This is a genomic window from Pseudoroseomonas ludipueritiae (assembly GCF_014490445.1).
Taxonomy (GTDB): Bacteria; Pseudomonadota; Alphaproteobacteria; order Acetobacterales; family Acetobacteraceae; genus Pseudoroseomonas; species Pseudoroseomonas ludipueritiae.
The window spans coordinates 1-54,965 of sequence record NZ_JACTUZ010000012.1 but is presented as its reverse complement, the minus strand read 5'-3'; the positions used below and the strand labels follow the sequence as shown (position 1 = coordinate 54,965).

Sequence of the window (54,965 nt, the reverse complement as noted above, 5' to 3'; positions counted from 1 at the left end):
CCGGCTCGCCCACCGGCACATAGGTATTCGGCTCCTGCGCCATGATGTAGGGCAGCGTCTCGCCACCCTGCATGGCGGCATCGATACGGCCCTGGCGCAGCTGCGTGCGCGCATCGGCCGAGCCTTCCGTGCCAACGACGCGTATCTCCGGCCGGCCCTTGGCGACGCATTCGGTATCGCTGAAGACCTTGATATCGTTCACCAGCGCGGTGCGGCGGCTGGCGCCGACCGACTTCCCGCACAGCGCCTCGGGCGTCTTGAATTCATTGGCGCGGCTGGCCTGCGTGAAGAATTGCGAGCCGGAGCGCAGGTAATCGACGAAGGTGGCGGTATCCTGCCGCGTCTTCAGGTCGCTCATGCCGGAGAGGATGATGTCCACGCGGCCGGTGCGGACCGAGGCCAGCATCTGGTCGAAGCTTGTTTCCTGCCACTGCATCTTCACGCCCAGCTTGGCGGCCAGCGCATTGCCCAGTTCCACATCGAAGCCGGTCAGCTCATTGGTCTTGGGGTCACGCAGGTCGAGCGGCGGGTAGTTCGGCACAATGGCGGCGACGATGGTGCCGCGCGATTTGATGCGCGCAGGCAGTTCGGCGGCCTGTACCGCGACGGTGGTCGCGAGCAGCGCGGCCGAAAGCATCAGGGCCTTTTTCATGACGTTTCCTTCAGGAGATCACAGCGGAAAGGAAAGCCTGGGTGCGCGCCTCGCGCGGCTTGCCCAGGACCTCGGACGCGGGGCCGGATTCAACGATGCTGCCATGGTCCATGAAGACCACCCGGTCGGCGACTTCACGGGCGAAGCCCAGCTCATGCGTCACCACGATCATGGTCATGCCGGAGCGGGCGAGTTCCTTCATCACCGCCAGCACCTCGCCCACCAACTCGGGGTCGAGCGCGCTGGTCGGTTCATCGAAGAGCATCAGCTTCGGCTTCATGGCCAGGGCGCGGGCGATGGCCACCCGCTGCTGCTGCCCACCGGACAGGTTCGCCGGATAGGCATCGGCCTTGTGCGCCAGGCCGACACGCTCCAGCAGCGCGCGCGCCTCGGCCTCGCAGTCGCGGCGCGGGCGGTTCTGCACGCGCACTGGGCCTTCGATGATGTTTTCCAGCGCCGTCATGTGCGGGAAAAGGTTGAAGCGCTGGAAAACCATGCCGGTGGCTAGACGCTGCCGGGCGATTTCGCTCTCGCTCAAGGGGTGCAGGCTGTGCCCCCGGATACGGTGCCCGGTCAGTTCGCCGTCCACCCAGATGGCCCCGCTATCGGGCTGCACGAGCTGGTTGATGCAGCGCAGCAGCGTGGTCTTGCCGGAACCGGAGGCGCCGATGATGCAGAGCACCTCGCCCGCCGCGACATCCAGGGAGACACCCTTCAGCGCATGGAAGCTGCCGAAATGCTTCTGCACATCGACAATGGATACCAGCGGAATCCTGCTCATCGGGTGCTCCCCGCACCGCGGGAGAAGCGGCGTTCCAGCAGCATCTGCGCCGGAGTTAGCAGCGAGACCACGGCCAGGTACCAGATGGCGGCGACGATCAGCAGCTCGATGACACGCGAATTGGCGTAGTAGACGTTCTGCGCAGCGTGCAGGATCTCGGCGAACTGGATGACGCTGGCCAGCGAGGTCAGCTTCACCATGCCAATGAACTCATTGCCCAGGGGCGGGATGATCACCCGCATGGCCTGCGGGAAGACGATGCGGCGCAGCGCCATCAGCCGCGTCATGCCGATGGACTTGGCCGCCTCATACTGCCCGGCATCGACCGAGAGCATGCCAGCGCGCACCACCTCGGAGGTATAGGCGCCCTGGTTGATGCCGAGGCCGAGCAGCGCGGCCAGGGTCGGCGTCATGACATCCACCGTGCGCACCGACCAGTCGCCCCAGCCCAGCCGGGGGAAGACCAGCGCCAGATTGAACCAGAGCAGCAGTTGCAGGATGATCGGCGTGCCGCGGAACAACCAAGTGTAGCCCATGGCGACGCCGCAGAGCACCGGGTTGGGCGACATACGCATCACGGCCGTACCGATGCCGAGCGTGATGCCCAGCGCCATGGCGGCGATGGACATCCAAATAGTGTTGATAAGGCCTTGCATGATGGCCGGCGCAGTCAGGAACTGGCCGACATAGTCCCATTCGATCTGGCCGACCGCGAAGGCCCGGGCCAGCAGTGCCAGCAGAACGGCGATGACCGCAACCGCGAGCCACCGCCCCCAGTGGCGCGTTGGAATGATCCGGTAGCCGGAGATGTCCGGCAGGGCCGGTGCGGGGTTTGACATAGGCAGTGCTTCCCGGCGCTGCGCTGCCTTCACGCCGGCGCCTGGGCGCCGACCTGGTCCACGATGCGCCGGTAATGTTCCGGCCGGCGATGGCTGGCGAAGTGGAACATCTTCTCCTTGCCCTGGCGGCAAGCGTCGAGGTCGATCTCCGCCACCACCACTTCATCGGCCAGCGACTTGGCTTCCGCCACCACGACACCGTTCGGGTCCACGATGCAGGAGCCGCCGATCAGGCCGGACCCGTCCTCGTTGCCGGCCTTGGCCACGCTCACTGCCCAGGTGGCGTTCATATAGGCATTGGCCTGCGCCGCGAGGGTGGAGTGGAAGGTGCGGATAGACTCGTTCTCGGTGCTGCCACCGTTAGGATCATAGGCCGCGGAGTTGTAGCCCATGACCATCAGCTCGACATCCTGCAACCCATAGACGCGCCAGGCTTCCGGCCAGCGGCGGTCGTTGCAGACCAGCATGCCCATCACCGGGCGGTGCCAGGATTCCGCGCCACGGAAGGCGGGGAAGCCGAGGTCGCCATATTCGAAGTAGCGCTTCTCCAGCTGCTGGAAGCGGGCACCCTCGCGCGGCTCCACGCTGCCCGGCAGGTGCACCTTGCGGTACTTGCCCAGGATGGTGCCGTCCGGCCCGACCGTGATGGCGCTGTTGAAGTGCTGGCCTTCCGGCGTCAGCTCCGCATAGCCGACATAGAAGCCGACGCCCAGTTCCCTGGCGCGGTCGAACAGCGCCTGCACGCGCGGGTTCGGCATTGCGGGCTCGAAGTAGCTCTCCAGCTCCTCGCCGCTCAGCAGCCAACGCGGGAAGAAGGTGGTGAAAGCCAGTTCCGGGAAGACCACCAGTTGCGCGCCCTTGCCGGCGGCCTCTTCCAGCAGCGCGATCATGCGCGCCAAGGTTGTCTCGCGCGTCTCTGCACGCTGGGTGGGGCCCATCTGGGCGGCGGCAATACGGAGCATACGGGGCATGTGGCGCTCTTCCGTTCAATCTTGGCCCCGAACATCGCATAACGGCCTGGCAGATCAATTGGTTTCGGTATACGAAATCGCTGACTTCTAGTCGCCGAGGTTATAGGGTGCCCAAGGATTGACCTTACGCCAATTGGAGATCCTCCGCGCCACCATCCGCTGCCAGACCACCATGGCTGCGGCGCGCGAATTGGGGATGTCGCAGCCCGCCGTCAGCAGCGCCATCCGCCACATGGAGGGGCAGCTTGGCTTTCCGCTCTTCGAGCGGGTCAACAACCGCCTTTTTCCCACCGAGGCCGCCCGTGTGCTGCATGAGGATGCGGAGCCGCTCTTCGCCATCCACGCCGCGCTGGAACTGAAGCTGCAGGACCTGCGGGAAGACAAGATCAGCCGGCTGCGCATCCTCAGCACGCCGCCCCTGGGCCATTCCGCCATTCCCCGGGCGCTGGAGACCTTCCTGCGCCGCCACCCGCGCCTGCGGATCTTCTTCGATGTGCGCGATCTCTCCGAAGTGGTGCGCAGCGTCGAGGCCGGCACCACGGACCTCGGCTTCGGCCTCAGCCTCGGGCACCACCAATCCTTGCAGGTGCAGCCGCTCTTTACCGGCCGGATGGTCTGCGTCAGCCGCCGCGATCATCCATTGGCGCGCATGCCCAGCGTGACGCCGCGGGATCTGGTGGCGCATCCCTTCATCGCGCTGGAGGCCGGCACGCGCATGGGCATCGCGGTGCGCGACGCCTTCCTGGCCGAGCGCCAGCCCTTCGGCTTCCGCGCCGAAGTCCGTTACTGCGACACCGCCTGCGTCCTGGCCGCCGCCGGGCTGGGAGCGGCGGTGGTGGACCCCTTTTCCCCCACCCGGGACCATAGCCTGGCGGTGCGGCCCTTTGAGCCGGCGATCCCTTCGGTTGCCTATGCCTTCTGGTCCGCCCGCAAGCCGATCTCGCAGACCGCGCGGCGCTTCCTGGCGGAAGTCATGGAAGCGCTGGACGGCCTGGTAGGCGACCTGCCGGCCCAGGCGTCGCTGTAACCAATCGCGCCGGGTCGGGTTCTCCGCGGAAACCTCGCGGATTGGACCCGCCATGAATTACGGATTGGATAGCCGCACCGCACTGGTCACCGGCGGCGATTCCGGCATCGGCTTCCACACGGCGGCACTGCTGCTGCGGGAGGGCGCGCGTGTCCTGCTCAGCGACACGCGCCCCGATGCGCTGGAAGAGGCTGCCGCGCGGCTGGGCCAGCATGGCACCGTCCACTGCTTCGCGGCCGACCTGACCGACCCCGCCGCCGCGCGGGCGCTGCTGGCGGAGGCCGAGGCGAAGCTCGGCGGCGCCGATATCCTGGTGCATGCCACCGGCATCACCGGCAAGCAGGGCGACTTCCTGGAAGCCAGTGACGCGGATTGGCTGGAAGCCATCGACACCAACCTCTTCACGGCCGTGCGCATGGCACGCGGCGTCATTCCGGGCATGCGCCGCAAGGGCTGGGGCCGTATCGTGCTGATCGCCTCGGAAGACGCGGTGCAGCCTTATCCGGATGAACTGCCCTACTGCGCCAGCAAGGCCGGGCTGCTCAACCTGGGCAAGGGCCTCTCCAAGGCCTATGCGCGGCAGGGCGTGCTGACCAATGTCGTCAGCCCCGCCTTTATCGCCACGCCGATGACCGATGCGATGATGCACAAGCGCGCGAAGGAGATGGGCAGCAGCTTCGAGGAGGCCATTGAAAGCTTCCTGCGGGAGGAACGGCCGCACCTGGAACTGCAACGTCGGGGAGAGGCGGAGGAAGTCGCCGCCGCCATCCTGTTCCTGTGCTCCGCCCAGGCCAGCTTCATCAACGGTGCCAATCTGCGCGTCGATGGCGGCTCCGTCGCCACGATCTCAACATAAGCCTGGGATCTACCAGCCAGCACGCGCCGCGGGCTTGGTGGGAACCATCGCGGGCGCTAGAAGCGCGCCCCCTTCCCTCGCCAGCCAGTATCAACAGCGGAATGGCCATGGCTTCCAGACGCATCGACGCCACCCGCATTGGCCAGCGCCTGCGCGCCGGTACGCCCCGTAACCCGGGCGCCGACCTGTCCCGCCTGCCCTGGGGCCTGGACCTGGGCGCCGTGCGGATGGCCGAGGGCATCCGTGCCGCCCTGGCCTGCGGGCTGGTGCTGCTGGCCAATGAATGGCTGGGCTGGCCGCCGCTGGTCTATATGGCGATGGCGGCCTTCTTCACCTGCCTTTGCGACATCGGCGGCCCCATCCGCTTCCGCGTGCCGGCGCTGCTGGCCTTCACGGTGTTGGGCGCCGTGGTCTGGGTCTGCTTCGGGCTGCTGCGGGACCTCGGCTTGGCGGTGGTGCTGCCGCTGGCCTTTGCCGGGCTCTTCTGCCTGGGCATGGCGCGCGTCTGGGGCACCGGCGCGACGGCGGTGGGCAATATCCTGTCCATCGTGCTGGTGGTCTCGGTCGGCCAGCCCCTCACCTGGCACGAGGCCTGGCAGGTCGGCGCCATGTTCGTCTGCGGCGGGCTTTGGGCGACTCTGCTGACCATGGTGGTCTGGCGCCTGCATCCCTACCGCCCTGCCCGTACCGCCGTGGCCGATTGCTGGTGCCGGCTGGCGGAACTCGCCGCCGACCAGCGCCGGCTGCTGCTGGAGGGTGCCGGCACCGAAGCCTGGGACGCCCATGGCCGCGCCCATCGCCGCGCGGTGCGGGAGGAGCTGGAACATGCCCGCACCATCGTGCTGGACCTGGTCAGCATGCGCGGCCGCCTGTCGCTGCGCGGCGGGCAGGCGCTGCTGCGGCTGGAGGCCTGCGACCAGCTCTTCGGCTCGTTGATCGCGCTGTCGGACCTGCTGGAGGGCGAGAGCGACCCCGCCCGCCTCACCGCCGCCGAGACCTTGCTGCGCCTGCTGCGCCCGATGCTGGTGGTGCTGGCCGATGCCATCGCCGCCGATACCGATGTGCGTGCCGAGGTGCTGGAACGCGCCACCACCCGCGCCCTGGCAGCCACCGCCGCCGACCCGCTGCTGCGCCCGCTGGCGGAAGCCATGGCCGAGCGCCTGCGCATCGCCGCCCGGCTCAGCACCCCCGGCGGTTACCTGCCCGGCGGGCCGGTGGGTGCCGCCCAGGCGCAGCCCTGGCGCGACCGCGTGCTGGTCCCGCTGCGCGCCAACCTGAACTGGGAATCGGTGACGCTGCGGCACGCATTGCGCGTCGCCGTCATCGGCGCGCCGGCCATGGCGGTGACGCTGGATTATTACGGCCGGCAGTTCGCCCATTGGTTGCCCATCACCGCCATCGTGACGCTCCAGCCCTTCTTCGCCATCACCTGGCAGCGGGCGCTGGAGCGCATCGGCGGCACCGTGCTGGGCGGGCTGATCGGCGCCGTCATCGCCTATTTCATCCGCGCGCCCATGGACCTCGCGCTGGTGCTGTTTCCGCTCTGTACGGCGGCCTTCGCCGCGCGGCAGGTTTCCTTCACCGCCTGGATCACCGGCGTCACGCCCATCGTGGTGGTGCTGATGGAACTGATCCATCCCGGCCATAGCTCCTGGGCCATCGCCGGCCTGCGCGCGCTCTTCACCCTGGCAGGCGGCCTGCTGGCCATCTTCGGCTGCCTTTTCCTCTGGCCAAGCTGGGAGCCGGCGCGGCTGAGCCAGGAGCAGCGCAACGCCATCGCCGCCCATGCCGACTACGCACGGGCCGTGCTCTCCGAGGTCATCGGCGAGAGCCCGGCGGGCAGTGCCGAGGCAGCCCGCCGCGCCGCCGGCATGGCCACCAACAACCTGGAAGCCTGCATCTCCCGCGCCTTGCAGGAGCCGCGCGGCGGCAGGCGCCCGGCGGTCGGCACCGCCACGCTGGTGGATGCCACGCTGCGCCGCATCGCCGGCCGGCTTTCCGCCCTGCGCCACGACCCCACGGCCCGCGCCACCCTGACAGCGGCCGCGGGCGATGCCTGGCGGAGTTGGATCACCACCTCCCTCGGCAGCCTCACGGCCGGCGACGGCCCCTTGCCGCCCCGCCCGCCGCTGCCGCAGGGAGAAGCGCTGCTGGACCCGCTGGCGCGGATTGCCCGGCAGGTCGAGCTGCTGGAAGGCGCTCTGCGGCGGCCGGAGCCCGCGCGCGGCTGAGCCACGCGCATCCTTCTTCACCAATCCGCGCAGCACGGCGCGCAGGCGGCAAGAGGGCTTGCCCCGCGCCGCGAGGAAGCGCAGTTACAAAAGCATGGGTCCGCTGCATCGCTCCAAGATTCCCGCCCTGGCCCTGGCAGGGCTGGTGCTGTTGCCGCCCCTGGCGGCGCTGGCCGCTGGCAGCGAGGAGGCCCCGGCCCCGCCCGCCACGCCCCCCGCCTCCGAGGCGCCGCCCCAGCCACCCGCCGCCACCCGCAAGCTGGAGAAGGGCAGCTTCTTCCGCCTGCTCGGCCAGGACGTGAAGGGGCCCAGCGACATGGTCGTGGCGCAGCTGGTGAATGTGCTGGTGGATGCGGAGGCCCAGCCGGTGGGCGCGGTGCTGGACTACGGCGGCTTCCTCGGCGTGGGCAAGCGGCGGCTGGCCGTGGCCTGGGAGGTGCTGAGCATCGGTCCTTCCGGCATCAAACTGAACCTGAGCCGGGAGCAACTTCGCAGCGTCCCCGACTTTAAGGATGGCGAGGGTGCCGTCCTCGCCGTGCCTCCGGCGCCAGCGGAGGAACCGGCACCCGCGGGAGATCCACCCGCGGTCCAATAGAAGGCGGGTTCATGACAGGCGGACGGAGCGGGCGGGCGCTCGACTGGCTCAACTTCTTCACCGCGAATGTGCAGACCGGCTTCGGTCCCTTTGTTGTCGTCTACCTGACCACCCAATCCTGGACCGAGGTGCAGATCGGCGTGGTGCTGAGCATCGGCACCGCCACCATGATGCTGTGCCAGGTGCCCGCCGGGATGCTGGTGGATGCAACTCCGCGCAAGCGGCTGGCGGCACTGGTCGCCATCCTCTGCATCGCCTTCAGTGCCCTGCTGATGGTGATCTGGCCTTCCTACCTGCCGGTGCTCGGCTCCCAGGTACTGCACGGCGTCGCCTCCTGCGTGCTGACGCCCGCCATCGCCGCCATCAGCCTGGCACTGGTCGGCCGCGCCCATCTGGGGGAGCGGCTGGGGCGCAACGCACGCTTCGGCGCCCTTGGCAGCGGCATCGCAGCGGCGGTGATGGGCGCGGTGGGGGCCTGGTTCTCCGCCGGGTCGGTCTTCTGGCTGACGGCGGCGCTGACCATTCCCAGCCTCGTGGCGCTGGCGGCGATCCGGGGCCAGACGCTGCATCCGCCGCCGGTGCAGCCGGTGGCGGGCGTCACGGCGCATGAAGGCGGCCTGCGCACGCTGCTGCTGGACCGGGGGGTGCTGGTCTTCGCCGGCTGCGCCATGCTCTTCACCCTGTCCAATGCCGCGCTGCTGCCGCTGGCGGGCACCGAGATCACCCGCAATGCCGGGGACTACGCCAATCTCGTCATCGCCGCCTGCATCGTGGTGCCGCAGCTGGTGATGTGCGCCATCGCGCCCTGGGTGGGGCGGCTGACGGAAAGCCGCGGGCGCCGCCTGGTGCTGCTGGCGGGGCTGGGCGCCCTGCCCCTCCGCGCGCTGCTGATGGGCATCATTGAAAATCCCTTCGGCATCGCGGCGGTGCAGGCGCTGGATGGCATCAGCGCCGCCGCCCTCGGCGTGCTGGTGCCGCTGCTGGCCGCCGACCTGACCCGGGGCAGCAACCGCTTCAATCTCTGCATGGCGCTGTTCGGGCTGTCGATGGGCCTGGGCGGCACCATCAGCACCACCCTGGCCGGCGCGATCGCATCCTGGGTCGGGGTCGGCGCGGCCTTCGCCTTCCTCACCGCGGCCGGCTTCCTTGGCTTCCTGCTCGCCGCCCTGGCGATGCCGGAGACGCGGGAGGCAAGCACCCTGCCCGCCGCCCCTCAAGCAGCCACAGGGGCGCCGTAAGGGCGCCCCGGATTGCCTCAGCCGACCTCCCGCAGTCCGCACCAGTCGGCGATGAAGGCCGCCATGGACAGCGTTGTCCTGCGGATGCTGTCCAGGTTGGTCCGCTCGTCGAAGGCATGGGAGCCCTCGCCAGCCGGGCCGTAGCACAGCGCCGGCATGTCGTAATACAGGCCGTAGAAGCGCGTGTCGTTCACCCCGGTGGAGCGGCGCTCCTCCATCGGCTTGGCGAAGACCTGCCGATGCGCCTCCGCCAGCACCTTCTCCGCCTCGCTGCCCGGCTCCAGCACGAAGCCATCGGCCTGGAAGCCGTGCCAGATGATCTCGGGCGGGTTGTTGGAGAGGAAGTTGTCGCCGGACTGCGCGGAGCGGACGCAGGCCTCGACCGCCGCCATGGCGTCCTTGACCTCGGTGCCCGGCAGCACGCCGATGCGGCAGTCCACCTCGCACCAGGCCGGGGTGGAGCTGGCCCAGTCACCACCCCGAATGATGCCGGGGTTGAACTTGATGGGGTCCTGGACTTCGGAATACCAGGCGTGCGAGCGCGCCTCGACATTCAGCGCCTTGGTATGCTCCTGCAGCGCCTGGATCAGGTGCATGGCGGAGAGGATGGCGTTGGTGCCGGTCTGCGCATAAGCGACATGCACCGGCACGCCACGCACGCGGATGCGGAACCACAGCGTGCCGGTATGGGCACGTGTGATGGTGTGGTTGGTGGGTTCCGGGATGAGGCAGGCATCGGCCCGGTAGCCGCGCGCCAGCGTGGCGAGCGCGCCATTGCCGGTGCTTTCCTCCTCCGTCACCGTCTGCAGATGCACGTCGGCGGCGGGCTCGAAGCCGGCGGCGCGAATGGCATCCATGGCGTAGATCATGCAGGCCACGCCGGCCTTCATGTCATTGGCGCCACGGCCATACATCCAGCCGTCGCGGATCACGGCGGCATAGGGCGGATGGGTCCACATCTCGGCGGGACCTTCCGGCACCACGTCGATATGGCCTTGCATGATCAGGCTGCGGCCGGTCGGGTCCTTGGCGCGGTGGCTGGCCACCACCTGCACCGACTTGGCCGGGTCGGCATCCACCATCGGGCTGGCCTTGGGATGCGCGGCCAGAGGCGTGTCCGCGATGGTGAAGCGGTCCACGGCATAGCCGCGCGTGGCGAATTGCCGCGCGAGCCAGTCCTGGATGGGCGCCTCGTTGCCCCGCAGGCTGGGAAAGCGGACCATCTCCGCGAGGAAGCCGATTTCCCCGTCGAAATTGGCGTCTACCGCCTTGCGCAGGCGCTCGAGAACAGTGTTGTCAGGCATGGGCTTTCCTCTCCGTCTCAGCGCTGCGCCGGCGTGGCATAGAGCGCCGAGGTGTACCAGTTCGGGCTGGCGTCGTAATTGATGCGGTCCTTGCGGGCCGCCCAGTTCACACGCAGGTAGAAGACCGGGATCACGCCCTTGTCCTCCACCAGCGCCGTCATGGACTGGCCGGTCAGTTGCAGGCGGCGCGCCGGGTCCATGGTGCGCAGCGCTTCCTCCAGCGGCTTGTCCACCGCGGGGTTGGCGTAATGCTGCCGGTTGAAGGGGCCAGCGCCGGTCGCTGTGTCCCTGGTCATGGCCACCTGGCGCAGCGTATTGGCGGCCAGATTTGCTGTGTAGGTCGTCAGGAACATCGCGAAGTCGCGGTTGGTGGCGCGGGTGAAGAAATTCGCCGGCGGCAGTACCTCGACCTGGGTCTCCACCCCGATGCGGTTGAAGCCCTGGGCGATGGCCTGCAGCACATCCGAGTCACTGGCGAAGAAGCCGTTGGGGCCATGGATGGTCATACGGAAGCCATTGGCATAGCCGGCTTCCGCCAGCAGCTTCCGGGCGCGGTCCACATCGGTGGCCAGCGGCGGCAGGCCGCGCGCGCGGTCCTGCACCGGTGGCGGCGCGAATTGCTCGGCCGGCGTGCCCTGCCCGGCCAGCAGCCGGTCCACGATGCCCTGGCGGTTGATGGCCAGCGACAATGCCTCACGCACCCGCTGGTCCTGCAGCGGGTTGCGCGCCAGCGGCTTGCCTTGCTTGTCCGTGATGAAGGGCACCTGATCCCGGTTGGAGTCCGGGAAGAGATAGGCAGTGCCGTAGCTGTCGGTGCCGCTGATGGTGATGCGTGAATCCGCCTCAAGCCGCTTCACGTCCTGCACCGGCACCGTGTCGATCAGGTCGACCTCGCCCGCCAGGATGGCCGCGACGCGGGAGCCCGGGCTGGACACGTAGCGCGTCTCGACCCGGTCCCAGGCCGGCTTCTTGCCGTGAAAACTGGGGTTGGCTTCCAGCGACAGCCGCTCGTTCAGCACAAAGGAACGGTAGCGATAGGGACCGGTGCCGATCGCCAGCTTGCCGGAGGTGAAGCCGGATGTCGTTGCGTCCTTGTGGATCTTGCGCGACAGGATGAACACGCGCGTCAGGTCATAGTCGAGGAAGGGGTTCGGCTGATGCGTGTGGATGCGCACCGTCAGCGGATCGACAATCTCGACGGACTTGATCGAGCGTGCATAAGGCGTGAAAGGCCCCGGGCTGTTCGGGACATTCGGGATACGCTCCAGCGTGAAGGCGATATCCTCGGCCTCGAAGGGCGTGCCGTCATGGAAGCGCACGCCGGGGCGCAGCTTGAACTCCCAGGTCAGGTCATCCACCACCCGCCAGGATTCCGCGAGGCTCGGCTCCAGCGCGCCGGAATTCGCTTCCTCGACCAGCGAGTCGAAGATCTGCTTCAGCGCCATGTTGTTGTTATTGGTGGAATGATAATGCGGATCGAGAGCGCTGGGCGATGTCATTGCCGCGATGGTCAACGTCGTCTCGGCATAAGCCGGCGCCACGGCAAGTGCCGCGAGCAGAGCCGCGACCGGAAGAGCAGCATGATGGTATCGCATGAGTTTCTTGATTCCTGATCGTTCCTTCCGAAATGTTACCTGAAGTTTACTGTGCGGCCAGAGCCTTTGTCAGGATCGCGGGCAACGTTCCGCCGCTGAATTGTTCCTCAGGGTCCCGCGCTTCTGGGTCAGTCGGCCATTTTCCAGGAAGTGGGCCGAACTAGTCCGTGATTGCCTGGTAGGTCAGCACGCGCAATTCCCGACGCAGCGGGTAGGTGGAGGATGGCATGAGCTGTGTCAGCAGGATCACCGCCATGTCTTCCACCGGGTCCACCCAGAAGGCCGTGCTGGCCGCGCCGCCCCAGGCGCATTCCCCCGGCGTGCCGAGGATCTGCGCCCGCGCCGGGTCGAGCATGACGGAAAAGCCAAGGCCAAAGCCGATGCCCGTATAGGTGCTTTCGGAAAAGCGCGACTGGCCCATGGCGGCCATGTCGCCGTCGAGGTGGTTGCTCATCATCAGTTCCACCGTCTTGCGGCCAAGCAGCCGCACGCCATCCAGCTCCCCTTTGTTCAGGAGAAAGCGGCAGAAGCGCGCATAATCCCACACCGTGGAAAGCAGGCCGCCTCCGCCGGAGCAGATGGCGCGCGGCGCACCGAAGCGGCTATCGCGTGGATCGTCCATCAGCACGGGGCGCCCGTCCTGACCCCGCGCGTAACAGGCCGCGAAGCGGGAGAGCTTCTGTTCCGGCAGATGGAAATCGGTGTCCGTCATGCCCAGCGGCGCGATGATCCGCTGCCGCATGAAATCCCCGAAATCCTGGCCGGAGATGACGGCAACAAGATGCCCGAGCACATCGGTGGCGATGGAATAGTTCCAGGCCCGCCCGGGCTGCGCCAGCAAGGGGAGCGAGGCGGCGAGTTCCACCACCTCCGCCAGGCTGCGGTCGGAGGTCTGGAAATCCACGCCCTGCTCGCGGTACATGGCATCCACCAGCGTGGACTGCATGAAGCCATAGGTCAGGCCAGCGGTATGCGTCAGCAGGTCCCGGAAGGTGATGTCGCGTTCCGCCGGCACCGACTCGTAGGAGCCGCGGCTGCCGCCGGTGAAGACCCGCATGTCCCGGAAGCAGGGCAGGAAGCGGGTGATCGGGTCGTCCAGCTGGAACCGGCCTTCCTCATAGAGCATCATGATGGCGACGCTGGTGAGCGGCTTGGTCATGGAATAGATGCGCAGGATGCTTTCCGGCGTCATCGCCGCACCGCGCTCCATGTCCGCGAGGCCGGAGCAGCCCAGATGCGCCACCTGCCCGCGCCGCATCACCAGCGTGGTGGCCCCGGTCAGCTTGCCATCGCGGATCAGTGCCTCCCGCCAAGCATCGACGCGCGACAACCTTTCGCCGCTGAGGCCAACAGCCTCCGGTTTCACAGGATGAAATGGCTCATTCATGGAATGGCTTCCCCACCGCGGCATGATGCGCCACCATGCCCGGCACCGGCGGGTTTGGCCAGCCGGCGACGCAAGTGAAGGAAACGGTGATGCCTGACGTCCAAGGCTGGCGCGCCAAGTTCGGTGTGCTTGGCCCCTCCACCAACACCATCGTGCAGCCCGATTTCGACGCCATGCGTCCGATGGGCGTCACCAACCACTATTCTCGCATCTTCACGCCCAATGCCAATGCCGTTAGCAACGAAAGCTCCCGCGCCGGCACGGAGGTGATCGCCGGCAATGTGCTGGATGCCGTCCGCAGCGTCATGACCTGCAAGCCCGACTACCTCGTCATGGGCATGTCCGCCGTCACCTTCTTCGATGGCGCCAAGGGGGCCGATGCCTTCGTGAAGAAGGTGGAGGACGAGGCCGGCGTGAAGATCAGCGTCGGCAGCCATGCCTGCGCCGCTGCCCTGAATGCCTATGGCGGTGTCAGAAAGATCGCTTTCCTCTCGCCCTACTGGCCGGTGATCAATGCCGAGGTGAAGCAGTATTTCGGCGACATGGGCTTCGAGACCGTGCGCGAGACCTGCCTGCAGTGCCAGTCCTGGACAGCCATCGCCGAGGTGACGGAGGAAACGCTGCGCGGCGTGCTGCGGCAGCTTGATGGCGACGATGTGGATGCCATCGTGCAGGTCGGCACCAATCTCTCCATGGTGCGGCTGGCGGCGGCGGCCGAGATGTGGCTCGGCAAGCCGGTGGTGGCGATCAATACCGCCACCTACTGGCACGCGCTGCGCGCCAATGGCATCAAGGACCAGATGCAGGGCTTCGGGCGGCTGCTGTCCGACTTCTGAGGCGGCGCCTCACGAGTTGCGGCGCAGCAGGCGCCGCAACCGGCCGCCACGGAACAGGCCGCGGCGGCTGAGCGCCTCGAACATCTCCTCCGGTCCCTCTGGGTCCAGGACCTCATGGTCCGCCAGCCATTGCTCGACGGCATTGAGGTCCGGCTCTTCATAAGGGCGCAGGGAGCGCCCCGTGCCCCGCAGCCCCTCGATGGTGCGGACCAGCGAACCTTCCCGCTCCATCCGCCGCGCCACCTCCGCCTCCTCCACACCCAGGTGCTCCGCCAGTAGCGAATGGCGGAAGCGGCGGATCCGGGCGGAAAGCTCCGGGTCGCAGGGCTCGCCGGCATCGATCGCCACGTCGCATTCCGTGTCCAGCCGCAGGGAGCGGTTGTTCATGTTGGAGGAGCCGACCCGCAGCACGCGGTCATCCACGATCATGATCTTGGCATGAACGTAGATGGGCTCGCCCCCGGTGGTGAAGGGATGATAGAGCCGGAAGCGCCCATGGGTGTCGGCCCGCCGCAGCGCCTCGTGCAGCCGGGCGCGGGCGGTGTCCATCGCCACTGGCTCCAGCCATCCCTGGGCAGTGACGGGATTGACCAGCACGATCTCTGGCCCGTCAGGCTCCGCCAACCGGCGCGCGATGGCCTCAGCGATGCGGCGGGAAGCGAAATACTGGCTTTCCGCATAGATGAAGCGCCTGGCGCTGCCGATCAGGTCCAGGTAGAGGCGCTCGATCTCATGGATCGGCTCCACATCCGGCATCTGCGGATAGGTGCGGGCGATGGCGACATCCACATTCTCGAATTGCGGCGCCAGCGTCTCCGGCCAGCAATCGGTGCAGGTTTCCACCGGCTGTAGTTCCCGCCCGCCGGCGGCACGCCACCGGTCGCGCGCCACCTGCCCGATGGCGCGCGCGGCCTCGCCTTCCAGCGCCATGGTGGCATCGTGCCAGGGCTTGTAGGGGCGGCCGCTGGGGCGGCGGCGGCCGGGGTCGTGGTCCAGGTGCTGGCGGGTGTCCCAGCGGTCGCTGGTCATGTCGATGCCGCCGCAGAAGGCGAGGCTGTCGTCCAGCACCACGATCTTCTGGTGATGGGAGGCGCCGGTGGGGTGCGTGCCATCCAGCCGCGCGGTGATATGCTTGTGCCACATCCAGCGCGCCAGGGTCAGGATGGTGGTGCCGCGGAACAGCGTGTTCACCGCGCCCAGGTCCCAGCGCAGCAGAAAGACCTCCAGCTCCGGCCGGCGCTTCACCAGCCAGAGGATGAAATCGCCCAGCTTTTCCGGCGCATCGTCGCCCGCGCCCGCCTGCCCCAGCCGGATGCGTGCGTCGAAGTCCCAGCCCACCAGCATGATGCGGCGCCGGGCCGTGAGCATGGCCGCGCGCGCGACACGGAAATACTCATCGGCATCCACGATCACCGCCGCGCGGTCAGCGCGGGCGATGCGCCAGCAATTCTCGCCCGGCCGCAGCAGGGGAGATGCCGCGCGAAAGGAGGCGGCCTGGTCCATGCCTGGTGGTTTCACTCCCGTCCCTGGCGGCGGCAAGGCCGCATCGTGACCATTCGGTGGCCGGCGGAGCAACGGCCGCCGGCGCGCCGGGTTGCATGGCTCAGCCAGAGGTGCCGAGGCGGTTGGGCAGCGGCCTGCCCACGGCGAAATCCGTGGCGGATTGCAGGGTCGTGCGCGCGATGGCCTGCAAGGCCGGCCGGGTCAGGAAGGCCTGGTGCCCCGTGACAAGCACATTGGGGAAGGTCAGCAGGCGCTGGAACACATCGTCCTGAATGATCTCGTTGGAGAGGTCCTCGAAGAACAGGTCGCCTTCCTGTTCATAGACATCCAGCGCGACGCCGCCGATGCGGCCGGATTTCAGCGCATCGATCAGCGCATCGGCATCCACCAATGCGCCCCGGCTGGTGTTGATCAGCTGGAAGCCCGGCCGCACCGTGGCAAGGCTGGCGGCATTGACCAGGTGATGCGTCCCCGGCGTCAGCGGGCAATGGAGGGTGACGATGTCGGCTTCCGCCATGAGTTGCTCCACCGGCACGTAGCGAACGCCAGCGGCGATCAGGGCGGGGTCCTCGACCCGGTCGGTCGCCAGCACCTCGCAACCGAAGCCCAGCCGCAGCGCCCGTGCCACCAGCCCGCCGATGCGGCCGGTGCCGACCACCCCCGCCACCCGGCCATGCAACCCCAGGCCCAGCAGCCCATCGAGGGAGAAGTTGTTCTCCCGCACCCGCGCCCAGGCACGGTGGATCTTACGGTCCAGCGCCAGCATCAGCCCGATGGTGAATTCGGAGACCGCTTCCGGCGAATAGGCCGGCACCCGCACCACGGCGATGCCCAGTTTCTCCGCCGCCGCGAGATCCACGTTGTTGAAGCCGGCGCAACGCATGGCCACCAGCCGCGTGCCGCCTTCCGCCAGCACGGCCAGGGCTGCGGCATTCAGGCGGTCGTTGACAAAGGCGCAGACGGCGGGCCAGCCGGCGGCGAGGCTGGCTGTCACCGCATCCAGGTGCGGCTCGAAATAGCCGATCTCGTGGCCGTAATCGCGGTTGGCTTCGTCGAAGCTCTGGCGATCGTAGGACTTGGTGCTGAAGAAGGCGATGCGCATCCGGTCTCCGTCTTTCAACCGAGGGAGCGCAGCAGGCTCCACAGAAAGGGCAGCCACAGCGCTGTCAGCACCGCATTCAGCCCCATTGCGAGCCCGCTGAACACCCCCGCCTGCATATTGACCGAAAGCGCGCGCGCCGTGCCGATGCCATGCGCGGCGGTGCCGATGGCCAGCCCCCGCGCCCGCCAGTCACGGATTCCGGCCCAGTCCATGGCCATCGGCCCCAGCACGGCGCCCACCGCACCGGAGCAGAGCACCACCACGGCGGTCAGCGAGGGCAGCCCGCCCAGCCGCTCGGCTATGCCCATGGCCACAGGCGTGGTGACCGAGCGCGGCGCCAGGGAGGCAACGATCTCGGCCGGCGAGCCCAGCGCCGCGGCGATGCCGACCCCCAGCGCCGCCGCCAGCATGCCGCCAAGGAGAATGGAAATCACCGCCGGCGCCATGGCGTTGCGCAGCCCGTGCCATTGCCGGTGCAGCGGAATGGCCAGCGCCACCGTGGCCGGGCCCAGCAGGAAATGAACGAATTGCGCGCCCTGGAAGTAAGCGCGGTATTCGATGCCCGCGGCCATCAGCCCCAGCGCCAGGATCAGCACCGCGATCAGCACGGGATTGGCCAGCGGGTGGTAGCGCGCCATCCGGTGCAGCCGCAGCGCCGCGAGCCAGGCCAGCAACGTCAAAGTCAGAGCGGACAGGGGCTCCCGCGCCAGATACACCCAGATAGAAGCGAGATCGTCCGGCATGGCGCCTCAGCCCCACCGGCGCAGCAGGGCCTGCGCCAGCCGTCCGGTCACAGCCATGGCGAGCAGCGTGCCGCCGATGATGGCCAAGGCCAGCGACAGCCAGTTCTCCGCCAGGGTGTGCAGCAGAACCACCACGCCCACGCCCGCCGGCACGAAAAGCAGGCCGAGATTGCCCAGCAGCGTATCCGCCACCTTGCCCAGGGCCTCCGGCGTCTCGCCACCCGGGTGGCGCAGCAGCAGGGCGAGGAAGAGCAGCACCATGCCGATCACCGGCCCCGGCACGGGCAGGTGCAGCACGCGCGCCAGGACCTCGCCGATCAACTGGCAAGCAAGAAGGGCGGTGATGGCGCCGGTCATGGCCGGCATCCGGTGATGGAGATGGACATGGCAAGGGCCCCTACAGCGCAAGGAGCCCCAGGTTCCCTCCGGCCAGCCATTGCTGCAATGCACAATGCAGCACGGCCAGCCTTGCGGAGGACAGGAGCCTCAGGCGGTGTAGGTGACCGTCACCTCACCCACGCCCTCGCAATAGCCATGCATGGTGTCGCCTGGCTTCACGGCGCTGACGCCGGCGGGGGTGCCGGTCATGATCAGGTCGCCCGGCAGCAGCTCCACGTAGCGGGAGAGATAGGCGATGGCCTCGGGCAGCGACCAGATCATCTGGTTCATGTCGCCGGTCTGCTGCACCTTGCCGTTGACCGTGATCTCGATCTTGCCCTGGCTCGGATGGCCGATGCGCGCCGCCGGCACGATCGGGCTGATCGGGCAGGACTGGTCGAAGCCCTTGGAGAGTTCCCAGGGGCGGCCAAGCTTCTTGGCTTCCGCCTGGATGTCGCGGCGCGTCATGTCCAGGCCGATGGCATAGCCATAGACATGCTCCAGCGCCCGCTCGGCCGGGATGTCCTTGCCGCCCTTGCCGATGGCCGCCACCAGCTCAACCTCGTGGTGCAGGTCCTTGGTCTGGCCAGGGAAAGGCAGCGTGCCACCGGGCACCGCGGCATTGGCGGGCTTGGAGAAGAAGAAGGGCGGCTCGCGGTCCGGGTCATGGCCCATCTCACGCGCATGATCGGCATAGTTGCGGCCAACGCACCAGATGCGCCGCACCGGGAAGACGCCTTCCTCGCCAGTGACGGGGATGGTGGTCTCGGGCGCGGGCTCGATGACGTAGCGCATGGTGGTCTCTCCTGAACCAATCGGGGAATTGGTTACGCCCGTGCCCGAAGGCCGTCAAGCCGCTGGCGCGACGTCGAAAGCCCGCCTATGGCAATGCCCCATGGAACCTGAACCCGGCCTGGATGGCACGCCGGTGCTGACGCTGCTGCAAGCCTATCTCGCCAGCACTCCCCTGCCCGATTCCGGCCGTCTGCCGCCGGAGCGCGAGCTGGCGGAGGCGCTGGGCGTCTCCCGTGCCGAACTCCGCAAGGCTCTGGCGACGCTGGAGGCGGAAGGGCAGCTCTGGCGTCATGTCGGCAAGGGCACCTTCCTGGGCGCGAGGCCGCTGGCGGCCATTGGCGACGTGGCGCAGCTGGCGCGGCAGGCCGGGGCGGACGACATGCTGCGGGCGCGGCTGGTGCTGGAGCCGCAACTGGCGGCGCTGGCGGCGCGCCACGCCACCCCGGCGCAGGTGGAAGCGATGCGCGCCGCCATGGAGGCTTCCCGCCGCCCCGGCCTCTCCTGGCGCGGCTACGAGGGCCAGGATGCCCGGCTGCACCGGGAGATTGCCGCCGCCGCCGGCAATCCGCTGCTGCTGCATCTGTTCGACCAGCTCGCCGCCATCCGCCGCGTGCTGACCTGGAACCGCCCGCGCCCGCAGCCGGAGGGCCCACCCCCCGGCCACCCCTCCTTCGCGGAGCATGAAGGCATCGTCGCCGCCATCGCGGGTGGCGAGGCGGCGGCGGCGCAGGCACGGATGCACGACCACATCGCGGCCGTGCACCGGATTATCGCCGCAGGCTAGACGGCCGCCGAGTGGCGCTGCGCGGCCGGCTGCCAATAGGCATCGAAGCAGGCCGCCACCTGCCGCACGAAGCGCCGCCCGGCCGGCGGCACCAGCAGATGCGCGCCATCCAGCCGCACCAGCCCGTCACGCTCCAGCGGCCCCAGGCGCGCCATGGCATCCACCAGCATGACATCCGGCACGGCGCAGAGATCCAGTGCGAAGTCGCACATCAGCCGCTCGATGAGCCCGGCGCGCAGCCGGTCCTCCTCCGTGGTGGCGACGCCGCGCGCCACCGGCAGGCGTCCGGCCGCCACGGCCTCGGCATAGCGGCGCTCATCGGCGATGTTCTGCGCGAAGCCGCCGCGCAGCGCGCCGATGGAGGATGCGCCCAGCCCCAGCAGCGCCGGCGCCGTATCGGTCGTATAGCCCTGGAAGTTGCGGCGCAGCCGACCCTCGTCCGCCGCGATGGCCAGCGGGTCCTCCGGCAGCGCGAAGTGGTCGAGGCCCAGGGCCACGTATCCGGCGGCACGCAACACCGCCTCGGCAGCCTCCGCCTGCTCCATGCGCGCCGAGGCGCCGGGCAGCAGGCTGGCGTCGATCGCCTTCTGGTGCGGCTTCATCCAGGCCACATGGGCATAGCCGAAGACCGCGATGCGCGGCACCCGCAGCTCCGCCGCGAAGCGCGCGCTGGCTTCCACATGCGCCACGGTCTGCGCCGGCAGGCCATACATCAGATCCAGGTTGATGCCGGTGATGCCGGCGCGCCGCAGCCGCTCCACCCCCACGCGCACCATCTCGGCGGGCTGCGGACGGCCGATGCGCGCCTGCACCTCCGGCGCGATGTCCTGCACGCCGAGGCTGGCACGGGTGAAGCCCAGCGCGCCCAGCCCTTCCACCAGGGCCTCGTCCATCAGCCGGGGGTCCAGCTCGATGGCCAGCTCGGCGCCGGGGCGGATGCCGATGCGGGCGCGGATGGCGGCCAGCAGCAGGCCCAGCCCCTCCGCCTTCAGGATGGATGGCGTGCCGCCGCCGAAATGCAGGTGGGAGATGCCGCCATGCGCCGGCAGCGCCGCCGCCAGCAGGTCCAGTTCCGCCCGCAGCGCGGCACCGTAGGCGGCGACGCGTGCGTCCGACCGCGTCGGCTTGGCGTGGCAGGCGCAATACCAGCAAAGGTCGCGGCAGAAGGGCACATGCAGGTAGAGCGAAAGCGGGTCCGCCGCGCCGATGCCCTCCCGCAGCCATTCGCGGTAGGTGGCTTCCTCCAGCGCGCCGAACTGCGCGGCGGTGGGGTAGCTGGTGTAGCGGGGCACCCTGGCCTCGGCCAGGGCGAGCAGGTCGCGGGAGGGCATCGGGGCGTCGGTCATGCCGTCATTCTCCCCGATGCCAGGCCCCGCGCCTTGAGATGGGTCAAGTCAGAAGCGGTAACGCACGCCCGCGCCGACGATCCAGGGGTCCAGATCGGCCCGCGCCCCGATGGCGCCGCTGTTGACCGAGACATCCGGCCGCAGGAACAGCTTCTTGACGTCGAAATTCACCGCCCAGCGCGGCGCCACCTCGATATCCACGCCAGCATTCAGCGCCCAGCCCCAGCTGTTCTTCACATCCACCTTCTCCACCGGTGGGGTGCGGCGGCCGCCCTCGGAGTAGAAGAAGGTGTAGTTGATGCCGGCGCCGACATAGGGGCTGACGCGCGCCTGCGGAAAGGGATGGAACTGCAGCGTCAGCGTCGGCGGCAGCGCCCAGACCCGGCCGAGGTCCACCTCGCCCAAAGCCGAGCCATTCACATGCACGTCGTGGCGGGTGGTGGCGGCGATCAGGTTAAGGGACAGGTTGGGCGTGGCGAACCAGGTGAGGTCCAACTGCGGCGAGGCACTGTCGCTCGCATTCGGCTTGCCGCCGATGGCATCCACCCGCCCGCCCGAATCCGGCAGCACACCGATGACGCCGAGGCCGAGCACGAGGTCGCCGGCCTGCTTGCCGCGCACCGGCTCCTGGGCCGTGGCGGTGTTAGCCAGGGGAAGGGCCGCGAGGCAGGAGAAGGCCGCGGCGGCGGAAAGGCTACGAAGAATCTGGTTCACGGAAAACTCTCTCTTTCAGGCAGCCTGGGCCGCCCGGGAGGGAGCTTAGAAAGCTTGGCCAAAGCCTTCCTTGATCTGCATCAGCATTGCCTTCGACGAAAGCGGAACAATCTCTGCCGGATGCCGACCCTGCTCAAATATGCCCTCGGGCTCTTCCTGCTGTTCTTCATCCTGCCGCTGTGCATTTCCGCCGCGCTTTATTGGCACAAGGGCCAGGGCGCTGGCTGGCAGACCGCCGACCGCTCCTCCGCCGGGCTGTTGCCGGCGCCGGCGACGCACCGCCCGGCGGTGCTGCGTGTCTTCGCCGCCCAGACGGTGCGATGGCGGGGCATCTTCGCCGTGCATTGCTGGATCGTTTTCAAGCCGGAGGGCGCCGCGCACTACACCCGCTACGACTACACCGCCTGGGGCGAGCCAATCCGCATGAACGGCTTCGAGCCCGATGGCCGCTGGTTCGGCCACGTGCCGGAGACCGTCTTCTCGGCCGATGGCGCGGCGGCGGAGGCGCTGATCCCGCGCGTGCGGCAGGCGATCGAAGGCTATGCCTTCCGGAGCCGGGGCGACTACCAGGCCTGGCCCGGCCCCAATTCCAACACCTTCGTCGCCGCTGTGCTGGACGGGTTGCCGGAGGTGAAGCTGGCGCTGCCGCCCACCGCCATCGGCAAGGATTACCCCTATGACGGCCGCTGGCTGCGCGGCACGCCTTCCGGCACCGGCTTCCGGCTGACGCTGGCGGGCTATGGCGGGCTGACCATGGCCTGGGTGGAGGGTATCGAGGTCAATATCCTGGGCGCCGTGGCGGGGCTGGATCTGCGGCGGCCGGCGCTGAAGCTGCCGGGGCTGGGGCGGCTGGGCCTCGGCACAGGCTAGGTGCTTGCCGCCCCAATGCGAGCTCTGCTATGGCAGATGAGATGGCTCCTGTCCCCGCCCCGCTCGCGCTGAACCCGCTGCCAGCGGAAGACGATCTCCGCCCCCTGGCCGACCGTGCCTATGAGCGGCTGCGGGAAGCCATCGTGGACGGCCTCCTGACTTCCGGTGCCAAGCTGTCGGAACGGAGCCTTGCCGCCGCCCTGGGCATTTCGGCCCAGCCGGTGCGGGAAGCCCTGCGCCAACTGGAAGCCGAGGGCATGGTGGAAACCCGCCCCCGCAGCGGCTCCTTCGTCGCGCCGCTGGATACCGCCCGGCTGGTGGAGATGGGGCGCATCCGCGCCGCCCTGGAAGGCGCCGCCGCCGGGCTGGCCGCCCGGCGCGCCAAGCCCGCCGATGTCACCGCCCTGCGCTGCCGCCTTTCCGCCATGCGTGCCGCCACGACGCTGGGAGATCCGGCGGTGCTGCGGCGGGCGAACGAGGCCTTCCACGACACTCTGCATGCCATCGGCGGAAACAGCTTCCTGATCCGCAGCCTGAACGCGCTGGGCGCCTATGACCATATTGGCCGTGCCCGGGCCCTGGCGGCGAAGAACGAGCCGCCCCAGGCGCTGGACGAACACGCCGCCATCCTCGACGCCATCGCCGGTGGCGAAGCCGAGGCGGCGGAAGCCCTGATGCGCGCGCATGCCCTCCGGTCCCTGGCCGTGGCCTTTCCAGAGGAAGCGGGTGGCTGAGACGTGCCGGCGGTGCCGCCGCCGGATGACGTGCCTGAATAACTGAACCGGCGGGCGGCCAACGCACTGCCACAAGGAGGAATGGAATGAGCAAGCTCTTCCCGCGCGCGGCCCTGGCCGCAGCCATGCTGACGCTGGCGGCGCCCTGGGCCGCCTCGCCCGCGGCGGCGCAGAACCGCGCCTACCCGACCCAGCCGATCCGCGTGATCGTGCCCTTCTCGGCCGGCACGTCGGATACCGTGGCGCGCCTCGTCGGCCAGAAGATGAGCGAGACGCTGGGCCAGCCGCTGGTGGTGGAAAGCCGCCCGGGCGCCGGCGGCAATATCGGCAGCGAGGCCTGCGCCCGCGCCACGCCGGATGGCTATACCATCTGCCTCGGCACCATCAGCAGCCACGCGATCAATCCATCGATCTTCGTGAAGATGCCTTACGACAACCTGAAGGACTTCGCGCCGATCACCCAGCTCGCGGCCCAGCCGAATGCGCTGGCCGTGACCAACGACCTGCCCGCGAAGAACATCCAGGAGCTGATCACGCTGCTGAAGGCGAACCCGGGCAAGTACAACTACGGCTCCTCCGGCGTCGGCACCTCCATCCATCTGGCCGGCGCGCTCTTCTCCCAGCTCACGGGCACGGAGATGGAGCATGTGCCCTACCGCGGCAGCGGCCAGATCATGACGGCGCTGCTGAGCGGCGAGTTGCCGCTGGCCTTCGACAACTTCTCCTCCGCCTGGCCTTTCGCCAAGGAAGGCAAGATCCGCATCCTGGGCGTGACCTCCGCCACGCGCAGCCAGACGGCGCCCGATATCCCCGCCATCGCCGAGACGGTGCCGGGCTTCGAGAGCCTGTCTTGGCATGGCTTCTTCGCCCCCGCCGGCACGCCGCCGGAGATCGTGGCGCGGCTGAACAAGGAGGCCGTGGCGGCGCTGAAGTCCGACACCGTCGCCGCCCGCTTCCGCGAGCTGGGCATCACCCCCATCGGCAACACGCCGGAGGAGTTCCGCACCTTCATCGCCAGCGAGACCAAGCGCTGGGGCGATGTGGCGCGCAACGCGAAGATCCAGGTGGAATAACCGGACCGCCCCGGGGCCCAGGCCCCGGGGCATCGCCTTACCGCCGGCCGCCCGCGCGGCTGGCGAGCGACTTGCAGCCGCTGTCCTCATCCGTGCCGAACTGGATGGTGGGCAGAATGGCCAGCAGCGGGTTCAGGAAGCCCAGCGCCACGGCGGCGCCGCCCCGCGCGCCCAGCTCCACCGGGTCCGGCAGCACGCTCGGGTCGCGAAACGTGCCACCGATGCGGATGTCGGTGGACAGGGCACCGATGGTGAAATCGCGCGACTGGGTCCGCAGCCGGTAGGCGATCTGCTCCCGCCCCAGGTTCACGCTGCCATCGCCGACAATGATCGCCTCATCGGTGTCGATGATGGCGGATTGCGTGTTCAGCACGCCATCCTGCAGCCGGAAGTCGGCGATGAAGCATTGCAGCGAGGTACGGCTCGGGATGCCAAGCGCCGAGAGGACGGCATTGGCGATCCGCAGCCCTGACAGATCCACCAGCAGCGCCGAGAGATTGCCGCCCGAGGTGGTCAGCGTGATCCGCCCATCGCCGGTGCCCAGCAGCTGCGCCAGGGATTTGCCGGTGGCCCGCAGTTCCGCTCGCCCGGTGAGCGCGCCGCCGCCCTCCGAGCCCGCCGCCTGCATCAGCTTGGAGATGTCGAGGCGCTGGAACTCCGCCTTCACATCCGCCCGCAGCCCGCCGCCATTCACCGGGGAAAGCTTGCCCGTGAACAGCATCTGCCCGCGCCCGACACCGAAGGAAATCGGGTGCAGCTCCACATTGCCTTCCACGACGTCGAACTCGGCGCGCAGATTGTCCAGCGGCTGCTGGCGACCGCCGCGGATCGAATTGGCGCGGTATTTCACATGCACATCGGCGGCGGTCAGCTTCGGCATATTGACCGGTGTGTCGGGCAATACGCGCTCGCTGGGCTTGGCGGGAGCCTTCTCGCCCGGCTCCTCACCGATGAAGCCGGCCAGGTCATCCAGGTCCACCAGGCGTGACGTCAGGTTCACCGTGACATCCGGCCTTTCGCGGCGAGGCAACACGGCAACCTCGCCATTCAGGTCGCTGCGGCCGACGGTGCCCTTGATGTCGCTGAAGCGGATGCGCTCGGCCGTGTAGTCCAGCGCGCCGGCCACGCGGTAGCGCGGCGTCTGGGGAATGGGCACGCCGGTCAACGGCGTCAGCAGGCCCATGTCAGGTCCCGCCAGCACCAGTTGCAGCGCCGCGCCCTTGAAGTGGATGGGGTCCTGCAAGGTGCCCTGCAGGGAGACGCTGGTGGGGCCGTTGTCCACCCGCAGTTGCACCGGCCAGGGCTTCTCCGCCTCCCGCAGCGAGAGCAGGCCGCCGCCCACCAGCCGTGCCTTGATGGGCTGGCCGGCATAGGTGCCCTCGGCGCCGACCACGATACGGGAAGGCTCGGCCGCCAGTTGCGGCAGCATGTCCGGCATTCCCTCGCCCGGCGGCTCGGGCGCTGGGGGCGGCGGCAGCGGCAGGCCGTTCTCGGCGATCACCATGGTGGAGACTGGCTCCGGCTCGGCCTCAGCGGCCGTCTCCGCCTCACGCTTCTCGTCACCCTCCGTGGACATGCGCAGGTCGAAATCGGCGCGCAACTGCGGCAGCACCACCTTGCCCTGGCCATCATGGATGCGCAGCGCGCCAATCTGCGGCTCCTGCGCCGGCTGCGCGTTCGGGTCGGCTGGCGTGTCGCTGCTGCCGGTGTCGAAAACATAGTTGGCGCGGCCATCCGGCATGGCGCGCACGTTCAGGATGGGCTTCTTGGCCTCGATCCAGGGCAGCACCAGGCCCCGCCCCTTCCACCAGTCCCAGACATTGATGGCGGCGGAGAGCCGTTCCACCCGCGCGAAGGGCGTGGGGTCGGTGAAGCCCTCGGGGTTGCCGACCACGACCCCATCGGCCGTCACCACCACGGTGCGGCCGAGCTTCACATGCAGATGCTCCAGCGTCACCTCCCGGCCCAGGGCGGCGGAAGCGCGCGGCTCGACGATGGGGATCAGCCAGTCCCACCGGAACAGCAGCAGGAACAGGCCAATGGCCAGCACCGGAATGCCGAGCCAGAGCAGCCACCTGCGCGCACGATGGTTCGCCACGGCGTTCCTCCACGTCTGCCAGCCTTCCGCATCCAACGTCGCCGGCGGCGAAGGGTTGTGCCTTCCGTGACGCTCAAGCCACCGTGAGGCGGCCTTCCACGAGGCGGTGGCTATCCTGGCCGCGCAGACGAGAGGCGGAGACGGCATGGCGGCCGAGCATGGTAGCGATCTGGTGCAGGCAGTGGTGGTGCTGGCCGCCGGGGTGGTGGCGGTGCCCTTGTTCCGCCGGCTGGGGCTGGGCTCGGTGCTGGGCTATCTGGCGGCGGGGCTGGCCATCGGCCCCTTCGGGCTGCGCTTCTTCCAGGACCCGCAGGCCGTGCTGCACGTCGCGGAACTGGGCGTGGTCATGTTCCTCTTCGTCATCGGGCTGGAGATGCAGCCCTCGCGGCTCTGGGGCATGCGGCGGGATATCTTCGGCTCGGGCCTGACGCAGGTGGCGGCCTGCGGCGGCTTGCTGACGGCGCTGGGCTGGCTGCTGGGCTTTCCGCTGTCCATGGCCTTTCTGGCCGCCATGGGCTTTGTGCTCTCCTCCACCGCCATCGTCATGCAGATCCTGGAGGAACGCGGGGAAACCAGCACCCTGGCAGGCCAGCGCATCGTCTCCATCCTGCTGCTGGAGGACCTGGCCATCGTGCCGCTGCTGGCTGTGGTGGCGGTGCTGGCGCCGGTGCCCTCGGGCGGCAGCGATGCCTCGCAATGGGTGACGGCCGGCATCGCCGTGGCGGCCATCGCCGCGCTGGTGGCGGTCAGCCACTGGCTGCTGACGCCGGTCTTCTCCGTGCTGGCCAATGCCGGGGCGCGGGAGGTGATGACCGGCGCCGCCCTGCTGGTGGTGCTGGGCGCCGCCCTGGCCATGCAGGCGGGCGGGCTCTCCATGGCCATGGGCGCCTTCGCCGCCGGGGTCATGCTTTCCGAGAGCCCGTTCCGGCGGCAGTTGGAGACGGATATCGAGCCCTTTCGCGGCATCCTGCTGGGCCTGTTCTTCATGGGCGTTGGCATGTCGCTGGACGTGGCGCTGGTGGGGCGGGACTGGCAGATCATCCTGGCCGGCGTGGTGGTGATGATGGCGGTGAAATCCGCCGGCATCCTGATCGTCGCGCGCATGACCTGCGCCGGCACGCGGGAGGCGCTGCACCGCGCGGCCCTGATGGGCCAGGGCGGCGAATTCGCCTTCGTGCTCTACGCCGCCGCCACCGCCGCCGGAATCTTCGAGCCCCGGGTGAACGCGGTGCTGACGGCGGTGGTGGTGCTGTCCATGGCGCTGACGCCCTTGGTGGTGGCGGCCATGCGCCTGCTGCCGGAGCCCGCCGCGGCGCCGGATCTGGAGGGTGTGGAAGGCGCCGAGCGGATCGGCGCCGTGCGCGACCATGTGCTGATGATCGGCTTCGGCCGCTTCGGGCAGGTGGCGAGCCAGGCGCTGCTGGCGCGGGGCATCGACATCACCATCATCGAATCCGACACGGAGATGATCCGCGCCGCCGCCGGCTTCGGCTTCAAGGTCTATTATGGCGACGGGCGGCGGCTGGACGTGCTGCATGCCAGCGGCGCCGGCCATGCCCGCGCCGTTCTGGTCTGCACCGACCGGCCGGAGACCACCACCGCCATCGTGCGGCTGCTGAAGGCCGAGTTCCCGCTGACACCGGTGATGGCCCGGGCCTATGACCGCCCGCATGTGCTGGCGCTGCTGAAGGCGGGCGTCGATTTCCACATGCGCGAGACCCTGGAATCCGCCCTGGCCTTCGGCACCGCCACCCTGCGCCAGCTTGGCGTGGAGGAAGAGGCGCTGGGCGAGATCGAGGCCGATATCCGCCGCCGCGACCGTGCCCGGCTGGAACTGGAAGGGCTCGGGGAGCGGGAGGCCGCGCGGGCCCTGATGCATGGCAACCGCATGGTGCCGAAGCCGCTGACCCGCCCGCGCCAGGCCGGGCAGGCGCTGAGCCAGGAGACGGAGGCGGTGATCCGCGAAGCCGCCGAGCGCGATGCCTTGCACCAGGACGGACATCCTGTGTGACGCAAAGCCTTCTGCCGCGTTGAAGCTTCCGCAACCGAGGCGGAGCGGACCTGATGCGCGGATGGATGAGGAAGGGGCTGGCCCTGGCGATGGCCGGGGCGGCACTGCTGGCGGGCTGCGCCTCGCCACCTCCGCCACCTGTGGTGCCGCCGGCCTCCGTCCCGCCGGCGACGCAAAGCGCCGCCCTGGTGCGCGCCGCGCTCACGGAGTGGGACCGCTGGGGCCGCCTGACGGTGGATGGCTGGCCAGAGGCCCTGCCGGTTCAGGCGGCGCCGGAGAACTATTCCAGTATCCTCACCTATTGGGAATCGGTGCCGGAAGGACCCGGAGTCATCCGCCGCCACCAGGACACGCATGACGCCCTGCTGGCGGGGCTGACGGAGATGCTGCCGGAAGGCGCGCCACCTGCCGCCCTGCCTTCCATCTCGCTCTGGGCCTATCCAGCCTGGTCAGCGGCTTTCGTCAGCTACGTCATGCAGCGGGCGGGGGTGCCGGGCTTCGTCTTCCCGCCCTCGGCCGCGCATTCCACCTATATCGACGCGCTGCTGGCCGGCTGGGCCAGCTACCCGGAGGGCGCCCCCTTCCGCCCCCACGACCCCTCCGAATACGCACCTCGCCCAGGGGACCTGATCTGCGCCGACCGCTCGTCCGCGCCGCTCTACCACTGGCAGGACAAGCTGGCCGAGGCCGGGCAGTTCCGTCCCATGCATTGCGACGTTGTGGTGGCCTCCGGCGGTGGGGTGGTGCAGGCCATCGGCGGCAATGTGCTGGATGCGGTGGTGCTGCGTCGTTTCCCGGCCGACCCCGCCGGCCATGCCCTGCCACCGCCCTGGGACAAGCCGCCCTTCTTCGTGGTCTTCGAGAACCGGCTGGACAGCGCGCCATGATGTGACGGGGCCTGAGCCCGGCAGCAGCCCTGTCCCGCCCCGCGGCCGCTTACCTCCTCCCGGCAGGTGCAGTAGAGACGGCCGCGACAGAACAGGAACAGGCATATGGCAAACATGGACGGGGCCACCGCGCCCCCCCGGCTCAAGACCGCCGTGCCGCATCCCGGCATGGGCTTCCGGGAATTCGTGACGATTATCGCCGCCATGATGATGACCAATGCCCTGGCCATCGATTCCATGCTGCCGGCACTGCCCGAGATCGGCCATGCGCTGGGCGTCGCCACCGACAACCAGCGGCAATGGATCATCACCGCCTACCTGCTGGGCTTCGGCGCGGCGCAGATCTTCTATGGCCCGCTGGCCGACCGCTACGGCCGCAAGCCGGTGCTGCTGGCCGGCTTCGGCATCTATACGCTGGCCAGCCTGATCGCGATGTTCAGCGGCAGCTTCGAGACCATGATGGCGGCCCGCGTGCTGCAGGGCATCGGCGCGGCCAGCACCCGGGTGCTGGCGGTCTCCATCGTGCGGGACTGCTACGCGGGGCGGAAGATGGCGCAGGTGATGTCGCTCGCCTTCATCGTCTTCCTGGCGGTGCCGGTGGTGGCGCCGACGCTGGGGCAGCTGATCATGCTGGTGGCGCCCTGGCCCTTCATCTTCCTCTTCCTGGCGGTCTTCGGCGGGGCGGTCAGCCTCTGGGCGCTCAGCCGCCTGCCCGAGACGCTGCATCCGGAGGACCGGCTGCCCATCGCGCCCGGCCGCATCCTGGCCGCCTTCCGCTTCGTGCTCAGCGACCGCGTCGCGGTGGGCTACATGCTGGCCATGACGCTGATGCTGGGCAGCCTCTTCGGCTTCATCAACTCCGCGCAGCAGGTCTTCGCCGATACCTTCCAGGCGCCGGAACTCTTCACCACCATCTTCGCGGCCGTCGCCATCGCCATGGCCGTGGCCTCGGTGCTGAACGCCAGGCTGGTGGGGCGCTTCGGCACGCGCCGCATCTCCCATGCCGCGCTGCTGGGCTATATCGCCTTCGCGCTGGTGCATGCGGGGGTCGCGCTCTCCGGGCATGAGAACCTCTGGAGCTTTGCGTTGCTGCAGGCGGGGATGATGTTCTGCTTCGGCCTGACCGGCCCCAATTTCGGCTCCATGGCCATGGAACCGCTGGGGCATATCGCCGGCACAGCCTCGGCGGTGCAGGGCTTCGTCACCACCGTGGGCGGCGCGCTGATCGGCTTCTTCATCGGCCAGCAGTTCAACGGCACCACGGGGCCGCTGATGGTGGGCTTCGCCACCTGCGGCCTGGCCGCGCTGGCGGTGGTGTTCTTTGCCGAGGGCGGGCGGTTGTTCCGCCCCCGCCAGGGCGCCTGACGGCCGGGCCTCAGCCCAGCCGGTCCATCGACACCTTTACCTCCAGCGGCGGTGCCGCATAGGGGGCGGAGGTGACGAGGACATCGGCCCCCGCCCGCGCATAGGCGGCGGCATTGCCTTCATGGATGTCGCCCGCCGCGGCCAGCACGGGGCGGTCGGGATGGTCCGTCAGGGCACGGGCCACCTCGGCGAATTGCTCCGGCGGCAGCCGGTCGCATTGCACGGTATCGACGCCGGCATGGGCCAGCAGCACCGCCTCATCCACGCTATAGGCTTCGACCACCAGCCGGCGGGCCGGCTGCGCGGCACGCAGGCGGGACACCCAGCGATGCGCCGGCTCCCGCCCCAGGAAGGCACGGTGCTGGGCGGAGACCAGCAGGCTGTCCGAAAGCCCCAGGCGGTGCGGGATGCAGCCGCCGGTCATGATGGCCTTCAGCATCACGTCCTTGACGCCGGGCAGGTGCCGGCGGGTGCAGGCCACCACGATATCCGGCCGCGCGCTGCGGGCCTCGCCGCGGATTCGGGCGGCGCGGCTGGCGACGCTGGAGGCTGTCTCCATCAAAGCCTGCGCCGCCTTGGCGGCCAGATGCAGCGCGGCGGCCGGCCCCTCGGCGGTCAGGATGGTGCCGCCCTCCTCCAGCAACCCACCGGAAGCGGCGACGCGATGCACATCGGTGCAGCCGGCGAGGCGGAACAGCGCCTCGGCTTCCTCGGCGCAGCAGAGCGTCATGGTGGCGCCGGCGCGCAGCACCGCCTGACCCCGCGTCTCGCCGATATCCAGGGCCTGGGTGGTCAGGTCGCCGTAGGGAGCGTCTTCCCGCAGCATCGCTTCCAGCCGGGCGGTGGAGATCAGGAATGTCATATGGCTGGTTTCCTCTTGCGCGGGTGCCTGAGGAAACACGATAGCGCCGTCCGCGCCAGGGCATGACAGGACGCAGCGGGCGGCTCGCATGCCGCTGCGTCATGCCTCGGGCTTGGCCCACGCCGGATCTACGGCGCGGGCCAGGGCGTCAGGCGGGGGTGAAATCCATCGCCACGCCATTGATGCAGTAGCGGTTGTGGGTGGGTGGCGGGCCGTCCGGAAAGACATGGCCGAGGTGGCTGCCGCAGCGGGAGCAATGCACCTCGGTCCGCACCATGCCGTAGCTGCGGTCGATCGTGGTCTCCACCGCGCCTTCCAGCGGCTCGTCGAAGGAAGGCCAGCCGGTGCCGCTCTCGAACTTGCGGCCATTGGTGAAGAGCGGCTGGCCGCAGCCGACGCAGGAGAAGGTGCCCTGCCGCTTCTCATGCAGCAGCGCGCAGGTGCCGGGGCGCTCCGTGCCGTGCTGGCGCATCACCTGGTATTGCTCGGGCGTCAGGCGCTGGCGCCACTCGGCATCGGTGAAGGTGACGGGATATTGGCGAGTATGAGTGTCCATGGGGCATGGCTCCGTGGAAGTGTGGCAGGAGAGATGGGGTCTCCCTACTCCGCCGTCCAGCCGCCATCCACCAGCATGGCCGACCCGGTCATCAGCGCCGAGGCGTCGGAGGCCAGGAAGAGCACCGCCCCCATCAGGTCCTCCACCTGCCCAATGCGGCCCAGCTTGATCTTGCCCAGCACGTGGTCCTTGAAGGCCGGGTCCTCGAAGAAGGGGCGCGTCAGCGGCGTCTCGATGAAGGTGGGGCCGATGCTGTTCACCCGGATGCCATGCGGCGCCAGGTCGATGGCCATGGCCTTGGTCAAGCCCTCGATGGCGTGCTTGCTGGCGCAATAGACTGTGCGGCGCGGCCCGCCCACATGCCCCATCTGGGAGGAGATATGGATGATGGAGCCCGGCAGCCCGGCCTCCACCAGCCGCTTCGCCACCGCCTGGGCGGCGAAGAAGGCGCCGCGCAGGTTCAGGTTCATCACCGCGTCGAAATCCTCCACCGTCACCTCAGTGAAGGGCGCCGGGCGGTTGGTGCCGGCATTGTTGACCAGGATGCCATAGGGTTCCCGCGCCGCCAGGGCGGCGGCGGTGGCCCTGGTGTCGCCCATGTCCAGGCAGAGCGTATCGGCGCTGCCCCCGGCGGCGCGGATAGCCTCGGCGCCCTCCGTGATCTCATTGGCCGTGCGGGCGGCGAGGGTGACATGCGCCCCCGCCTCGGCCAATGCGGCGGCGGCGGCGAGGCCGATGCCCCGCCCCGCCCCCGTCACCAGCGCGCGCCGCCCGTCCAGGCGGAAGGATGGCGTGCGGGGCAGCATCACGAGGCCTCCGCGTTCTTCAGGTGGCGGGCCAGCGCCATCAGCCGGCGGTCGCGCCAGGCGCGGCGGGTGGCGAGGTCGGAGGCCGGCAGCACCTCCCGCCGCTGCGCCTCGATCTGGCCGATCAGCGCCTCGTCCCAGACGCGGTGCTCATCGGTGGAGGCGGCGATGCTGTGGTAGAGCGGGCCCAGGCGTCGCGCGTAATCCGCCACGCCGCCAGGGGCATTGAGGTCGATGGTCTCGAAGGGCCCCATGAAGGCCCAGCGCAGGCCGAGGCCCTTGGAGACCGTCTTGTCCACGTCCTCGGCCGTGGCGAGGCCGGCTTCCACCAGCCGCCAGGCCTCCATCAGCAGCACGCCCTGGAGGCGGTTGAGGATGAAGCCCTCGATCTCCCGCGTCATCTCCACCGGCGCCTGGCCGACACGCTCCATGAGGGCCCGCACGGCCTTCACCGTCTCGGGTGCCGTCCAGGGGGCGGGCACCAGCTCCACCACCGGGGCCAGCGAGGGCGGGTTGACCGGATGCGCCACCAGGCAGCGCGCCTTGCAGGCCACGTGGTCTGTATAGGCCGAGGCCGGGATGCCGGAGGAGGAGGAACCCACCAGCGTCTCGGGCCCGATCACCGCGTCGATGGCGCTGAAGACCTCGCGCTTCACGTCCGTGCGCTCAAAGGTGCTTTCCTGCGCGTAGACGGCGCCGTCCAGTGCCTCCTTCAGCGTGGCGGCGACGGAAACGCGGCCCAGGATGGCCGGCGGCTCATCCTCCACCAGCCCATAGGCGGCGAGGTCGTTGAGCTGCTGCGCCACCACCTCCCGCCCCTTCTCCGCCCCACCGGGCGCGGCGTCGTACAGGGCGACCTCGCATCCCGCACGGGCGAAGACCACGGCCCAGCCGCTGCCGACCAGGCCTGTGCCGATGATGGCGATCTTCTCGGCCATTGAGTGCGCTCCTCCCTCGATCTTCTCTTATTCGGCGGCGGCGCCGTAGGGCACGTTCTTGCCGCCGTAGCGCCGCACCCGCAGGTTGGCCTGTTCGCCATGGCCCGTGAAGCCTTCCAGCGCGCAAAGGCGGGAGCAGTATTCGCCGATGCTGGCCGAGGCTTCATCCGTCAGCACGCGCTGATAGGTGCAGGTCTTGAGGAACTTGCCGACCCACAGGCCGCCCGTGTAGCGCGCCGCCTTCTTGGTGGGCAGCGTGTGGTTGGTGCCGATGACCTTGTCGCCATAAGCCACGTTGGTGCGCGGGCCGAGGAAGAGCGCGCCGTAGTTCGTCATGCGCTCCAGGAACCAGTCGGGGTCCTCCGTCATGACCTGCACATGCTCGGAGGCGATCTGGTCGGCGATCTTCAGCATCTCCTCATCGTCTTCCGCGACGATGACGGCGCCATGGCTTTCCCACGCCTTCCGCGCGATCTCGGCGGTAGGCAGGATCTTCAGCAGGCGCTCCACCTCGGCCATGGTCTCCCGCGCCAGCTTCTCGGAGGTGGTCAGCAGGATGGCGGGCGAATCAGGGCCGTGCTCGGCCTGGCCCAGCAGGTCGGTGGCGCACATCTCGCCATCCACGGCCTCATCCGCGATCACCAGCGTCTCGGTGGGGCCGGCGAAGAGGTCGATGCCGACGCGGCCATAGAGCTGCCGCTTGGCCTCGGCCACGAAGGCATTGCCGGGGCCGACCAGCATGTCCACGCTCTCGATGCTCTGCGTGCCCAGCGCCATGGCGCCGATGGCCTGGATGCCGCCCAGGCAGTAGATCTCATCCGCCCCCGCCATGTGCTGCGCGGCGACGATGGCCGGCGCCGGCTTGCCCTGGTAGGGCGGCGCGCAGGTGATGATGCGCGGCACCCCCGCCACCTTGGCGGTGATGACGGACATATGGGCCGAAGCCAGCAGCGGATACTTGCCGCCCGGCACGTAGCAGCCCACGGAATTCACCGGGATGTTCTTGTGGCCGAGCACCACGCCCGGCAGCGTCTCCACCTCGATATCCTTCAGCGCGTCCCGCTGCGCCTGGGCGAAGTTGCGAACCTGGGTCTGGGCGAAGGCGATGTCGTCCAGGTCGCGGTCCTTCAGCTGGGCCATGCAGTCCTGGATCTCGGAGGGGCTGAGGCGGTAGCCGTCGCGGTCCCACTTGTCGAAGCGGATGGAGAGTTCGCGCACCGCGACATCGCCGCGTGCCTCGATATCCAGCAGGATGGCTTCCACCGTCTCCCGTACCTGCCGGTCAGCGGATTTGGCGGCTTCCACATCGGTGCCGCGCTTGAGCCACTGTGCCATGGATCACTCTCCCTCAATTTGTTGCATACGTATGCAATCAGCCTAAACCAGCTTTCGGCGAGCCGCAACGGGCTGGCATCACCCGCAACCCCGCACCCCCGCACCGCTTTCCCGACCAAGGGCAGCAAGGAACAGGTGCCGATGCGGCGCTTCATCGCGGGTTGGCTTTCGGACAGCATCCGCTTCGGGCTGGGGCTGGCGCTCGCACTGGCGGCGCTGCAACTGCCGGCGCTGACCCATGCCTATACTGCCGCCCTGTTGCAGGTGGCAGAGGGAACCCGCCGCGACATCGACCAGCGCAAGGAGATCGCGCGCCAGCATTACCGCTGGAACGAGGCCCTGGCCGATGCCGCCGCCGTGGATGCCCTGCGGCCGCTGGAGCCCGCGAATGCCGAAGGCCTGGCCGCCTCGATGAGGCGGGAGGAACTGCTGCGCGACAGCCACAGAAGGCTGCTGGCTACGCCGGAGCTGCTGCGGCCGCTGAAGGCAGGCTGGGCGCTGGCGACGGACATGAGAACCGAGGCACGGGAGGTGCTGCGCATCGCCTGGGCCACGCATGTGCCGCAGGTGGTGATCAGCACCGCAGGGGCGATCTATGGCTTGGCCGGGCTGATGCTGGGCCTGCTGCTGGCGCAGCTTCTACTGAGCCTGCTGGGGGCCATGTGGCCGCCGAGGCCTGGGCCGAAGCCCCTGCGCAGCCCTGGCGAGCGGCGGCGCCCCACCCTGCCGGCCCGTGAGCCCATGCCATAATTCGGCGACCATCGCCTCAATTCAGCCCATTCTGTTCCTGGATCGTTGCAGTTCCTGCGTTTAATTCGGGCTGAAAATGGCAGAAACGTGACCCTCCCCGCCTTAATTGGGGCTGGAATGTGGCAAGGCTCTGCCCTAATTGAGATGCAGAGCAGGAGGCCGACCTATGGACAGCAAGCTGATCGAGATCCGCAGCACCAAGAAGACCCGTGAAGACGCGGTCGCCGCCGCCCGCCGTGAGCGCGAGAGTGCTGCCTATGCCGAGCTGGCCGAGATGAATGGCAACTGGAACAGCTGGGGCGAGAAGAACAGCTTCCTCATGGGCTCCTACCGCCCCTTCTGACATCTGCGGCCATGTTTGCCGTGGAAGCCAGCACAACACGTGCCGTTATGGCGGTGATCAACCGCCTCGGGGCAGCGTCAGGCGGAAGAGGGTGCCACCGCCAGTGGTGCTTTCCAGCCTGAGGCTGCCTTGGTGCAGTTCCATCACTTGCTTCGCGATGGCAATGCCGAGCCCGGCGCCTTCCAGCGAGCGCCTGTGCAGGTTCTCCGCGCTCAGGGGGTCCTGTAGCCGCGCCGCCACTTCCGGCGACAGCGCCTCGCAGCACAGGGTCAGTTCCAGCCCCCCCTCCCCCGACACCCAGCCGACCTCCAGCCGCGCGCCCGTGGGCGCGTGGCTGGCCAGTTCCCGCATCAGGCTGGCAATGCCGTCGCGCATCAGCTTCGGCTCCATCGCGGCCGAAAGATCCGGCCCCGCCATGGCCGAGACCCGCAATCCCGCATCGGCGAGCCGCACCGCGGCCATCTGCGTCGCCTGCCGTGTCAGCAGGCCAATGGACATCGTCGTCAGGTGCAGCGGCGTCGTGGCGGCGAGAACCTCGGTATAAAGCGCCGCGTCATCCACCAGATGTAGTAGGCGCCCGGCGGCGTCCTGGATCGCCGTGAGGTATTCCCGCTGCTGGGCGGGCGCGGCCCCCATGACCAGCAGCTCGCCATAGCCCATGATCAACCCGATCGGCGTACGGAACTCATGCTGCATGGCTGAAAGGAAGCGGCCCTTCGCCGCATTGGCGGACTGCGCGGCGAGCAGGGCCTGCCGCGCTTCGGCCTCCGCCGCCTCGGCCCGGCGGCGTGCCTGCAGGAGTTCTTCCTCATAGTGGCGGCGCTCCGTGGCCAGGGTGAAGCTGAGCAGAATGCGCTCCGGCTCGCCTTCCGCGCCGCGCAGCAGCCGCGCACTGGCCAGGACGGGCAGCCGCTGTCCGTCTGCCCGCAACAGATCGAGGTCCATCTCCTCCACCAGCCCGCCCAGCAGCAGCGCCGGCAGGTAGCGCAGGTCGTGGAAGACGCGGCCGGCTGCGGTCAGCAGGTCCTGAAAGCGGCGGCCCGCCAGCAGCGTGGCCTCGTCATGCCCGGTCCAACTCAGGAAGGTGCGGTTGGCCTGCAGGATGCTGCCATCCGGCCGCGTCGAGATCCGCCCGCCAGGGGCATCGCCATCCATATCCATCGGGGCGCCGGCTCCTGGGACCGGCGGGCCTCTCACGCCCTGGCCCGGGAGAAGTGACTATCCGCCAGCCAGGACAGGATGGCCGCTGCCGTCTCGACCGGATCGCTGAGGTGCGGGCAATGGCCGCTGGCCTTCAGCCGTACCAGATGGCCACGCGGCAGATGCGCCTGCACGTAAGCCCCCACGGCATCAGGCGCGATGGCGTCATGGGCACATTGCAGCACCAGGGTTTCCGTGCTCACCGCCGGCAGCACGGCACGGTGGTCGGACAGGAAGGTGACGCGGGCGAATTGCCGCGCGACCAATGGATCAGTACGGCAGAAGCGCTCCGCCAGTGCCTCCGCCAGCGCGGGCCGGTCCGGGTTGCCCATGATGGTCTCAGCCATCAGCCGCGCCCAGCTCAGCCGGTTCCGGTCCAGCAGCCCCAGCAGATCCTCGATATCCTGCCGGCTGAAGCCGCCGGGATAATCGCCATCATTGAGGTAGCAGGGTGATGGCGTGAGCATCACGAGCCGGGAGAAGTAGCCAGGCTGCCGCGCCGCCGCCAGCGCACCGATGATGGCGCCGACCGAATGGCCGATAAAGACCGGCGCATCGCCGCAGCTGGCCTCGCAGACCTCCAGCACATCCTCCGCATAGGCATGCAGGCTGGAATATCGCTCCGGATGATAGGCGGAAAGGTCGGAGCCGCCGGAGCCGACATGATCAAAGAGTACAACACGGTAATCGGCCAGAAAGGCCGGCGTCATCAGTTGCCAGACCTCCTGGTCGCAGCCATAGCCATGCGCGAAGACGACAGATTGCCGCCCGCGCCCCAGGATACGCACATTATTCCTAGCGATCACCATCGCTGGCCTCCGTCGCGCCAAGGATGCAACGCGCGGGCGCATGGTTCAAGCGGCCCTGCTTCAGCCCGGCCACACATCCGATGCTCTGAAAATCTTCCGGTCGGAAGAGTTTTTCCGTTGGGTCAGCCATGACCCCGGGCTGGAAGAGGGGGAGCGGCGGCGTCCCCCTCCTTTTGGGTCAGCGTGCCGCGCGACGGATGTTCCAGAGCACGGGGAAGCCGAAGTCGATCACCCCTTGCAGCTCCGAGCGCCAGACCGCGGGGCTGGAGAACTGCCCCGTCAGCGGGAAATTCACGTTGGCCAAGGCGTGGCGGTTGATCTCCGCCATGATCTGCTTGCGCTTCTCAAGGTCCGCTTCCGCCTCGAACTGCCGCAGCAGCGGCGTCAGTTGCTCGTCGCAGTAAAGCCAGGGCGCGCTGCCCGTGCAGTTATAGCTGATGCCGACATTGCTGAGCGGGTCGGAAAGGTCGAAGCCGGTATAGACCACCGGCACCGCGCTCCAGCCGCCCTTCTCCACCGGCTCCTTGCTCAGCCAGCGCTGCGCGGCGGTGGCCCAGTCCAGTGTCTGCTGGTCTACATTCAGCCCCATCCGCTTCATGCGGTCGGCCACCACCATGGCCATGGGGTTGATCAGCGCCGAATCCGCCGGGTGCAGGAAGACCACGCGCTCATTGTTGTAGCCGGATTCCTTCAGCATCTGGCGGGCGCGCTCGATATTGGGCTGCCGGATGCCCTCGCTGCCGGCCTCGCTGCTGTAGCGCGTGCCGCACATGGTCATGGACTGGCAGATCGGCCTGAACATGCCGTCGGGCAGGCCATGCACGGCCACCGTCTCGCCCTGGTCCAGCGCCATCTGCAAGGCCTGGCGCACCTTCAGGTTGTTGAAGGGCGGCTGGGCATGGTTCAGCGCCAGCCCGCCCATGATCTGCGCGATGCCGCCGGGCTTGGCGATGGTCAGGTTGCGGTCCCGGCTCAGCACCGGCAGGAAGTCCAGCGGCGCGTATTCCAGATAATCCACCTCGCCATTCTGCAAGGCGGCGGCGCGGGTGGCCGGGTCGTTGATGTTGATGAACTCGGCGCGCCCGATATGCACCACCTTGCCGCCGGCCAGCCCATCGGCGGGCTCGCTGCGCGGCTGATAGCGCGGGTTGCGGCGGAAGACGGTCTTCTCGCCCGGCACCCATTCCTCCTTGACGAAGAGGAAGGGACCGGAACCCATGATCTCCTTCACCGCTTCCGTCGGTGGCGTGCTGCCGGCGATGCGCGCGGGCATCATGAAGGGGACATGGATGCTGGGCTTGGCCAGTGCGTCGATGACGCCACCGAAGGGCCGCGCCAGTTGCAGCACGAAACGGTTCTCACCCTCCGCCCGCAGCTCCCTGGTGGCGGCCATCAGGCGGCGGCCAGTGGAATCTCGCCCGCCCCAGCGCTTGATGGAGGCGACGCAATCCTCCGCCGTCACCGGCTTGCCGTCATGCCATTCCAGCCCAGGGCGCAGGGTGAAGGTATAGGTCAGGCCATCGTCGCTGACCCGCCAGCCTTCCAGCATCTGCGGCTTGATGTCGCCCTTGCTGTCCATCGCCACCAGCGTGTCGAAGACCATGTAAGCGAAGTTGCGCGTGACGAAGGAGGTGCCGACGATCGGGTCCAGCACCTGCAAGCCGACATTGATCACCAGCCGCAGCGGTTTTTCCGCCGGCTGGGCCGCCGCCGGTGCCCCCATGCCCACCGTCGCCAGCAGCGCCGAGGCCAGGACCGTCCTGCGAAGCCATTTCCGAAGCTGCATGGCCTTATCTTCCCCTTTGGTCATCGCGCTCAGCCAGCCTCATGCGCGGCGGACCAGGCCTGCGCCACCTCGGCGCCCGTCGCGAACCAGACGCCGGGGAAAGTCTTCATCCACTGGATCATCTCGCGCAGCAGCGCCACGCGGCTGGGCCGGCCGCTGATCTGCGGATGCATCACAAGGTTATAAAGGCCGCCCCAGCGGTAGATCTCGCGGAACTCGTCCTGGAAGATCTCGCGTAGGTGGCTGTTGGGAAAAATCGGACGCGGGCTCTTGATGGAAAAGAGCGCATGCGGAGCGTCGTCCAGGCTCCAGTGCCAGGGCAGCTCAATGGGTCCGCGGCTGCCATCCGGCAGCTCCAGCCGATAGGGATTGATGTCCGACATCAGTGAGCTGTCATACAGGAAGCCGTGCTTCTGCAGCAGCGAGACCATGTTGTCGCTGCTCTCCCCGGCCGGCGAGCGATAGCCCTTCGGCACCACGCCCAGCACGCGCTTCAGCGCCTCCAGCCCCTTTTCCATCTCCTCCACTTCCTTGTCGGGGAAGTCAGGATCGATCCAGTTGTGGGAATAGGAATGGTGCGCGATCTCATGCCCGCCCTTCAGGATCATCTCGCCACGGCTGGCATGATGCTCCGCGGTCCAGCCGGGCACGAAGAAGGTGGCCTTGACCTCTTCCTCCGCCAGTGTCTCCAGGATCTTCGGCACGGCGACACGCGCGCCATAGACGCCCTGGCTCAGGATGCCGGGGCGGCGCGCATTGGCCGGGTCGCGGGAGAGCCACAGGGTCTCGGCATCGAAGTCGAAGGTCAGCATCACCGCGATGCGGGCCCCGTTCGGCCAGTTCACCTTCATGTCGATCATGGTCGTTCCTGTTTTCAGTGTTCGTCGCCGCGCGGCGGGTGTCGCCCGTCCAGCCAGCCGCCATCGGCCACGATCACCTGTCCCGTCACGAAGGATGCATCCTCCGATGCCAGGAAGGCGATGACGCCGGCAATCTCCTCCGGCCGCGCGCTGCGGCGCAGCGGCGTGGCGGCCAACATGGCGCGCTGGTAGTCGGGATTCTGCAAATGCCCCTTCGTCATCGCCGTTTCGATGACGCCCGGCGCCACGGCATTGACGCGCAACCCGCTTGGCCCCTGCTCCGCCGCCAGCTGACGGGTGAACTGCGCGATGCCCGCCTTGGCCACCGCATAGGCCGTGCTGCCCGGATAGCCCGCCAGCCCGAAGACGGAGGAGAGATTCACCACGCAGCCACCTGGCAGCGTCAGATGCGGCAGCACATCGCGCGTCACGCGCAGGACGGCGCTCAGGTTGGTATCGACGAGACGCGCGATCAGCGCGTCATCGCTGTCCAGCAGCGGGCGGGAGCCGCCGATGCCGGCATTGTTCACCAGGATATCGATGCGGCCAAAGGCATCCAACGCCGCCTGGGCAAGCCGCTTGCCGGCATCAGGCGCGGTGATATCCACCACGCAGGCGGCGGCACCAGGCGGGGTCGCGAAGCCGGGCTCACGATCCGCCAGAAGGACCTTGGCGCCCTCGGCGGCCAGGCGGGCTGCCGTGGCCGCGCCGATGCCGCCGGCCGCACCCGTGACGATCGCGGCCTTTCCGGCGAAGCGGGTGGGGTCAGGCAAGGCGGCCTCCGTCGACAGGCAGGGCGACGCCGGTGACGAAGCCGGCGCCTTCGCTCAGCAGGAACAACACGGTCTCCGCCACCTCATCCGGCCTGCCGAAGCGGCCCAGCGGATGACGGGCGCGGAAGGCGGCGATGCGCGCGGCCACCGCCGCCTCATCTCCCGCCGCCGCGAAGGTGGCTTCCAGCATCGGCGTCTCGATGGAGCCGGGGCAGACGCAATTGACGCGGATGCCTTCCGGCGCATGCGCCAGCGCCAGGGAGCGTGTGAACATCACCACCGCCCCCTTGCTGGCTGAATAGGCCGGCAGCGCCAGCGAGCCTGCGAGACCGGCGGTGGAGGCCATGGTCACCACCGCGCCGCCACCGGCCTGCCGGATCTGCGGAATGAAGGCCCGCGCGGTCAGCCACGTGCCTTTCACATTGACGGCGAAGACGCGGTCCCAATCCGCTTCCTCCGCCTCCACAGCAGGCACCGTTGGGCCGAGCATCCCGGCGGCAGTGACCAGCAGGCTGGCGGGGCCGAGGCGTTCCAGCCCCTCGGCTGCCGCGCGCGCCATGTCGGCGGCATTGGAAACATCGACCACCACGGCATGGGAACCAGGGCAGCGGGCCGCCAGCGCTTCCAGCCCCGCCGCGTCACGGTCCATCAGCAGCAGCCGGGAACCTTCTCGCGCCAGGGATTCGGCCACCGCGCGGCCGAGGCCGGAGGCGGCCCCGGTTACCGCCGCAACCCGCCCATCGAAACGTCCACCCATGCCGCAGGCCCCGAAAGAATACTGGACATAACCCGTATTGCTCTACAATACAGTCACATCGGAATTGAAGCCTAGGAAGCCTCGGTGAAGGTGTCAAAGGGAAAGCGCCCAGCCGTGCCGGAGGGCGCGGACGACCGCCTGTTCCTGCAATCGGTGGAACGCGCCATGCGCGTGCTGGAAGCCTTCGGGCAGCAGGCGCGCCCCCTTTCCCTGGCGGAGCTGGCTGCGGCCAGCGGGCTCGACAAAAGCGCGGCGCAGCGCATCGCCCATACCTTCCAGGCCCTGGGCTACCTGGAACGCGGCGCGGGGGGCGCCGGGCTGGTGCCGGGCAAGCGGCTGCTGGACCGTTCCTTCGACGCGCTGCGGATGAACCCGCTTGTGGAGCGTGCCACGCCTGTGCTGCAGGAGTTGCGCCGCACGGTGCAGGAGCGCGTGGACCTCAGCCTCTTCGACGGCGCCAGCGTGGTCTATGCGGTGCGGCTGCAAAGCAAGCGGGAAAGCTTCTTCGCCACGCTGGTCGGGCGGCGGCAGCCCACCTTCAGTAGCTCCGGCGGCCGGGCGATGCTGGCGGCGCTGCCATCCGCCGAGGCCGAGGCAATCCTGGCGCAATCGGAACGACCCCGCCTGACGCCCAGGACCATCACGGACCTGCCCGGCCTGCGGCGCAAGATCGCCGAGGCGCGGCGGGACGGTTTCGCCCTGACGGCCGAGGAAACGCTGCTGGGGGAGATTGTGCTGGCCACCGCGGTACGGGACCGGGAGGGGCGGCCGGTGGCCGCGATCCATGTCGCGGCGTCGCTGGCGGAATGGGAAGTGGATGCCTTCCGCCGCCGCGTCGGGCCCCTGGCCATCGAGGCGGCCCGCGCCCTCAGCCAGGCCGAGGGCTGGCCCGGCGCGCCGTGACGCGCCGGGCCGAAGTCGCTTACTGCGCCAGCGAGCGGCCGGCGGAGCCCAGGTCGGCGAAGGCCTCGTCCAGGCGCTTCACGATGCCCTTCTCGCCCGCGCGCAGCCACTTGCGGGGGTCGTAGAGCTTCTTCTGCGGCTTGCCGGTGGCCGGGTCGATCTGGTGCTTGAAGGCCACCGGATTGGCATCGACATAGGCGCCCACCGGCTCGGCGAAGGCGAACTGCGTGTCGGTGTCGATGTTCATCTTGAACACGCCATAGGACACGGCCTCGGTGATCTTGTCCTTCTCCGAGCCCGAGCCGCCGTGGAAGACCAGCGCCATCGGCTTGTCGCCGCCGCCGAACTTCTTGGACACCGCTTCCTGCGACGCCTTCAGGATCTCCGGCCGCAGCTTCACGTTGCCCGGGGCATAGACGCCGTGCACGTTGCCGAAGGAGGCCGCCATGGTGACATGGCCGATGGGGGAGAGCACCTCCCAGGCCTTCAGCACGTCCTCAGGCTGCGTGTAGAGGTGGGCGTTGTCGGCGCTTTCCTCGACATCATGGCCGATGCCGTCTTCCTCGCCGCCCGTCACGCCCAGCTCGATCTCCAGGCTCATGCCCAGCGGCGCCATGCGCTTCAGGACCTTGGCGCATTCCTCGATGTTCACATCGAGCGGCTCGGCCGAGAGATCGATCATGTGGGAAGAGAAGAGCGGCTTGCCGGTCTTCTTCATGTGCTCCTCGCCATGGTCGATCATGGCATTGACCCAGCCGAGCAGGGAGCGGTCGGCGTGGTCGGTGTGCAGCACCACGCAGATGCCATAGGCCTTGGCAACGGTATGCACATGCTGCGCGGCGGAAACGGCGCCCAGCACACGGGCGGCGGCGGCATCGGGGCAGCCCTCACCGGCGAAGAAGCGGGCGCCGCCGTTCGAGAGCTGGATGATGACGTCGGACTTGTTCTTCGCCGCCGCTTCCAGCACCGCGTTGATGCTGTTGGTGCCGACCACGTTCACCGCGGGCAGGGCATAGCCGCCCTCGCGGCAGGCCTCCAGCAGCGTCAGGTAGTCGGCGCCGGTCACCACGCCCGGCTGCAGCTTCTTGCCGGATTGTGCCTGGCTGCCCTGTGCCATGTCGTTCATCGTTGTTCCCCACGGTGGTTGTTGTGCGCCATCGGCGGAAGCCCGGCCGCAGCTGCGATGTAATGGTCCCGGCCTGCGTCTTGGAGCAGGGGCGGAGACACTAGTCCGAATTATCGACTCCGGGTAGATGCGCGCCAGCAAGCGTGACCTCGGCGGAGCCATTCGCCCACCATTTCGCCACGCCTTCCATGCCCCGTGCCAGTGGGATCTGCGGCGCCCAGAGCGTGGCGGGCGGCAGCAGGGCGCGGTTGGCGCTCCAGTCGCGGTGCAGCAACTCGCGCGCCTTGCCACGGCCGAAGATGCCTCGCCGGCCGCTGAGGCCGGCCCAGAGATCCGCCGCCGCGCCGGCGCCGAGGAAAACGGCATCCGGCAGCCGCAGCATGCGCGGCGGCCTGCGGCCCAGGGCGGCGGCGGTGATGGCCAGCACCTCGGCGAAGCCATAGCCATCAGGGCGTGCATCGCAGAGTTCGTGGAGCCCGCCTGCCATGCCGGCGCCGCAGAAAGCGGCAATGGCTTCCGCCACATCGGCGGCATGGATCATGGCGATGCGCGGCTCCGGCGGGCCCGGCATGGCGGCCAGCGGCGCGGTGGCCAGGCCACGCAGCGCCTTCCCTTCCTCGTCGCCCGGGCCATAGACCACGCCGGGGCGCAGGATGGTCCAGCCCTCGCCGCCCGGCGCGGCGCGTGCCGCTTCTTCCCCTGCCCGCTTGCTGGCGGCGTAATGCGACAGGGTCGGCTCCCGCGCCGCGAGGGATGAGACCAGCAGCCGCCGCGCTCCCGGCGCTTCACGCGCCACGGCGGCGGCGATGCGGGCGGTGCCGTCGCGGTTGACGCGCAGGAAGCCATCGAGGTCGGGCGCCTTGGTCAGGCCGGCGATATGCACCACGGCGTCGGCGCCGCGCACCAGCCGGGCCAGCGCGGCCTCTTCCTCAAGGTCGCCCAGCACCAGTTCCGGCACCACGTCCCGCAGAAGCGGGTGCACCGGGTCCCGCCGCACCAGCATGCGCACCGACCACCCGGCCCGCGCCAGCGCCGCGACGGCATAACGGCCAACGAAGCCGGTGCCGCCGGTGACGGCCACCAGCCCCATGCGTCAGGCGGCTTCCGAATTCGCGCTCGCGACCGGGCCGTAGGCGCCTTCGAGGTACTTCCGGCGCGTCCATGCCCGGCTCAGCTTGCCGGAGGAGGTCTGCACCAGCCCACCCGGCGGCACCAGCACCACCCGGCTTTCCAGCCCATGGCGGGAACGCAGCACGCCACCGACATCGGCGATCAGCCGCTCCCGCGCCGTGGGGTCCGGGGCGCCACGGGCTTCCACCAGCACCACCACGGTTTCCTCGCCTTCCTCATCGACCGAGAAGGCGGCCACGTCGCCGGTGCGCAGGCCCTGCACCGCCTGCTCCACCGACCACTCAAGGTCCTGCGGCCAGATATTGCGGCCATTGACCAGGATCACGTCCTTGGCGCGGCCGGTGATCACCACCTCGCCATCCAGGCGGTAGCCCAGGTCGCCGGTGTTCAGCCAGCCATCGGGCGAAAGCACCTCGGCCGTGCGCTCCGGCTGGCCATCATAGCCCAGCATGATCGAGGGGCCGCGCACCAGAATGCTGCCCACCTGCCGGTCCGGCAGGCTGTGGCCCTCGGCGTCACGAATATCCAGCTCGTGCTCCGGCAGAACGGCGCCGCAGGCGACGAACTGGCGGCGGCGCTCTGTGGCCTCGGTGGCGGGCTCAGCGCGGCCATCGGTTTCCAGCCGGGTCAGGTCGATCTCATCGGTCCGGATGCCACGGTCCAGCTCGGCGAAGGAGATGGCCAGCGTCGCCTCGGCCATGCCGTAGCTGGGCACCAGCGCCTCGGCCCGGAAGCCATGCGGGGCGAAGGTTTCCACGAAGCTGGCCAGCACATGCGGGCGGATCATGTCGCCACCCAGGCCCGCGCCGCGCCAGGAAGACAGGTCCAGCCCTTCCGGCACGGCGGCCCGGCGGCGCACGCAAAGCTCGTAGCCGAAGGAGGGGCTGAAGGAGAGCGTGCCCTTGTACTCGGAAAGGATCGACAGCCACATCATCGGCCGGCGGGCGAAATCCGCCGTCGGCATCAGGTCGATCGAGAGCTGGCCAGCCACCGGGGTCAGCAGGAAGCCGACAAGCCCCATGTCATGGTAGAAGGGCAGCCAGGAGGTGGTGCGGTCGCCCAGGCGCATCTTCAGCCCGTGCTGCATGATGCCCGAGGTATTGGCCATCACCGCCCGCTGCCGCACCGCCACACCCGCCGGATGGCGCGTGCTGCCGGAGGAGAACTGGAGATAGGCGATGTCTTCCGGCCCGCTCGGCACCGGCGCCTCGGCACCGGGCTGCACGCCGCGCATCTGCTCCACCGTGCCAAACAGCTTCAGGCCGAGCCGCTCCGCCACCGGGGAAAGCCAGGGCAGGATCTCGGCGGGGGTGAAGAGGGCCGCGGCCCGCGACTCGCGCAGCAGCCGGTCGATCTGCCCCACATAGGCATCACGCCCGCCGAAGGGCGGCGGAAGCGGCAGCGGCGCCGGCACCAGCCCGGCATACTGCGCGGCGAAGAAGGCGCGCACGAAATCAGGAGAGGTATCCGCCAGCATGGCCACCCGCTCCCCACGCCGCAGGCCGGCGCCGAGCATCCGCCCCGCCAGGTCCAGGGCGTCCTGCCGTAACTCGCGGTAAGGAAGGCTGGCGACATGGCCGCCACGGATGGAATGGAAAGCCAGCCCGGTGGCCCCGCCGGCAGCGTAATCCAGGGCCTGTGGCAGCGAATCGAACTCACCCCGGCGCAGCGGAAGGCCGCTCAAGGTCGGGATCGGAAGCGGCATGTAGAGCTATCTCCGCCCTGATGTCCGGCCTGGCCGGAAACGAATACAGCCCGCCTAGAGCTCCGGCGGGCATAGAGGCGGCTCCACGATCGGGAGTTCGCCACGCCTGCCTAGAGACTCGCTTCCACCGCGTCAATCTTGCGGTTGGATGACAATGGCGGATGCAGAGCTGCCCTGCCGTGGCGTAAGAGCGGGTCCGATGCTAGCCTTGCCCCCTTGACCCGGAGCTCAGGCCCCGGGCTCCGCGGCGGTGCCGCAGCCCCGGCCGACGAGGACCAGAATATCTTGCGTGCTGTTATTCTCTGTGCCGGCCAGGGCCGGCGCCTCATGCCCCTGACCGAGACCCGCCCCAAGTGCCTCCTGCCCGTGGCCGGCATGCCCGTGCTGGAATGGCAGCTCCGGGGCCTGGCCGCCAATGGCATCACCGATGTCACGGTTGTGACCGGATTCGGGGCCGGGCGGGTGGATGAGATGCTGGCGGGACTCGGGAGCTTCGCCGCCAGGGTAAGGGCGCGGTTCAATCCCTTCTTCGCCGTGGCCGACAATATCGGTAGCTGCTTCCTCGCCCGCGACGTGCTGGAAAGCGGCAGCCGCGAGGATGGCTGCGTGCTGCTGAATGGCGACACGCTCTTCGAGCCCGCCATCCTGACCCGGCTGTTGCAGGCGCCCCAGGTGCCCATCACCGTCACCATCGACCGCAAGCCGCATTACGACGACGACGACATGAAGGTCTCGCTGGAAGGCACGCGCCTGCGCGCCATCGGCAAGACCCTGCCGCCGGAGCGCACCCATGGCGAGTCGATCGGCATGCTGCTGTTCCGTGGGGAAGGCGGCACCCAGTTCACAGCGGGGGTGGAGGCGGTGATGCGCCAGCCGGAGGGGCTGAAGCGCTGGTACCTTTCCGTCATCGACGCCCTTGCGGCCAAGACCGAGGTCCGCGTCGCCTCCATCGAGGGCCTCTCCTGGGGCGAGATCGACTTCCCGGCCGATGTGATGCGGGCGGAGCTGCTGGGCCAGCGCTGGCGCCAGGCCGGCCTCGCACCGGCGGCGGCCGAATAGCCCCTGCCCTCAGCCCCGCCGCGCCAGGACGGCTTCGGCCAGTTCCAGGTCGGCGGGCTTGTCCACATCCACGGCGGCCTCGGCAAAGCGCATCTGCACCACTCCCAGCCGCGTGCCGGTGCGGGCCCCCAGCGCGGCCAGGGCCTGCGGCAGGCTGAGCAGGCCCAGTGCGAAGCGCAGCAGCACCCAGGGACCCAGCATCCGCACCATGGCCAGCGGCTTCTTGCGCTGCTGCTCCACCCGCCGCCAGAACTCCACCACCCCAGCGGCGCGCGGCGTGCCCATCCAGAACAGGTTGCAGCCGCTGAAGCGCCCGCCGCGGAAGCGCAGCCAGGTGCGGCGCGTACCCGGCCAGGCGGCCAGCACCACCTCCGACCGCGCCAGCCCCGCCGCCGCGTCCACACCCGGCGGCAGGTCGGCCATGAACTCCGCCACCATGGCGGGCGTCAGAAGCGCATGATCGGCGGTGGTGACCAGCAGCGGCGCGCCGAATTCCTCCAGCGCCGCCGCCACGCTTAGGCTGGGCGAGGGCTGCGCCGGGCGCAGCAGCACATCGGGCTCCAGCGGAAAGCCCGCCAGGCTGCGCTCCGGCGCCTCGATCATCACCACGATGCGAGCGATGCGGGGGCTGTCCCGCAAGGCTTCCAGCACCCGTGCCAGCATCGGCACGCCAGCCACCGGCAGCAGCGCCTTGTGGGAGACGCCGGCGGCCACGGCCATCGGGTCCGCCGCGCCGGCACGGCTGCCGGCCAGCACCAGGGCGGTGGCGCCGCTCACGCCGCCAGGTCCTTGCCGAAGACGCGATAGGTCTTGTACGCCTCGCCTCCCACAGCCTCGGCCAGGCGGCGCATCGGCAGGTTATCCTCCAGCACCCAGGACATCTCGATGGTGCGGATGCCCTGCGCCCGTGCCTCCCGCCGCAGCGCATCCACGATGAACAAGGGCAGCACCCGGCCCAGCATGCCCTTGGCCAGGCTGCGCTTCACCCCCATCAGCGGCACCCGTGCGGTGTGGATGCGCTGGCCCCTCAGCCGCCAGAGCAGCCTGGCCCAGCCTAGCGGCAGCAGCTTGCCGCCCAGGTCACGGATCGCCTCGTTCAGATTGGGCAGGCAGACGGCGAAGGCCACCGCCTCCCCCTCCACTTCCGCGAACCAGACCAGCTTCTCCCGCAGCAGCGGCTTCAGGGCGGTGGCCATGGTGTCCACCTCGTCCTGGGTGATGGGCACGAAGCCCCAGTTGTCGGCCCAGGCATCGTTGAAGATGCCCACCAGCCGCGCGACCTCCTGCCGCATCTCGCCCATGCGGATGGGCCGCAGCACCACGCCCGGCGGCAGGCCGCGCCCAACCAGTTGCGCGGCGGCGGCGGAAGGCGGCGCGGCGGTTTCCACCCGGTAGGCCAGCAGGTCCTTCTCCCGCCGGTAGCCCAGCGCCTCCAGTTGCCGGGCGGTATGGGGCGGGTCATGCGGCATCATCAGCATGGGTGGCGTGTCGTGGCCCGCCACCAGCAGCCCGCTTTCCTCGTTGATGGACAGGCTGAAGGGGCCGGTGATGCGCTTCACCCCACGCGCGGCGCACCAGCCCTCGGCGGCGCGCAGCAGGGCGGCGTGGACATCCGCGTCGTCCTCGGCCAGCAGCAGGCCGAAATGGCCGGCGGGGCTGCCATCCGCCATGGGCGGGGAAAGCCGGTCCTGCTGCGCGCTGACGCGCCCGACCACCCGCCCGCCGCGCCGCGCCAGCCAGAAGGCGGCCTCGGCATGGCGGAAATAGGGGTTCTTGCGCGTGGAGAAGGCCAGGCGCCGCTCCATCCGCAGCGGCGGCACGAAGTTCGGGTCGCCACGCAGCAACTGCTCCGGCAGGCGGATGAAACGCTCCATGGCGGCGGCGCCGGAGACCGGGACGATCTCCACCGCCGCCCGGCTGTGCTCGGTCATCATTGTTCCTCGAAGCGGATCAGCAGGCTGCCGCCGATCGCGGCGAAAAGGATCGGCGCGGTCCAGACAGCCAGGGCGGCGGGTATGACCCCGGCCTCACCCAGCGCGCCCAGCAGGCCGCCGAGCAGCATGAAGCCAAGCCCCAGGCAGAGCGCCAGCAGCGGCCGCGCCATGCCACCACCCCGTCGCGGTACATCGAAGGCCACGGCGGCGGCCAGCAGCAGCATCACGAAGGGGCCCAGCAGCCGCGCCGCCATGGTATGCAGGCGGGTTTGGTAGAAGGCGGGCCCACGGTCCACCGCCTTTTCCCGCCGCAGGGCACGCAGCAGCCACCAGGGGTCCTGTGCCTCGGTCGGCCGTGCCACGTCCAGGATCTCGGCCGGTGGCGGGCCCTCGGGCCAGGGGCGCAGCGCCTGCCGCGCCAGCACGGCGCCGCTGGGCTCCGCCACGCGCACGTCACGCAGGGTCCAGCCGGCGGAGGTATGCTCGGCGCTGCCCGCCTCGATGCGGGCCAGGGCCAGGGCATCGGCACTGCGGGGCACCAGCAGCACGCCCTGCAACTGCGTGCCATCCAGCGACACACGGTCGATGCCGATGATCTGCGAGCCAGCCCGCAGCCACACCCGCTGCGGCTTCTTGTCCGGCACCAGGGCACGGCTTTCGGTGCGGGCCCACCAGGCGGCCAGGGCACGTTCCGTGCGCGGGGCCACGATGCCCAGCAGCAGCGCCTGCGCCACCGCCGCCATGGCACAGGCGGGCAGCAGCATCACCAGCACGCGCCGCACGGGGATGCCGGCGGCGCGCAGGGCCGTCATCTCCAGCGTCATGGCCAGCCGGCGCAGCGTCAGCATGCCGGCGATCAGCACCGCCAGCGGCACCATCTGCCCTAGCACGCTGGGCAGCCGCAGCCCGGCATAGCGCGCGAGGTCCAGCAGCCCGCCGCGGTGCAGCACCTCGCTGGCGCGGTCCAACAGGTCCAGCAACTGGATCAGCGCCGCCAGCCCGAGCAGCGCCGCCAGCAGCCGCCCCAGGAACAGCCGCGACAGGTAGCGGCGGCGGATCATGGCTGCGCGGCCTCGGAAGAGGCCTCGGCGGCGGCACGGCGGCGGCGGCGCGGCAGGCGGGCGCCGATGGCGGCGGTCACGCCCTCCAACCGCTCCAGCACCGCGTCGAAGGGGCCTTCGTAGGGATTGCGGTTGGCATGGCGGAAGGCCAGCGCCGAGAGGATGGCGAAGCCGGCGAAAAGGCCCCAGAGCGCCGGGCGCGGGTCGATCAGCCCGATATCGCCCAGCGATTCCGCCAGCTGCACGCCATGGTGGTAGATCACCAGGATCAGCGCCGAGAGCGCCACGCCCTGCCAGCGCCGCGTGCGCTTGGCGCCCAGGCCCATCGGCACCGCCAGCAGCGGCAGCAGCGCGAAGGAGAAGGAGCGCACCAGCCGGCCATGCAGCTCGCCCACCAGGCGGCTGTGCGGGATCGGGCCGCCGCCGCCGGTCGAGGTGGGCGGCGGGCCGGACGTGGCTTTCCAAAGCTCGTCCAGCGTCATCTCGCGTTCGTCGTCGCCGCGGGCCCGGAAGGGCGGGATGGAGAGGCTGAAGGGGCGGGTGACGGAGGAATCCCCGAAGCGCAGGGTATTCACCTCGCCCTCGGGCGAAACCTCGATCTGCGAGCCGCCTTCCAGTTGCAGCACCAGCGTGCCTTCATCGGGCTGGCGCACCAGCCAGCCGCGCCGGGCGGTGGTGGTGACCTCGGTGCCATCGGTCCGCCGCTGCTCGATGAAAACGCCGGTGAGCTGGCCGGTCATGGCATCCACGGAATCAGCCGTGACGGTCAGGCGGCTGCCGAGGCGGATGAAGTCCCCCGCGCCCACCTTGGCGTTCCAGCCGGCATGGGTCACGGCATTGAAGGCGGCGCGGTAGTTGTAGCGGCCGAGCGGCTGCATATAGCCATGCAGCAACAACCCCAGCAGCGCCAGCGCCACGCCCACCGCCAGGAGGGGCCGCGCCAGCCGCGAGAGCGACATGCCGGTGCCTTGCAGGGCATCCAGCTCATGATTTTCGCTCAACTGGGTGATAACGGTGAAGACGCTGACAAAGAAGGCCGCCGGCAGCGCCAGGCCGATGTAATGCGGCACCAGGAAGAGCACCAGCTGGATCACCGGCCCCACCGCGCCGGCACTGGTGGCGACAAGGTCGAAGAGCCGCAGCAGCCGCTCCAGCAGCAGGGCCGGCAGCACCACCAGCAGGGTCGCCACCAGCGGCCGCCCCAGCAGGCGCAGCAGATAGCGCGTCACCAGCGGACTGCCGGCGCCCCTGGTGGCGCGCGGCCGTGCCTCCAGCGTGGCGGGGGCCGTGTCCATCAGGCTGGCAGGCCGGCCCAGCGCGCGCGCAGCGTGGCGACCAGATCCTTCAGCGCCGCCTCATCCGGCTTCACGGCCGTGCCAAGCGCCGGGGGGCCGGGCCAGCCGGCATCCGGCACCGAGAGGCCGTTATGCTCACGGCTGCCCTCATAGCGGGGGATGACGTGGAAATGGACATCGGGGTCCACCATCATCAGCATGAGGTAGTTGATCTTGGCGTAGCCGATGAAATCCCGCAGCAGGGCCTCGATCCGCGCCACCACGCCGCCCATCTCGGCAAAGGCGGCCGGGCTGACCTCGCCGAAGGCTGTAACAGGCTCGCGGCAGATCATGACCAGGCTGCCGAGCGTCGGCTGCTCCGGGCGCACCAGCACCGCCCAGTGCTTCGTCTCCCCCACCAGCGTCATGGGATACCCGAACTTGTTCAGTGTCGCACTTGGCATTCCGCGTCTCAAAAAACAGAGGGGACGAAGGGCGTTTCCGGGGCTCAACATAGTCCCTCACGCCGCCGAGGACGAGGGGCGGCTGCGGCGGCTGAGACGTGGCTGGCCTGTGCTGCTCGCCATGCTGGCCCTGGCGCCACTGGCATCCGTCAGCGCCGCGGAACAGGTGGCGGGGATTTGCGGCGCCCCCGGCGCGCCGAATGGGCCGCGCATCGAGGTGGTGGTCAGCGGCGCGCGCAAGGTCGCGGGCAACATGACGATCACGCTCTATGGCAGCCGGCCCGATGCCTTCCTGGCCCGCACCGGCAAGCTGGCCCGGCAGCGCGTGCCGCTGCACAGCACCCAGGCGGAGGCCTGCTTCGCCGTCTCCACCCCCGGCATCTACGCGGTCGCGGTCTATCACGACGAGAATGACGACCATGATTTCAACCGCACGCTGCTGGGCATGCCGGCGGAAGGCTATGGCTTCTCCAACGACGCGCCGACGGTGATCGGCCTGCCGAGCTTCGACTCCGTGCGCTTCCAGGTGGGGCCGGAGGGAGGCCGTGTACCGATCAGGCTGCGATACTGACCGCCGCCTCCCCCACCGCGCCGCCGAGCCTCAGGCGCCATTCGCCCAGGCTGCGGAAGCGGCCCGCCGCCGGGTCGTAGCCGCGCACCAGGGTTTCCAGCACCCAGGCGCCGCCTTCCCGGCCGAGGCGGTAGAGGTGCCAGCGCGAGAGATGACGGTGCCCCGCCCCCGCCAGGGCCTGGGGCACCCCGATGCTCGGCAGCACCTGCCCGGCCGGGCCCGCCACCGGCAGCAGGGCGGGGCGGTGGCTATGGCCATGCAGCAGCATCTCCGCCCCATGTTGGGCAAGCACCTGCAACAGCGCCGCCCGGTCCTGCAACCCGCGCCGGCGGTTCTCGCCCAGCGGCGGGTGGTGGATCAGCACCACGCGGCACAGGCCCTGGCGCCCCGCCTCCGCCAGCAATGAGCCGAGCCGGTCCACCTGCTCCCGCCCCAGCCGGCCGGAGGCGAGGCCCGGCATGGTCGGCACGGCGGTGGAGAGGCCGATGATGGCCGCATCGCCGATGCGGCGCAGGAAGGGGAAACCCTCGAAGCCGGCGGTGTCGCCGCGCATCCACTCGGCCCAATGGCCCAGCCCCGCCGCCCAGGGCACCGGCACCAGCGCGTCGTGGTTGCCGGGAATGGCCAGCACCTTGCCCGGCGGCCCCAGCCGTTGCAGGAAGGCGCGCCCGGCGCGGAACTCGTCCGGCAGGGCGAAATGCGTCAGGTCGCCGGTGACGGCGATCGCTTCCGGCGCGAAGGCGGCCAGATCCTCCAGCAGGCGGGGCAAAGGCAGTTCGGTGCGGCGGCGGCGCTTGCGTTGCCACGCAAGGTAGGACAGCAAGCGCTTGCCAAAGAGCTGCCGAAGGGTCGGCCCAGCCTCGGGTGGCAGGTGGAGATCGGAAAGATGGGCCAGGACCAGGGACATAAGGGGGCGACCATAGCGGCTGCCGCACCGGCGGCGAATGCCCCCGCGCCAGTGGCGGCACGGCTGCTGGGCGAGGGGCCGGTGCCGGTCTGGAGCATGCCTTCCTCCGAGCTGCTGCGCCGTGCGCTGACCCGCGCCAAGGTGCCGGTGGCCGGGGCGGGCGAAAGCGCCGCCCTGCTGCTGCGCGCCGACCATGTCTATGACGCCGCGCTGGTGGGCCAGATGGCGCGCTCCCCCGGCACGCTGCTGCTGCGGCCGGAGGACCGGCGGCCCGTCGCCGCGCATCTGCCCGCCGGGGCGGGTGCCACCCAGGCTGAGGCCGTGGCCCAGGCGCTGCTGG

At 69.4% G+C, this 54,965-nt stretch carries 53 protein-coding genes and 1 pseudogene (1 of these 54 running past the window's edge); 19 read left to right on the top strand and 35 right to left on the bottom strand.

Annotation, left to right across the window (positions count from 1 at the left end; all coding sequences use genetic code 11):
• The 4 genes in view from IBL25_RS05710 to IBL25_RS05695 are tightly spaced (at most 29 nt apart) and all read right to left on the bottom strand, a layout consistent with a single transcriptional unit that may run on beyond the window.
• Positions 1-652, bottom strand: partial view of an ABC transporter substrate-binding protein gene (locus IBL25_RS05710; RefSeq protein WP_187777590.1) — the 5' portion only. 173 nt of this gene lie to the left of the window's left edge; only the first 652 of its 825 coding nucleotides appear in the window; its start codon is at positions 650-652; the stop codon falls past the left edge of the window.
• 10 nt (positions 653-662) lie between these two features.
• On the bottom strand, positions 663-1,433 hold the full coding sequence (locus tag IBL25_RS05705; protein WP_187777589.1) for an amino acid ABC transporter ATP-binding protein: 771 nt from the start codon (positions 1,431-1,433) through the stop codon (positions 663-665).
• Positions 1,430-2,272: an amino acid ABC transporter permease gene (locus IBL25_RS05700; protein WP_187777588.1), complete on the bottom strand. Its 843-nt coding sequence runs from the start codon at positions 2,270-2,272 to the stop codon at positions 1,430-1,432. Before IBL25_RS05700 ends, IBL25_RS05705 begins: the two co-directional genes overlap by 4 nt.
• A 29-nt stretch (positions 2,273-2,301) precedes the next feature.
• Positions 2,302-3,243: an N-carbamoyl-D-amino-acid hydrolase gene (locus IBL25_RS05695; RefSeq protein ID WP_187777587.1), complete on the bottom strand. Its 942-nt coding sequence runs from the start codon at positions 3,241-3,243 to the stop codon at positions 2,302-2,304.
• A gap of 118 nt (positions 3,244-3,361) precedes the next feature.
• On the opposite strand from IBL25_RS05695, the gene IBL25_RS05690 reads away from it, so the two are divergent.
• From IBL25_RS05690 to IBL25_RS05670, 5 genes are all read left to right on the top strand, one after another.
• Positions 3,362-4,270, top strand: a complete 909-nt coding sequence (locus IBL25_RS05690) for a LysR family transcriptional regulator (protein WP_187777586.1) — start codon at positions 3,362-3,364, stop codon at positions 4,268-4,270.
• Between the two features lie 52 nt (positions 4,271-4,322).
• On the top strand, positions 4,323-5,126 hold the full coding sequence (locus IBL25_RS05685; RefSeq protein WP_187777585.1) for an SDR family NAD(P)-dependent oxidoreductase: 804 nt from the start codon (positions 4,323-4,325) through the stop codon (positions 5,124-5,126).
• A 107-nt stretch (positions 5,127-5,233) separates the two neighbouring features.
• Positions 5,234-7,357, top strand: coding sequence for an FUSC family protein (locus IBL25_RS05680; protein WP_187777584.1), 2,124 nt, complete (start codon positions 5,234-5,236; stop codon positions 7,355-7,357).
• Positions 7,358-7,451: 94 nt separating this feature from the next.
• Positions 7,452-7,952, top strand: coding sequence for a hypothetical protein (locus tag IBL25_RS05675; RefSeq protein WP_187777583.1), 501 nt, complete (start codon positions 7,452-7,454; stop codon positions 7,950-7,952).
• 11 nt (positions 7,953-7,963) lie between these two features.
• Positions 7,964-9,190 carry an MFS transporter gene (locus tag IBL25_RS05670; protein WP_187777582.1) on the top strand — a complete coding sequence of 409 codons (1,227 nt, stop codon included), beginning with the start codon at positions 7,964-7,966 and terminating at the stop codon, positions 9,188-9,190.
• Between the two features lie 17 nt (positions 9,191-9,207).
• Here the strand turns inward: IBL25_RS05670 and IBL25_RS05665 are convergent, their stop codons facing one another.
• The 3 genes from IBL25_RS05665 to IBL25_RS05655 all read right to left on the bottom strand — a co-directional run bounded on the left by IBL25_RS05665 (position 9,208) and on the right by IBL25_RS05655 (position 13,419).
• Positions 9,208-10,494, bottom strand: a complete 1,287-nt coding sequence (locus tag IBL25_RS05665; protein ID WP_187777581.1) for an ArgE/DapE family deacylase — start codon at positions 10,492-10,494, stop codon at positions 9,208-9,210.
• Between the two features lie 17 nt (positions 10,495-10,511).
• Positions 10,512-12,089, bottom strand: coding sequence for an ABC transporter substrate-binding protein (locus IBL25_RS05660; protein ID WP_187777580.1), 1,578 nt, complete (start codon positions 12,087-12,089; stop codon positions 10,512-10,514).
• A gap of 160 nt (positions 12,090-12,249) precedes the next feature.
• The gene (locus IBL25_RS05655; RefSeq protein WP_238940241.1) at positions 12,250-13,419 is read right to left on the bottom strand and encodes a serine hydrolase domain-containing protein; all 1,170 of its coding nucleotides are present in this window, start codon (positions 13,417-13,419) and stop codon (positions 12,250-12,252) included.
• 146 nt (positions 13,420-13,565) lie between these two features.
• On the opposite strand from IBL25_RS05655, the gene IBL25_RS05650 reads away from it, so the two are divergent.
• Entirely contained in the window at positions 13,566-14,312 is a 747-nt protein-coding gene (locus IBL25_RS05650) for a maleate cis-trans isomerase family protein (protein WP_187777578.1), read from the top strand.
• Positions 14,313-14,321: 9 nt separating this feature from the next.
• Here the strand turns inward: IBL25_RS05650 and IBL25_RS05645 are convergent, their stop codons facing one another.
• The 5 genes from IBL25_RS05645 to IBL25_RS05625 all read right to left on the bottom strand — a co-directional run bounded on the left by IBL25_RS05645 (position 14,322) and on the right by IBL25_RS05625 (position 18,833).
• Entirely contained in the window at positions 14,322-15,815 is a 1,494-nt protein-coding gene (locus IBL25_RS05645; protein ID WP_187777577.1) for a phospholipase D-like domain-containing protein, read from the bottom strand.
• 100 nt (positions 15,816-15,915) lie between these two features.
• The gene (locus tag IBL25_RS05640) at positions 15,916-16,917 is read right to left on the bottom strand and encodes a 2-hydroxyacid dehydrogenase (RefSeq protein WP_187777576.1); all 1,002 of its coding nucleotides are present in this window, start codon (positions 16,915-16,917) and stop codon (positions 15,916-15,918) included.
• A gap of 14 nt (positions 16,918-16,931) precedes the next feature.
• Entirely contained in the window at positions 16,932-17,660 is a 729-nt protein-coding gene (locus IBL25_RS05635) for an LrgB family protein (protein WP_187777575.1), read from the bottom strand.
• A gap of 6 nt (positions 17,661-17,666) precedes the next feature.
• Positions 17,667-18,017, bottom strand: a complete 351-nt coding sequence (locus tag IBL25_RS05630; protein WP_187777574.1) for a CidA/LrgA family protein — start codon at positions 18,015-18,017, stop codon at positions 17,667-17,669.
• 129 nt (positions 18,018-18,146) lie between these two features.
• The gene (locus IBL25_RS05625) at positions 18,147-18,833 is read right to left on the bottom strand and encodes a fumarylacetoacetate hydrolase family protein (RefSeq protein WP_187777573.1); all 687 of its coding nucleotides are present in this window, start codon (positions 18,831-18,833) and stop codon (positions 18,147-18,149) included.
• 100 nt (positions 18,834-18,933) lie between these two features.
• Between IBL25_RS05625 and IBL25_RS05620 the strand changes: the two genes are divergently transcribed.
• Positions 18,934-19,617, top strand: a complete 684-nt coding sequence (locus tag IBL25_RS05620) for a FadR/GntR family transcriptional regulator (RefSeq protein ID WP_187777572.1) — start codon at positions 18,934-18,936, stop codon at positions 19,615-19,617.
• On the opposite strand, the gene hemN is transcribed toward IBL25_RS05620, so the two are convergent.
• Positions 19,614-20,963 carry an oxygen-independent coproporphyrinogen III oxidase gene (hemN, locus tag IBL25_RS05615; RefSeq protein WP_187777571.1) on the bottom strand — a complete coding sequence of 450 codons (1,350 nt, stop codon included), beginning with the start codon at positions 20,961-20,963 and terminating at the stop codon, positions 19,614-19,616. The genes IBL25_RS05620 and hemN overlap by 4 nt on opposite strands.
• Before the next feature lie 48 nt (positions 20,964-21,011).
• Positions 21,012-21,677 carry an OmpW/AlkL family protein gene (locus IBL25_RS05610; protein WP_367615565.1) on the bottom strand — a complete coding sequence of 222 codons (666 nt, stop codon included), beginning with the start codon at positions 21,675-21,677 and terminating at the stop codon, positions 21,012-21,014.
• A gap of 120 nt (positions 21,678-21,797) precedes the next feature.
• On the opposite strand from IBL25_RS05610, the gene IBL25_RS05605 reads away from it, so the two are divergent.
• The 3 genes from IBL25_RS05605 to IBL25_RS05595 all read left to right on the top strand — a co-directional run bounded on the left by IBL25_RS05605 (position 21,798) and on the right by IBL25_RS05595 (position 24,354).
• On the top strand, positions 21,798-22,547 hold the full coding sequence (locus IBL25_RS05605) for a DUF3750 domain-containing protein (RefSeq protein ID WP_187777570.1): 750 nt from the start codon (positions 21,798-21,800) through the stop codon (positions 22,545-22,547).
• Positions 22,548-22,588: 41 nt separating this feature from the next.
• Positions 22,589-23,281 (top strand): GntR family transcriptional regulator, encoded by a 693-nt coding sequence (locus tag IBL25_RS05600; protein WP_187777569.1) that lies wholly within the window; start codon positions 22,589-22,591, stop codon positions 23,279-23,281.
• Positions 23,282-23,367: 86 nt separating this feature from the next.
• A complete protein-coding gene (locus IBL25_RS05595) occupies positions 23,368-24,354 on the top strand; it encodes a Bug family tripartite tricarboxylate transporter substrate binding protein (protein WP_187777568.1) in 987 nt (328 codons plus the stop codon).
• A gap of 37 nt (positions 24,355-24,391) precedes the next feature.
• On the opposite strand, the gene IBL25_RS05590 is transcribed toward IBL25_RS05595, so the two are convergent.
• Positions 24,392-26,452, bottom strand: a complete 2,061-nt coding sequence (locus IBL25_RS05590; RefSeq protein WP_367615564.1) for an AsmA family protein — start codon at positions 26,450-26,452, stop codon at positions 24,392-24,394.
• Positions 26,453-26,597: 145 nt separating this feature from the next.
• Here IBL25_RS05590 and IBL25_RS05585 point away from each other — a divergent pair, with 145 nt between their 5' ends.
• The 3 genes from IBL25_RS05585 (at position 26,598) to IBL25_RS05575 (ending at position 30,715) form a co-directional block, all read left to right on the top strand.
• Positions 26,598-28,463 (top strand): monovalent cation:proton antiporter-2 (CPA2) family protein, encoded by a 1,866-nt coding sequence (locus IBL25_RS05585; protein WP_187777567.1) that lies wholly within the window; start codon positions 26,598-26,600, stop codon positions 28,461-28,463.
• Positions 28,464-28,516: 53 nt separating this feature from the next.
• Positions 28,517-29,350, top strand: coding sequence for a DUF2272 domain-containing protein (locus tag IBL25_RS26835; RefSeq protein ID WP_238940240.1), 834 nt, complete (start codon positions 28,517-28,519; stop codon positions 29,348-29,350).
• Between the two features lie 105 nt (positions 29,351-29,455).
• Complete coding sequence (locus IBL25_RS05575) at positions 29,456-30,715, top strand: multidrug effflux MFS transporter (RefSeq protein WP_238940239.1); 1,260 nt, start codon at positions 29,456-29,458, stop codon at positions 30,713-30,715.
• Between the two features lie 10 nt (positions 30,716-30,725).
• Here IBL25_RS05575 and modD read toward each other — a convergent pair whose 3' ends face one another.
• The 5 genes from modD to hisD form a co-directional block, all read right to left on the bottom strand.
• Positions 30,726-31,577, bottom strand: a complete 852-nt coding sequence (modD, locus tag IBL25_RS05570; RefSeq protein ID WP_187777566.1) for a ModD protein — start codon at positions 31,575-31,577, stop codon at positions 30,726-30,728.
• Between the two features lie 148 nt (positions 31,578-31,725).
• Entirely contained in the window at positions 31,726-32,133 is a 408-nt protein-coding gene (gene msrB / locus IBL25_RS05565; RefSeq protein WP_187777565.1) for a peptide-methionine (R)-S-oxide reductase MsrB, read from the bottom strand.
• A gap of 44 nt (positions 32,134-32,177) precedes the next feature.
• Entirely contained in the window at positions 32,178-32,939 is a 762-nt protein-coding gene (locus tag IBL25_RS05560; RefSeq protein ID WP_187777564.1) for an SDR family NAD(P)-dependent oxidoreductase, read from the bottom strand.
• Entirely contained in the window at positions 32,939-33,877 is a 939-nt protein-coding gene (locus tag IBL25_RS05555) for a 3-hydroxyacyl-CoA dehydrogenase (RefSeq protein ID WP_187777563.1), read from the bottom strand. Before IBL25_RS05555 ends, IBL25_RS05560 begins: the two co-directional genes overlap by 1 nt.
• A gap of 27 nt (positions 33,878-33,904) precedes the next feature.
• Positions 33,905-35,212: a histidinol dehydrogenase gene (gene hisD / locus IBL25_RS05550; protein WP_187777562.1), complete on the bottom strand. Its 1,308-nt coding sequence runs from the start codon at positions 35,210-35,212 to the stop codon at positions 33,905-33,907.
• Positions 35,213-35,353: 141 nt separating this feature from the next.
• On the opposite strand from hisD, the gene IBL25_RS05545 reads away from it, so the two are divergent.
• Both IBL25_RS05545 and IBL25_RS05540 read left to right on the top strand, forming a co-directional pair.
• Positions 35,354-35,962 (top strand): DUF2937 family protein, encoded by a 609-nt coding sequence (locus tag IBL25_RS05545; protein ID WP_187777561.1) that lies wholly within the window; start codon positions 35,354-35,356, stop codon positions 35,960-35,962.
• Positions 35,963-36,128: 166 nt separating this feature from the next.
• Entirely contained in the window at positions 36,129-36,305 is a 177-nt protein-coding gene (locus IBL25_RS05540; protein WP_187777560.1) for a hypothetical protein, read from the top strand.
• Between the two features lie 57 nt (positions 36,306-36,362).
• Here IBL25_RS05540 and IBL25_RS05535 read toward each other — a convergent pair whose 3' ends face one another.
• From IBL25_RS05535 to IBL25_RS05510, 6 genes are all read right to left on the bottom strand, one after another.
• Positions 36,363-37,466, bottom strand: coding sequence for a PAS domain-containing sensor histidine kinase (locus IBL25_RS05535; protein ID WP_187777559.1), 1,104 nt, complete (start codon positions 37,464-37,466; stop codon positions 36,363-36,365).
• Positions 37,467-37,498: 32 nt separating this feature from the next.
• A complete protein-coding gene (locus tag IBL25_RS05530) occupies positions 37,499-38,314 on the bottom strand; it encodes an alpha/beta fold hydrolase (RefSeq protein WP_187777558.1) in 816 nt (271 codons plus the stop codon).
• 178 nt (positions 38,315-38,492) lie between these two features.
• Positions 38,493-40,100 carry an ABC transporter substrate-binding protein gene (locus IBL25_RS05525; protein WP_187777557.1) on the bottom strand — a complete coding sequence of 536 codons (1,608 nt, stop codon included), beginning with the start codon at positions 40,098-40,100 and terminating at the stop codon, positions 38,493-38,495.
• Positions 40,101-40,129: 29 nt separating this feature from the next.
• Positions 40,130-40,960: a polysaccharide deacetylase family protein gene (locus tag IBL25_RS05520; RefSeq protein WP_187777556.1), complete on the bottom strand. Its 831-nt coding sequence runs from the start codon at positions 40,958-40,960 to the stop codon at positions 40,130-40,132.
• Positions 40,961-40,974: 14 nt separating this feature from the next.
• Positions 40,975-41,733: an SDR family NAD(P)-dependent oxidoreductase gene (locus IBL25_RS05515; RefSeq protein WP_187777555.1), complete on the bottom strand. Its 759-nt coding sequence runs from the start codon at positions 41,731-41,733 to the stop codon at positions 40,975-40,977.
• Positions 41,726-42,490, bottom strand: coding sequence for an SDR family NAD(P)-dependent oxidoreductase (locus IBL25_RS05510; RefSeq protein ID WP_187777554.1), 765 nt, complete (start codon positions 42,488-42,490; stop codon positions 41,726-41,728). Before IBL25_RS05510 ends, IBL25_RS05515 begins: the two co-directional genes overlap by 8 nt.
• A 114-nt stretch (positions 42,491-42,604) precedes the next feature.
• Here IBL25_RS05510 and IBL25_RS05505 point away from each other — a divergent pair, with 114 nt between their 5' ends.
• Positions 42,605-43,393 carry an IclR family transcriptional regulator gene (locus IBL25_RS05505; protein ID WP_367615563.1) on the top strand — a complete coding sequence of 263 codons (789 nt, stop codon included), beginning with the start codon at positions 42,605-42,607 and terminating at the stop codon, positions 43,391-43,393.
• 19 nt (positions 43,394-43,412) lie between these two features.
• Here IBL25_RS05505 and fbaA read toward each other — a convergent pair whose 3' ends face one another.
• The 3 genes from fbaA to IBL25_RS05490 all read right to left on the bottom strand — a co-directional run bounded on the left by fbaA (position 43,413) and on the right by IBL25_RS05490 (position 47,355).
• Positions 43,413-44,519, bottom strand: a complete 1,107-nt coding sequence (gene fbaA / locus IBL25_RS05500; RefSeq protein ID WP_379655935.1) for a class II fructose-bisphosphate aldolase — start codon at positions 44,517-44,519, stop codon at positions 43,413-43,415.
• A gap of 100 nt (positions 44,520-44,619) precedes the next feature.
• Complete coding sequence (locus IBL25_RS05495) at positions 44,620-45,609, bottom strand: NAD-dependent epimerase/dehydratase family protein (protein WP_187777553.1); 990 nt, start codon at positions 45,607-45,609, stop codon at positions 44,620-44,622.
• Positions 45,610-45,612: 3 nt separating this feature from the next.
• Positions 45,613-47,355 (bottom strand): fatty acyl-AMP ligase, encoded by a 1,743-nt coding sequence (locus IBL25_RS05490; protein WP_187777552.1) that lies wholly within the window; start codon positions 47,353-47,355, stop codon positions 45,613-45,615.
• Positions 47,356-47,493: 138 nt separating this feature from the next.
• Between IBL25_RS05490 and IBL25_RS05485 the strand changes: the two genes are divergently transcribed.
• The gene (locus IBL25_RS05485; protein WP_456315855.1) at positions 47,494-48,414 is read left to right on the top strand and encodes a phosphocholine cytidylyltransferase family protein; all 921 of its coding nucleotides are present in this window, start codon (positions 47,494-47,496) and stop codon (positions 48,412-48,414) included.
• 9 nt (positions 48,415-48,423) lie between these two features.
• On the opposite strand, the gene IBL25_RS05480 is transcribed toward IBL25_RS05485, so the two are convergent.
• From IBL25_RS05480 to IBL25_RS05460, 5 genes are read right to left on the bottom strand one after another with little or no spacing between them, the layout of a single operon-like run.
• The gene (locus IBL25_RS05480) at positions 48,424-49,191 is read right to left on the bottom strand and encodes an NTP transferase domain-containing protein (RefSeq protein ID WP_187777550.1); all 768 of its coding nucleotides are present in this window, start codon (positions 49,189-49,191) and stop codon (positions 48,424-48,426) included.
• Positions 49,188-50,345 carry a GNAT family N-acetyltransferase gene (locus IBL25_RS05475; RefSeq protein WP_238940238.1) on the bottom strand — a complete coding sequence of 386 codons (1,158 nt, stop codon included), beginning with the start codon at positions 50,343-50,345 and terminating at the stop codon, positions 49,188-49,190. Before IBL25_RS05475 ends, IBL25_RS05480 begins: the two co-directional genes overlap by 4 nt.
• Positions 50,345-51,409 carry an LptF/LptG family permease gene (locus IBL25_RS05470; protein ID WP_187777548.1) on the bottom strand — a complete coding sequence of 355 codons (1,065 nt, stop codon included), beginning with the start codon at positions 51,407-51,409 and terminating at the stop codon, positions 50,345-50,347. The genes IBL25_RS05475 and IBL25_RS05470 overlap by 1 nt, the downstream gene beginning before the upstream one ends.
• Complete coding sequence (locus IBL25_RS05465; protein ID WP_187777547.1) at positions 51,406-52,704, bottom strand: LptF/LptG family permease; 1,299 nt, start codon at positions 52,702-52,704, stop codon at positions 51,406-51,408. The genes IBL25_RS05470 and IBL25_RS05465 overlap by 4 nt, the downstream gene beginning before the upstream one ends.
• The gene (locus IBL25_RS05460; protein WP_187777546.1) at positions 52,704-53,147 is read right to left on the bottom strand and encodes an HIT family protein; all 444 of its coding nucleotides are present in this window, start codon (positions 53,145-53,147) and stop codon (positions 52,704-52,706) included. Before IBL25_RS05460 ends, IBL25_RS05465 begins: the two co-directional genes overlap by 1 nt.
• A gap of 109 nt (positions 53,148-53,256) precedes the next feature.
• Between IBL25_RS05460 and IBL25_RS05455 the strand changes: the two genes are divergently transcribed.
• Entirely contained in the window at positions 53,257-53,718 is a 462-nt protein-coding gene (locus tag IBL25_RS05455; protein ID WP_187777545.1) for a DUF2141 domain-containing protein, read from the top strand.
• Here the strand turns inward: IBL25_RS05455 and IBL25_RS05450 are convergent.
• On the bottom strand, positions 53,702-54,625 hold the full coding sequence (locus IBL25_RS05450; protein ID WP_187777544.1) for a metallophosphoesterase family protein: 924 nt from the start codon (positions 54,623-54,625) through the stop codon (positions 53,702-53,704). The two genes, IBL25_RS05455 and IBL25_RS05450, sit on opposite strands and share 17 nt — an antisense overlap.
• Between IBL25_RS05450 and IBL25_RS05445 the strand changes: the two are divergent.
• Positions 54,605-54,965: pseudogene (locus IBL25_RS05445) on the top strand (hypothetical protein); the annotation flags it as partial. The gene IBL25_RS05450 and the pseudogene IBL25_RS05445 overlap by 21 nt on opposite strands.

What these genes read in the sequence shown, in the direction of transcription:
- IBL25_RS05705 (WP_187777589.1), bottom strand. Translation starts at nt 1,433, where the DNA reads ATGAGCAGGATTCCGCTGGTATCCATTGTCGATGTGCAGAAGCATTTC.
- IBL25_RS05700 (WP_187777588.1), bottom strand. Translation starts at nt 2,272, where the DNA reads ATGTCAAACCCCGCACCGGCCCTGCCGGACATCTCCGGCTACCGGATC.
- IBL25_RS05695 (WP_187777587.1), bottom strand. Translation starts at nt 3,243, where the DNA reads ATGCCCCGTATGCTCCGTATTGCCGCCGCCCAGATGGGCCCCACCCAG.
- IBL25_RS05685 (WP_187777585.1), top strand. Translation starts at nt 4,323, where the DNA reads ATGAATTACGGATTGGATAGCCGCACCGCACTGGTCACCGGCGGCGAT.
- IBL25_RS05680 (WP_187777584.1), top strand. Translation starts at nt 5,234, where the DNA reads ATGGCTTCCAGACGCATCGACGCCACCCGCATTGGCCAGCGCCTGCGC.
- IBL25_RS05675 (WP_187777583.1), top strand. Translation starts at nt 7,452, where the DNA reads ATGGGTCCGCTGCATCGCTCCAAGATTCCCGCCCTGGCCCTGGCAGGG.
- IBL25_RS05670 (WP_187777582.1), top strand. Translation starts at nt 7,964, where the DNA reads ATGACAGGCGGACGGAGCGGGCGGGCGCTCGACTGGCTCAACTTCTTC.
- IBL25_RS05665 (WP_187777581.1), bottom strand. Translation starts at nt 10,494, where the DNA reads ATGCCTGACAACACTGTTCTCGAGCGCCTGCGCAAGGCGGTAGACGCC.
- IBL25_RS05660 (WP_187777580.1), bottom strand. Translation starts at nt 12,089, where the DNA reads ATGCGATACCATCATGCTGCTCTTCCGGTCGCGGCTCTGCTCGCGGCA.
- IBL25_RS05650 (WP_187777578.1), top strand. Translation starts at nt 13,566, where the DNA reads ATGCCTGACGTCCAAGGCTGGCGCGCCAAGTTCGGTGTGCTTGGCCCC.
- IBL25_RS05645 (WP_187777577.1), bottom strand. Translation starts at nt 15,815, where the DNA reads ATGGACCAGGCCGCCTCCTTTCGCGCGGCATCTCCCCTGCTGCGGCCG.
- IBL25_RS05640 (WP_187777576.1), bottom strand. Translation starts at nt 16,917, where the DNA reads ATGCGCATCGCCTTCTTCAGCACCAAGTCCTACGATCGCCAGAGCTTC.
- IBL25_RS05635 (WP_187777575.1), bottom strand. Translation starts at nt 17,660, where the DNA reads ATGCCGGACGATCTCGCTTCTATCTGGGTGTATCTGGCGCGGGAGCCC.
- IBL25_RS05630 (WP_187777574.1), bottom strand. Translation starts at nt 18,017, where the DNA reads ATGACCGGCGCCATCACCGCCCTTCTTGCTTGCCAGTTGATCGGCGAG.
- IBL25_RS05625 (WP_187777573.1), bottom strand. Translation starts at nt 18,833, where the DNA reads ATGCGCTACGTCATCGAGCCCGCGCCCGAGACCACCATCCCCGTCACT.
- IBL25_RS05620 (WP_187777572.1), top strand. Translation starts at nt 18,934, where the DNA reads ATGGAACCTGAACCCGGCCTGGATGGCACGCCGGTGCTGACGCTGCTG.
- hemN (WP_187777571.1), bottom strand. Translation starts at nt 20,963, where the DNA reads ATGACCGACGCCCCGATGCCCTCCCGCGACCTGCTCGCCCTGGCCGAG.
- IBL25_RS05605 (WP_187777570.1), top strand. Translation starts at nt 21,798, where the DNA reads ATGCCGACCCTGCTCAAATATGCCCTCGGGCTCTTCCTGCTGTTCTTC.
- IBL25_RS05600 (WP_187777569.1), top strand. Translation starts at nt 22,589, where the DNA reads ATGGCTCCTGTCCCCGCCCCGCTCGCGCTGAACCCGCTGCCAGCGGAA.
- IBL25_RS05595 (WP_187777568.1), top strand. Translation starts at nt 23,368, where the DNA reads ATGAGCAAGCTCTTCCCGCGCGCGGCCCTGGCCGCAGCCATGCTGACG.
- IBL25_RS05585 (WP_187777567.1), top strand. Translation starts at nt 26,598, where the DNA reads ATGGCGGCCGAGCATGGTAGCGATCTGGTGCAGGCAGTGGTGGTGCTG.
- IBL25_RS26835 (WP_238940240.1), top strand. Translation starts at nt 28,517, where the DNA reads ATGCGCGGATGGATGAGGAAGGGGCTGGCCCTGGCGATGGCCGGGGCG.
- IBL25_RS05575 (WP_238940239.1), top strand. Translation starts at nt 29,456, where the DNA reads ATGGCAAACATGGACGGGGCCACCGCGCCCCCCCGGCTCAAGACCGCC.
- modD (WP_187777566.1), bottom strand. Translation starts at nt 31,577, where the DNA reads ATGACATTCCTGATCTCCACCGCCCGGCTGGAAGCGATGCTGCGGGAA.
- msrB (WP_187777565.1), bottom strand. Translation starts at nt 32,133, where the DNA reads ATGGACACTCATACTCGCCAATATCCCGTCACCTTCACCGATGCCGAG.
- IBL25_RS05560 (WP_187777564.1), bottom strand. Translation starts at nt 32,939, where the DNA reads ATGCTGCCCCGCACGCCATCCTTCCGCCTGGACGGGCGGCGCGCGCTG.
- IBL25_RS05555 (WP_187777563.1), bottom strand. Translation starts at nt 33,877, where the DNA reads ATGGCCGAGAAGATCGCCATCATCGGCACAGGCCTGGTCGGCAGCGGC.
- hisD (WP_187777562.1), bottom strand. Translation starts at nt 35,212, where the DNA reads ATGGCACAGTGGCTCAAGCGCGGCACCGATGTGGAAGCCGCCAAATCC.
- IBL25_RS05545 (WP_187777561.1), top strand. Translation starts at nt 35,354, where the DNA reads ATGCGGCGCTTCATCGCGGGTTGGCTTTCGGACAGCATCCGCTTCGGG.
- IBL25_RS05540 (WP_187777560.1), top strand. Translation starts at nt 36,129, where the DNA reads ATGGACAGCAAGCTGATCGAGATCCGCAGCACCAAGAAGACCCGTGAA.
- IBL25_RS05535 (WP_187777559.1), bottom strand. Translation starts at nt 37,466, where the DNA reads ATGGATATGGATGGCGATGCCCCTGGCGGGCGGATCTCGACGCGGCCG.
- IBL25_RS05530 (WP_187777558.1), bottom strand. Translation starts at nt 38,314, where the DNA reads ATGGTGATCGCTAGGAATAATGTGCGTATCCTGGGGCGCGGGCGGCAA.
- IBL25_RS05525 (WP_187777557.1), bottom strand. Translation starts at nt 40,100, where the DNA reads ATGCAGCTTCGGAAATGGCTTCGCAGGACGGTCCTGGCCTCGGCGCTG.
- IBL25_RS05520 (WP_187777556.1), bottom strand. Translation starts at nt 40,960, where the DNA reads ATGATCGACATGAAGGTGAACTGGCCGAACGGGGCCCGCATCGCGGTG.
- IBL25_RS05510 (WP_187777554.1), bottom strand. Translation starts at nt 42,490, where the DNA reads ATGGGTGGACGTTTCGATGGGCGGGTTGCGGCGGTAACCGGGGCCGCC.
- fbaA (WP_379655935.1), bottom strand. Translation starts at nt 44,519, where the DNA reads ATGAACGACATGGCACAGGGCAGCCAGGCACAATCCGGCAAGAAGCTG.
- IBL25_RS05495 (WP_187777553.1), bottom strand. Translation starts at nt 45,609, where the DNA reads ATGGGGCTGGTGGCCGTCACCGGCGGCACCGGCTTCGTTGGCCGTTAT.
- IBL25_RS05490 (WP_187777552.1), bottom strand. Translation starts at nt 47,355, where the DNA reads ATGCCGCTTCCGATCCCGACCTTGAGCGGCCTTCCGCTGCGCCGGGGT.
- IBL25_RS05475 (WP_238940238.1), bottom strand. Translation starts at nt 50,345, where the DNA reads ATGACCGAGCACAGCCGGGCGGCGGTGGAGATCGTCCCGGTCTCCGGC.
- IBL25_RS05470 (WP_187777548.1), bottom strand. Translation starts at nt 51,409, where the DNA reads ATGATCCGCCGCCGCTACCTGTCGCGGCTGTTCCTGGGGCGGCTGCTG.
- IBL25_RS05465 (WP_187777547.1), bottom strand. Translation starts at nt 52,704, where the DNA reads ATGGACACGGCCCCCGCCACGCTGGAGGCACGGCCGCGCGCCACCAGG.
- IBL25_RS05460 (WP_187777546.1), bottom strand. Translation starts at nt 53,147, where the DNA reads ATGCCAAGTGCGACACTGAACAAGTTCGGGTATCCCATGACGCTGGTG.
- IBL25_RS05450 (WP_187777544.1), bottom strand. Translation starts at nt 54,625, where the DNA reads ATGTCCCTGGTCCTGGCCCATCTTTCCGATCTCCACCTGCCACCCGAG.